The organism is Rhodoferax sp. U11-2br (assembly GCF_018619435.1).
In the GTDB taxonomy this organism is placed as follows: Bacteria; Pseudomonadota; Gammaproteobacteria; order Burkholderiales; family Burkholderiaceae_C; genus Rhodoferax.
Genome location: NZ_JAHFZF010000035.1, coordinates 1 through 46565, shown reverse-complemented (window position 1 = coordinate 46565; position 46565 = coordinate 1). Strand labels below are relative to the sequence as shown.

Below are 46565 nucleotides of genomic sequence, written 5' to 3'. Positions count from 1 at the left end.
ACCCAGTCCCAGAAACCAAAGGTGGTGCTGATGCCAAAGCTGTTGGCGGCCGCCACATTGGTGGTGAGCGCCGCAAAATGCCGCGCGATGTTGGTGCCACCCTGCGCCTCGAACCAAGCCTTGGCGCTGTGCGCGTTGGTCATGGTCTCGATGGTGGTGAAGGTTTTGCTGGCGATCAGGAACAAGGTGCTCTCGACCTTGACCTTCTTTAATACCGCCGCCAGCTCATGCCCGTCCACATTCGAGACAAAGTGAAAGCGTTTGCCCGGCGTGACAAATTCGTCGAGCGCCAGCACCGCCATCTGCGGCCCCAGATCGGAGCCACCAATGCCGATGTTCACCACGTCGGTGATGTCGGCGTCGGCCCGCACAGCCTCGGCATAAGCCAGCATCGCATCCAGCGTGGCATGCACCTGGGTCAACTCAGTCGCTACATTTTTGATATCTGCTCGCCCTTGATCCGTCAGGGCCAGAGGCGGATTTCTCAACAACCAGTGCATCACAGCACGCTGCTCGGTGCTGTTGATCTTGGCACCGGCAAACATCGCATCGCGGTGCGACTCCAGACCGCTTTCACGCGCCAAATCGAGCAACAAGGCCTGGGTGGCCTCGTCGATCAGGTTTTTGGACAGGTCGGCAAACACGTGCGGCGCACTTTGGCTGAAGCTGGCAAAGCGCTGGGGGTCCGCCGCAAACTCGGGGCGCAGGTCAAAACTGCGCCCGCTGGTTTCAAACCGGGCCTGCAGCGCCGCCCAGCTGGGGGTGCGGTCGCAACGTGTGGTGTTCATGCTTAATGTCCGAGCAAGAGTTGATCCAGTTTGACGGCGTCAGCACAGAAGGCGCGGATGCCCTCAGACAGCTTCTCTGTCGCCATGGCGTCCTGGTTCAGCGCAAAGCGGAAGGACGCTTCGTCAAAATTCACCGGCTCCATGTCCAGCGACTGTGCGGCCTGGGCATCGAGCGCCTTGACCAGCGGCTCGTCGGTGGCAGCCAGCGTGGCCAGCAGGTCGGGGCTGATCGTCAGCAGGTCACAACCGGCCAAGGCGGTGATCTGGCCGACGTTGCGGAAGCTGGCACCCATCACCTCGGTTGTGATGCCAAACTTTTTGTAGTAGTTGAAGATCTGCGCCACCGACTTGACGCCGGGATCGTTGGCGCCGGTGTTGTCGGCTTCGACCCAGGCTGCGCCAGCCGACTTCTTGTACCAATCGTAGATGCGGCCAACAAACGGCGAAATCAATTGCACCTTGGCCTGACCGCAAGCCACCGCCTGGCAGAACGCAAACAACAAGGTCAGGTTGGTGTGGATGCCACGGCGCTCCAGCTCGGCAGCGGCCTGGATGCCTTCCCAGGTGGAGGCGACCTTGATCAACACGCGGTCGATGTGGATGCCTTCGGCCTGGTACAGCGCAATGATGCGCTCAGCACGGGTGATGGTGGCGTTGGTGTCAAAGCTCAAACGGGCATCCACTTCGGTCGAGACACGACCCGGCACGATGGACAAAATCTCGCAACCAAAACGCACCAGCAGGCGGTCGGTGATCTCATCGAGCGCACGGCCTTGGAAGCGGGTGGCGGTGTCAGTCAGCAGCGACCGGTACTCGGCCTTTTGCACGGCCTTGAGGATCAAGGACGGGTTGGTGGTGGCATCTGTTGGCTGGTAGGCCTCGATCTGCTTGAAGTCGCCAGTGTCGGCAACCACGGTGGTGAATTGTTTGAGGGCGTTGAGTTGGTTCATGAACGGATTATTACGGCATTTGGCCCCACTTCATCGCCCGCCTACCACAGTTTCTACGACACAAGCCATAACAAAACTTGTATAGCTCAGCCCAAAGCCAGGGCCATCACCCCCATCGCAATCGCTACTGCCCCCACAATCCGCAAGCCCCGATCCCCTTCACCGAGCAGGTGCCCGCCAATCAAGGCCGCAAACAACATGCTGACCTCACGCGCCGGGGCCACATGGCTGACCGGTGCCAGCCGCACCGCAAACAACACACACACATAAGCCATTGGGCTGAACACCGCCACCACCAGCGCGTAGCGCCACTGCTGCTGCCACAACCGCCAGGCCTCGGCCCGGTTGCGCAGCACCGGCACCACGGCATACGGCAGGCGCAGGATGTTGCACCAGTAGTCAAACAGGATCGGGGACAGCGCAATCACCTTGACCGCATAAGCATCGAGCACCGTGTAGGCGGCAATCAGGGCACCTGTCAGCAGCCCCCAGAACACCCCGGCCAACACCCGCTCACGCCGAGCCGGGTCGTGTGCGGCCTTGAACAGCCCCGGCCCACCGGCAATCAGGAACACCCCCGCCACCACACCGACAATGCCAACCACACCCAGGGCACTCAGGCGTTCACCAAACACCACCACCGCGACAAACGAGGACAGCAGTGGCCCACTGCCGCGTGCCAGCGGGTAGACCACGGTCAAGTCACTTTTGCGGTAACCGGTGAGCAGGCAGACAAAGTACACCCAGTGCACAAAACCGCTGGTCGCGATGAACAACCACTCGGTCAGCCCCCACAGCGGCATCACCTCCCAGCCGAGCCAAAGCGCCAGCGGCGACCAGACCACCGCCATGATGATGCAGCTGAAAAAGGTGAAACGGGCATCCCCTTGCGCCTTCTTGGCGACGATGTTCCAGCCGGCATGGATCAGTGCGCCGACCAGGATCAGCGCAAATGCGAGCCCGGACAAGTCAGCTGGCCTGCACCACCGACACGCCGTGATCGGCCAGCGTCAGGCCCACCTCGGCGCCCAGCGCCAGCACATCGGTCAAATCGGGCGAGACCACAAAAATCGGCCCAAGCGCGGTGTCAAAGGTGTATTCAAAAAAACTGCCCAGGTAGGCCAGCTTGCGCAAGGTGGCTGGCAGGCCACTGCCATCGTGGTGGATGTGCCAGGCCTCGGGCCGCACCGCCACCTTGACCTGGCCGGCAGGCACGGTCTGGCGTGAATGAATCTGCAGTGGACCCAGTTGAACCCAGCCCGCCGCATCGGCCTGCCCCGGGAACAACATCGCTTCGCCCATGAAACCCGCGACAAACTCGCTGCTTGGGCGCTCGTACATATCTTGGGGTGTGCCGCGCTGGGCAATCAGACCGTTGTCCATCACGATGATCTGGTCACTCACCGCCAGCGCCTCACTCTGGTCGTGGGTGACATAGGCCACGGTCAGGTGCAGGCGCTGCTGCAAGCTGCGGATTTCCTCGCGCATTTCACGGCGCAGGCGCGCATCCAGATTGCTCAAAGGCTCGTCAAACAGCAAAACGCCCGGTTCCAGCACCAGGGCACGCGCCAGCGCCACACGCTGCTGCTGACCACCCGACAACTCGCTGGGCAGGCGGTCGTCATAACCGACCAGACCGACGTTGCCCAGGGTCTCCACCGCACGCCGCGCGGCCTCACCCTTCTCGATGCCGGACATCTTGAGGCCGTACATCACGTTCTCCAACACGTTCATGTGGGGGAACAGCGCGTAACTCTGGAACATCATGCTGACATTGCGGTCCGCCGGGCCAAGCGTGGTGACATCCTTGCCCTGCATCAAAATCTGCCCGCTGGTGGGGGTTTCCAGTCCGGCGATCATGCGCAACACCGTGGTTTTGCCACAGCCGGAGGGTCCCAGAATGGTGGTGAGCGAGCCTTGCTCAATCTCGAAATCAACTCCTTTGATCACCAGTGGTGCACGTTTGTCGATGCCATACCGTTTGGTGATATTTTTGAATTCAACGCCGTAAGTCATGCTTGTCTCTCAGGAAATTAGTGGGCTGCAATGGCGGGAGGCTTCAGGCCGATCTTGCGGCGGCCCAGTTTGCGTTCACCCACCAGAAACTGGATCAGGGCAATCGCCGCCGACATCAGGATGATCAGCACGGTGCAATAGGCCAGCGCCACACCGTAGTCGCCATTGCCCACCCGGCCAATGATGTAAGAGGTGGCCAGCTCGTTCTCGGCGGTCACCAAAAAGATCACCGCACTCACCGTGGTCATGGCGCGCACAAAGCTGTAGACCAGCGCGGCCACCAGTGCGGGCTTGAGCAAGGGCAAGACCACATGGCGCAAGGTCTGCAGGGTCGAGGCCCGCAACATCACCGAAGCCTCGTCAAGCGACTTGTCAAGTTGCTTGAAGGCGGCGGTACCGGCCCGCACACCCACCGGCAGATTGCGGAACATGAACGACAGCACAATGATCAGCCCAGTGCCGGTCAGCTCCACCGGCGGCACATTGAAGGCCAGGATGTAACTGACCCCAAGCACCGTGCCGGGAATAGCAAAAGCCAGCAGGGCCACAAATTCAAAACCGCCCTGACCGCGAAACTCGGTGCGCGCCAGCAGGTAGGCAATCAGCAGGCCCACCGCGGCGGTCATCGGGGCAGCCAGCCCGGCGAGTTTGACGGTGGTGAAAAAAGAGTTCCAGGCGGTGCCCGCCCAGACCAGCCCAAAGTCGCCCCACTCCAGGCCAAAAGCGGTGTTGAAGTGGGCCAGGGTCAGGGTGTAGTCGCGGCCCCAGGTCTGCACAAAACCACCGGCAAAAGCAAACAGGTAAACCACCACGGTGAACGCCAGCCAGGGGTACACCACCACGTTGAGCACCCGGCGCACGCCGTCGGGCAAAGCCATCGGTATACCGGCGTCGCCCTTGCCGCTGACCGTGGTGTAGTTCTGTTTGCCCAGCAGGGCGCGCTGCATCGCAAACACCGCCAGCGCAAACATCGTCAGAATCCAGGCCAGCGAGGCCGCCTTGCCCTGGTCATACTGGGCGCCCACGATGGCAAAAAAGATGTCGGTGGACAACACCGAGAACTGCCCGCCCACCACAATCGGGTTGCCAAAGTCGGCAATGCTCTCAATAAACCCCACCAGAAAGGCATTGGCCAGGCCCGGCTTGAGCAGCGGCAGGGTCACGGTGAAAAAGGTTTTGGTGCGGCTGGCACGCAGGGTCTGCGCAGCTTCTTCCATACTCGGCGCCACCCCTTGCACCACCCCCCGCATGATCATGAAGGCAATCGGGGTGAAGGCAAACAACTGGGCAATCCAGATGCCAAACAACCCGTAGAACCAGCGGGTGGGCGGCAAGTCAAAGGCGTATTCAAGAAACTGGTTGACCACACCGGCGCGGCCAAACAGCAGGATCAGCCCCAAACCGACCACAAACGGCGGCGTGATGATCGGCAGCAGCGCCACCACACGCAGCGGTGTCTGCACCCGTGGTCCGGCACTGCGCTCGGCCAAGAGCGCCATCATGGTGCCCAGGATCACGGTGCCGGTGGCGGTCAGCAGGGCCAGGAACAAGGTGTTCCAGGCCACCCCACAACGCATGCCACCACTCACACAGCCCAGGCCCCAGACGCGCTCGTTGCCGATGCGCTCAAAAATCGCCGACCAGGCCCAGTGGCCTTCTTCGTTGAGGAACGCACCGTAGAGTGCCTTGGTCACCGGAAAGGCGATGAACAGCAGCAGCAGCACCGAGCAGCCCAGCACCGACGAGGCGATGAACATATCCCCCTTGAAATAGCCCCGGCGCGCCAGCCCAAACGCGGTGAGCATCACCAGCGCCAGCAAGGCGATGAAAGCACCCATGCCAATGCCGTACTGGTTGACCGCCAACTCACCAAATTGCGTGTTCAACGCGGCAAACGACCAGCCCCGGGCGCCAATCATGAAACCACTGGCCAGCAGCCCCACAAAACCCAGCAAGCCCCCACCCAGCAGCCAGCCACTTTGTGACCTGCCTGCCGGCAGCCACAGACTCACGGCGCACAGCCCCAAGCCGACCAGGCCCAGGCCCAGCCAGACACGGCCATGCACCACGGTTTGCATCAGGCCATTGGCGGTGTCCGGGCCCGCAAAAATCTGTGGCAAAACGCTGTACCAGGCAGTGTCCTGGATGGCGTACCACGGCAACAAAAGATAGGCCAGCAGGCCAAGGACGATCCAGAGGCGGATCGCCTGATTGGGATGTTTGTTCACAAGAAGCTCAAGGTAAATCACACAAGGCGGCGCTCAGCGCCGCCGCCAGACCGGGCGCAAGACCCGCTGCGCCCAGGCTTTGACCTGGCAGGACGGGGTCAACGCGGCAAGGAATTGACTTCCTTTTCCCAGCGGGCAATCAAGCGCTTGCGCTCAGCCGAGGCGCCGTACTTGGCGTAGTCGTAGTTGATGAACTTGATCTTCTTGAAGTCCGGCACACGGGGGTCGACCTTGGCCGCCTTGTTGGAGGGCACCTGGAACTGCTTGGCGGCAGCCGCCATTTCCTGGGCTGCCGGTGTCAGCGCCCACTCGTAGAACTTCTTGGCGGCATCCATATTGCGCGCGCCCTTGATGATGCTCATCGAGCCAATTTCGGCACCGGTGCCGTCGGTCGGTGTCACCGCCTCGATCGGGAAACCATTCATCTTTTCGCCCGGAGCGTCGTGCACAAAACTGATCGACACCATGGTTTCACCACGTGCCACGGCCTTGATCGGGCCGGTGCCACTGCGGGTGTACTGGCTGATGTTGGCATGCAGCTTTTTCAGGTACTCAAACGCCTTGTCTTCCCCCATCAACTGCACCAGCGTGGCCACCATGGTGTAGGCGGTGCCGCTCGAAGCCGGGTTGGCGGATTGGATGTCGCCCTTGAGCGCCGGGTTGAGTAGGTCGGCCCAAGTCTTGGGTGGCTGCATTTTTTTCTTGGCCAGCAGCTCGGTGTTGTAACCAAAGCCGAGCGGACCGGAGTAAATACCCACGGTGCGGTAGCCAGACTGTTGTGCCTGCTGTTGCGCCCAGCTCTGCAGCTGGGGCAAGGTCGGTGATTTGTACTCCAGGCTCAGCCCCAGCTCGGCGGCCTGCAGATGCGGGTCACCGGTGCCACCAAACCAGATGTCGGTCTTGGGGTTGTCTTTCTCGGCAATCAGCTGGGCCAGCGCCTCACCGGAGCCCTTCATCGACACATTGATTTTGGTCCCGGTGGTTTTGGCATACACGGTGCCAATCATGTTGCACCATTCGGCTTGCACCGAACAAATCACGTTCACGGTTTGCGCTTGAACAAACCCACTGGCAGCGGCCAGCACCGACACAACGAACATTTTTTTCATATCAGCTCCTCAAAAAAATCGTGCCCCGTCCAGGTCTTGCTGCGGCCAAAGAGCGACAGCGCCATCCACCAGCGGCCTGCGCTTGGGAGGGAGATGAACCGGGAAAGCGACGGGGTGCCAAACAGCCCGAATCATGTGCACCCTGGTGTCTGCACCTGGATGGGTAAACAAACCCAGGTTGGTGGTCCAAGTTCTCATGACAGATTCGCTACAAATAAATTACCGTTTGGTGACGACACCACTGTAATCCCATTTTTGGGGCACGCGCATCGGGGAAACGCCAACAACGTGAGCTTCTTGCGCAAAATTGTTACCCGGTTACAAGCTTTGATGAAACGAAGTTACAGTCACGACTCATCCGACCACTCTCACCTTCAGACTTATGAGTTTTGACCTTGTTCTTTTTGGTGGCACCGGCGATCTGTGCTGGCGCAAGCTGATGCCCGCCTTGTTCCAGGCCTTCAAACACGGCACCCTGCCCGCCGGTGTGCGCATCATTGGTATTGGCCGAGATGATTTGAGCGACGAGCGTTACCGCGCCCTGATCGCCTCACGCTTTGGTCATGTGGAGCTGGAAAAACGCCCCAGCAGCGAAGAATTCGACCGCTTCGCCGCGCTGCTGGAATTTGTCAGCATGGACTTGTCCAAGCCCGAGCACTACACCTTCCTGAAAAACAAACTGGACCAGCGCCAGGCCGACACCGTGGTGATGTATCTGGCGACCGCGCCCAACCTGTTCGCCACCATTGCCGAACAACTTCGCGCCGCTGGCCTGAACACGCCGCACACCCGCATCGTGCTGGAAAAACCGCTGGGCCACGACCTGGCCAGCAACCGCGCGATCAACCACACCGTGGGCCAGGTGTTTTCTGAGCAACAGATCTACCGCATTGACCACTACCTGGGCAAACCGGCGGTGCAGAACCTGTTTGCCCTGCGTTTTGGCAACGCCCTGTTCGAGCCGCTGTGGCGACGTGAACACATTGCCAACATCCAGATCACGATTGCCGAAGAGCTGGGTGTGGAAAAACGTGGCGCGTTTTATGAAACCACCGGTGCGCTACGCGACATGGTGCAAAACCACGCGCTGCAACTGTTGTGCGCCATTGGCATGGAGCCGCCGATCAACTCCCACGCCGACGCGATCCGCGACGAGAAGCTCAAGGTGCTGCGCTCCCTCAAACCCTGGACTGCGGAAACCCTGGCGCAGGACGTGATCCGCGGCCAGTACAGCGCCGGCGCGATTGCGGGCCAGGCGGTGCCGGGTTACCGCGAAGAACTGGGTGTGAGCCCCAGCAGCAACACCGAAACCTTTGTCGCGCTGCGCACCGAAATCATGAACTGGCGCTGGGCCGGTGTGCCGTTTTACATCCGCACCGGCAAACGCCTGGCGGGCCGCGACTCCCGCATTGTGGTGAACTTCCGCCCCACCCCCCACGCCATCTTCAACTCGCAGATCGGCATGGCGAACAGGCTGGTGATCAACCTGCAACCCAAGGACGGTCTGGAGTTACACCTGCTGGCGCAAGCCCAGGACAAACGCCAGAACTCCAACAACCTGGCGCCGGTGCACCTGGACCTGGACTTTGACAAACGTTTTGGCGCCGAACGTGTGGGCGCTTACGAGCGCCTGCTGCTTGACGTGATGGACGGCCGCCTGAACCTGTTTGTGCGCAGTGACGAGCAGGAAGAAGCCTGGCGCTGGGTCGAGCCCATCATCGACCACTGGCGCAACGACACCCAGGGCCCGCGCCCTTACGCCAGCGGCACTTGGGGGCCCAGCGCCACCAGCGCCATGATCGCGCGCGACGGCTCCTGCTGGAGCGAAGAATGCTGACCTGGGAGTTAGACCATGCTTGACCGAATCCGTGCTTCCCTGCCCTCTCTGGCACCCGCCGAACAACGTGTGGGCAAGCTGGTGCTGAGTGACCCACGCGGCTTCACCTTGATGCCGGTGAGTGAGCTGGCGGACCGCGCCCATGTCAGCAAACCCACCGTGGTGCGTTTTTGCCGCAGTGTGGGTTACGACGGTCTGAGCGACTTCAAACACAAGCTCGCGGGCAGCGTGAGTGAAGGTGTGCCCTACATCCACCGCAGTGTGGACGCCGACGACAAGACCAGCGACATCATGGTCAAGGTGATCGACAACACGGTGGCCGCCTTCCTCAAATACCGCAACGACGCCTCCGCAAGCGCGATTGAGCGCGCCGTGGACGCCCTGACAGCCACCTACCACGCCGGGCGGCGCATCGAGTTTTTTGGTGTCGGTAACTCGGGCATCGTGGCGCGCGATGCGCAGCACAAGTTCTTTCGCCTGGGCATCCACGGCGTGGCCAACAGCGACGGCCACATGCAGGTGATGAGTGCCTCCTTGATGCAACGCGGCGACTGTGTGCTGGTGATCAGCAACTCGGGACGCACCCGCGACTTGATGGACGCCTGCGACATTGCCCGCAAAAACGGCGCCATCGCCATCGTCATCACCGCCAGCGGTTCACCACTGGCCAGCGCCGGCGACATCCATGTGGCCGCCGACCACCCGGAAGGTTACGAGCGCTACAGCCCGATGGTGTCGCGCCTGTTGCACCTGATGATTGTCGACATCCTGGCCACCTGCCTAGCCCTGCGCATTGGCAGCGAGAAATTGCAGCCGCTGCTGCGTGAGATGAAGAACAACCTGCGCAACAAGCGCTACGCCTAGCTTACAAGCCTTTTGAGCCTCCAGACCCTATGGATAAAGGGCTAGTAGCTATCTATTACGCAGCATCAAACCAGGGCCAGCGGCATGCCCTGCTCCACCAGGCTGGCGTGCAAAGCGGCACCCAGGGGTAACACTTCGTCGTTGAAGTCGTAACGGCTGTTGTGCAAATAACAACTGCCCAAGCCGTTCTCAGCGCCCTGCCCGAGCCGCATGTAGGCGCCGGGTTTCACACGCAGCATGAACGAAAAATCTTCGGCACCCATGCTGGGCTCCAGATCACGCACCAGGTTGGCGACCCCCACCAGGCTTTCGGCCACATCACCTGCAAAACGGGCCTCAGGCGCCGTGTTGATGGTGGCCGGGTACATGCGCTCGTAAGTCACCACGGCATGGGCACCAAAGGCCTGTGCCACACCACTGCACAACTCCTGCAGGCGCCGCTCCACCAAGGACTGCACCTCGGCGGTGAAGGTGCGCACCGTGCCCACCAGGGTGGCGCTGCCGGGAATCACACTCATGGCGTTCACATCCCCGGCCTGCAGCGCACACAGGCTGATCACCGCACTGTCGACCGGCTTGACGTTGCGCGACACGATGCTCTGCACTCCGGTGATGATGTGGCCGGCCACCAGCACCGGGTCAATCGTCTGGTAGGGGTGGGCACCGTGGCCACCTTTGCCGGTGATCTCGATGGTGACGCGGTCTGCCGCCGCCATCATCGGCCCCGGGTTCAGGCCGATGGTGCCCGGGCGCATGGCGGGCCAGTTGTGCATGCCGTAAACCGACTGCACCGGAAAACGCTCAAACAGCCCGTCGTTGATCATTTCCTGGGCACCGGCATAACCCTCTTCACCGGGCTGGAAAATCAGCACAGCCGTGCCGTCAAAACGGCGCGTCTCGGCCAGGTAACGGGCGGCACCCACCAACATCGCGGTGTGGCCATCGTGGCCACAGCCGTGCATCAGGCCAGGCTTGGACGACTTCCAGGCAAAGTCGTTGTGCTCGGCCATCGCCAATGCGTCCATGTCGGCACGCAGGCCAATCATGCGGCCAGAGGTCTGGCGCTGGCCCCTAATCACCGCCACCAGACCGGTTTTGCCAATGCCGGTGTGGATCTCGTCCACCCCACACAGCTCCAGCGCCTGCTTGACACGTGCGGCGGTGTAGACCTCTTCAAAACCGAGCTCCGGGTGGGCATGCAAATCACGGCGCAAGGCGGTGATTTCGGGGTGAAACGCGGCAATGTGCGCAAACGCACGGCCATGAACAACAAAAGACATCATCATCTCCAACAGATTGCTTGTGATTCCATTCCCAAATCACACGTGTCGTTGTTGCTTCGCCTTGTCGTGCGTCAGCACTGCCTGCGGCTACTCGCCTAGACACGCATGATTTGGAAACGGAATAAGGCATAGCGTAGCGCAAGACATGCGCCCACAACGGTGGCCGTGAGGTGCAAAAGACGGTCACACAGACCGTCTAAACTCCAAAGGTCCCCACTTCCAGGTCTCCCGATCATGATTTTCATCACAGGCGGCGCCGGTTACATCGGCTCACACACCTGCGTGGAGCTGCTCAATGCAGGCCACCAGGTGACGGTGTTTGACAACTTCTCAAATAGCCAACCCGAGGCGCTGGCCCGGGTGGAACGCATCACCGGCAAACAACTGAGCTTCATCGAAGGGGACATCCGCGACCAGGCGGCACTGCAGACAGCGCTGCAGGCCAGCGGTGCCAACGCGGTCATCCACTTTGCCGGGCTCAAGGCCGTGGGTGAGTCGGTGGCGCAGCCGCTGCGGTATTACGACAACAATGTGCTGGGCACCGTGAAACTGTTGGAGGCCATGCAGGCCTGCAAGGTGAAAACGCTGGTGTTCAGCTCATCGGCCACGGTGTATGGCGACCCGCAGCGTCTGCCACTCACCGAAGACCACCCGCTCTCGGCCACCAACCCCTACGGCCAGACCAAGCTGGTGATCGAGAACATGCTGCGTGAACTTGCCCACAGCGACCCCAGCTGGCAGATCGGCATCCTGCGTTATTTCAACCCGGTGGGCGCCCACGCCAGCGGCCTGATTGGTGAAGACCCGCAAGGTGTGCCCAACAATCTGATGCCCTTTGTGGCGCAGGTGGCCATTGGCAAACGCGCGTTTTTGAACGTCTGGGGCAATGACTACGCCACGCCCGACGGCACCGGTGTGCGCGACTACATCCATGTGGTGGATCTGGCCCTGGGCCATCTGGCCGCGCTGCAAACCCTGCAGCGTGATGGCCAGAGTTTTGCCGTCAACCTGGGCACCGGCATCGGCTACAGCGTGCTCGACATGGTGCATGCCTTTGAGGCAGCCAGCGGCAAACCCGTGCCCTACCAGATCTCACCACGCCGCCCGGGTGACGTGACCGCCTGTTACGCCGACCCGGCCTACGCCAAGGCGCTGCTGGGCTGGCAGGCCCAGCGTGACCTGCAGGCCATGTGCGCCGACAGCTGGCGCTGGCAAAGCGCCAACCCACAAGGGTATGGGCCAGCCGCCTGATTTTTTCTTTTTTGGGAGTTTCAACAATGACAAGCAGAGGTTTTCACCATGGCTAAAGGCATGATTCTGGCCGCCGGGCAGGGCACCCGGGTACGACCACTCACCAAGGACTTGCCCAAACCGATGATCCCGATCCTGGGCAAACCGGTGATGGAGTACCTGATCGAACACCTGGCCAGCTACGGCATCAAGGAGATCATGGTCAACGTGGCCTACAACCACCACAAGATCGAGCAGTATTTTGGCGACGGCCACCGCTGGGGCGTCCAAATTGGCTACGCCTACGAAGGTGTGCGTGAACACGGCGAGGTCACGCCCAAACCCTTTGGCTCGGCCGGGGGCATGCGCCGCATTCAGGATTTCAGCGGCTTCTTCGACGAAACCACCCTGGTGCTGTGTGGCGACGCGATCATCGACCTGGACATTGGCGCGGCGCTCGCCGAGCACAAACTCAAAGGCGCGATTGCCAGCGTGGTGACACTCGATGTGCCCTTGAGCGAGGTGGAGAACTACGGCATGGTGGTGGCCGATGACAACGGTCAGATCCTGTCCTTCCAGGAAAAACCCAAGCCATCAGAGGCCAAGTCCACCGCCGCCAGCACCGGCATCTACATCTTCGAGCCCGAGGTGCTCAAGCTGATTCCGCCCGGCCAGGTCTATGACATCGGCTCACAACTGTTCCCGCAACTGGTGGAGAGCAAGGCGCCGTTTTTTGCGCAGAAACGTTTCTTCAACTGGATCGACATCGGCCGCGTCAGCGACTACTGGGCGGTGTTGCAGCGCGTGTTGCGCGGCGAAGTGGCGCAGATGAACATGCCCGGGCGCGAGATCAAACCCGGCATCTGGGTCGGTCTGAACACGCAGATCCCGTGGGACCAGGTCACCATCGAAGGCCCGGTCTACATTGGCTCCAGCGTACGCATCGAGCCCGGCGCCAGCATCATTGGCCCGAGCTGGATCGGCCACGGCTGCCACATCCGCTCAGGCGCCAAGGTGGTGCGCAGCATCCTGTTCGAATACACCCGCATTGCCGCCGACATGACCTTCAAGGAAATGATCGTCTCACCCACCTATTGTGTCGACCAGTCCGGCGAAACCCTCTACCGCGGTGATGAAACCGCGCAATTACGCTGGGGCGATTCCCGCGCCTGAGCCCAGGCCCTCTGAACATTCACATCCATCCGTCTTACCGTATGAACACACCTGTCCTCGTTCAACCCGTGGTTTTGTCCGGCGGCTCCGGCACCCGCCTGTGGCCCCTGTCCCGCGAAAAATACCCCAAACAGCTGCTGAGCCTGGTTGGCCAGGACTCGCTCCTGCAAGCCACCGTTCGCCGTGTCACCGGCACCCCCGGCGTGAGCCTGACCACACCGATGGTGGTGTGCAACGAAGAGTACCGTTTTGTCATTGCCGAGCAGCTGCGCCTGCTTGGTGAAAGTGGCACCGTGGTGTTGGAGCCTTGTGGGAGAAATACCGCCCCAGCCCTCACACTGGCTGCGTTAGCTGCTAGTAAAGGTGGAGCAGACCCGGTGCTGCTGGTGATGCCGGCTGACCACGTCATCACCAATGTGGCAGCGTTCCAGGATGTGGTGAGCCGAGGTGCGGCACTGGCCGACGCAGGCGCGGTGGTCACCTTTGGCATCACCCCTGACGCACCTGAAACCGGTTATGGCTACATCCAGACCGGTGCCCCGTTTGGCAGCGCCGACGCAGCGGCCCGCAGCATCGCCCGTTTTGTTGAAAAACCCGACCTGGCCACCGCCCAGTCTTACCTGGACGCGGGCAACTACCTGTGGAACAGTGGCCTGTTCATGATGCGCGCCTCGGTCTGGCTCTCAGCCCTGGGGGTCTGCCGCGCCGACATCTTGGCAGCCTGCCAAGTCGCCTGGGAAGCGGGTCAGACTGACGGTGAGTTTGTGCGTGTTGGCAAAGAGCTGTTTGCCGCCTGCCCAAGCGACTCGATCGACTACGCGGTGATGGAGCGCATTGCCGCCAACACCAGCAGCAGCACGCTGCCCGCCGGTGTGGTGCTGCCGCTCAACGCCGGTTGGTCTGACGTGGGTGCCTGGGACGCGCTGTGGCAGGTGCTGCCCAAAGACGCCTCGGGCAACGTGGCGCAGGGTGATGTGCTGCTGCAAGACTGCGAGAACACCCTGGCCCTGTCTGAAGGCCGCCTGGTGGCCTGTGTCGGTGTCAGTGACTTGGTGGTGGTCGAAACCGCCGACGCCATCCTGGTGTCGCACAAGGACAAGACGCAAGACGTCAAAAAGATTGTGGACCAGCTCAAGGCCCAAAAACGCCCTGAGGGCAGCATCCACCGCAAGGTGTTCCGGCCCTGGGGCTCGTACGACGGTGTTGATCGGGGCGACCGCTTCCAGGTCAAACGCATTGTGGTCAAACCGGGCGGTGTGCTGAGCCTGCAGATGCACCACCACCGTGCCGAGCACTGGATTGTGGTCAGCGGCACAGCGCGCATCACCAAAGGCGAAGAGGTGTTTTTGCTGTCCGAAAACCAGTCCACCTTCATTCCGCTGGGCACCACGCACCGGCTGGAGAACCCGGGCCGGGTGGCGCTGGAGATGATCGAGGTGCAGTCCGGCTCTTACCTGGGTGAGGACGATATTGTGCGGTTTGAGGATGTGTACGGGCGGTAGTGGGTACGGCCCGGCGCTCTGTAGGACGCTACTTAATTTATAGCTTCTCGACTTTATTGAATAAGGGTCAGAGGCTTATTTATTCAAAAACCGGTATCTGATACTGGATCAGGTGGCGCCAGGCGGGCGGCGGGGTTACCGTTCTCCGGCCCCCTCGCGGGCGACGGCGTGGGTGGGCTGCTTGTTCTGGTGTCGACACTGAGAATGGTGCGCCACCGGTCTCATAACGCGAATGGGTTTTGCGCCCGGCAACCCCACCACCCGCCTTCAACACATCTCGATGCGCTGATGTTGAAAATAGGTCAGCTTGAGGCTGGAAGCCAACTTCCAGATTTCTAGACTGCAGACGTTCAACGAATGAAAGGCACTTCTCTAATCCAAGTGAGCCGCGAGACGTGGGTTAACGTAAGTTTGAGGGGCGCCGCGCTTTTGCGGCGTCCCTCCCGAACGACGGGTGCTTCAATTACCCGAGCAGTACCGCAGCACTTCGATGACGGCCAGAGTTATTCCTGATAGTGCCCCCGCTATGGCAGATAAATTCACCCACCATTGCAGCTTAATTTTTTCCTCCAAAACGACGGGGCGTTCCTCCCAGTAGAGTTTGTTATTTTCGTCGAGCCCAATTTTGTCGAGCTCATCGATAGTAATTGATCTAATTCTTGGCATATATCTCCCCTTGGTACCGCTCAACTCAGCATAGGGAGACATGCCCGTGTCTCCCTAACATGGCGATTGTTGCCGAATGACTGCTCCCGCTTCTTACCCGCATTTGCGCCTCAGCCTGAATTCCATTTTTTAGCTGACACACAAACGCCGCTCGCCAGCAGGGGATGGGTTGGGGTGGCAACCGATTTCTGGAACTTTGACAGTATGAGGCCGCCGCCCCAAACCATCCCCTTGCAACCACAATCGCCCCAAATCAGTTGCCCAGCCGCGAGTGCCCAGCGAACTGGACTCGTGATAAGAAAAGGCTGCATCCCTTATAAATAAAGGGTCATCAGCTATCAAAAAAATATAATCCCCAGCCGATCACAAATCTCCAGCACCGTCGCACTCTGGTTCAGGGTGTAGAAATGCAGCGATGGCGCACCACCAGCGCACAAGAGGTGGTCAATCGGGGCGCAGCTACATGGCCCCCGTTTCGCGGTAGCGCTCACGTTGCACACGGGATACAACGGCGTTGAAGGCCATGGGTGTCAGCAAGGTGGTCACCACGCCGACCAACACCAGCACCGAGAACAGGTTGGCATCAATGAACCCACGCTCATAGGCAATACCGGCGACGACCAGCTCCATCGCGCCGCGGCCATTGAGGATGAAGCCCAGGCCAACCGCCTCACGGTGCGACATGCCAATCATCCGGCCACCCCACCAGCCAGCGGTCACCTTCGTGGCGATAGCGACGGCCAGCACAGACACCACAAAAACCACATCCGTCAGCGCGGCGAACTGGAACTCCAAACCCAGCGAGGCGAAAAACACCGGGGCCAGGAAGCCCCCAGTGATGGAGTTGAGCGTCAAACGCAAGTCGTCGTAGCGTGACGCCACAAAATGGCGTTGATCAAGCAGCAGTGCGCCAAAAAACGCCCCAATCACAAAATGGAATCCAAGGCCTTCGCTCAGCGAGCCGAAGACCAAAACAAACACCAGCACGATGCCAAAAAGCGCCTCTGGGCCAAAAAGTGCGACGAGCCGCTCAGGCCCGGCAGACACATTGATCCCGCGGCGATCCAGCCAGGTCAGCAATGCGTTCAACCCCATCACGGCGGAAGCCAAAGCCAGTAACTTGAGGGTCACGATCGAGCCGGTGAGCAGCACCTCGTTCACATTGGTCTGCTCAGGAAGTGCCAGCAGCACGCCCAGGATAAACAGCGCGGTGACATCGTTGATCACCGCCGTTGACACCGAATAACGACCAATGGCGGTGGCCAACAGGCCCATGTCGTCGAGCATCTTGACCGCGACCGGCAACGCCGTGATCGAAATACACAAGCCAAGAAACAGGGACCGCATGAGGTCCAGATCAAACAACCACGCCACGCCCATCCCAACTGCAAATGGCAGGGCAAAAGCGGCCAACGCAACAATGAGTCCACGACCACGCATGGCTCCAACCACATCGTGCAAACTCATCTCCAGACCGGCGGCCAGCACCACCAAAAAGATGGCCAAGGATGCAATGCCCGACAGCGCTGCGCCAGGATGTATCAGCCCCAGAACCCCAGGCCCGAGCAACACCCCGGCGATCATTTCACCCACGATGGCCGGTTGCCCCCATTTCACAAAGAGGTGGCCAAGCAGGCGTGCCGTAACGATCAGGGCAAGTAAGCTGGAGAGCAGGGGCATCAGTTGGGTGTGGTTGGGTTGGTTTTTGTGGTTGGTGGTGGATTCTGGGAAATGCGAAGGCGGTTTGCCAAAAGCATGGCAAGTCCATGGTAAATCAGGCCATTCCCAGCTGTTGCCCCGTGGGTGGCAACGTTTTGTAAACAATTGTTTGAATCCACGTGTCGCGTCTAGCGTGCTTGAACAGCGCGGTACAAATGGCCAAGGTGGATACGTGCCATTTTTGAACAAAGCAAGCTCTAGCCCCTATGTATGCTGGGCTAGAAGCTATCAAAACAAGATCAAAGCTCCAGCCGGTCACAGATCTCCAGCACCGCCGCACTCTGGTTCATGGTGTAGAAGTGCAGCGATGGTGCGCCACCGGCGCGAAGCTGTTCACACAGGTCGGTCACCACATCCAGGCCAAAGGCTTTGATGGAGGCGGTGTCGTCGCCAAAACCTTGCAGTCGCAGCCGGATCCAGCGTGGGATTTCGGCGCCGCAGGCGTCGCTGAAACGCATCAGTTGGGTGGAGCTGGTGATCGGCATGATGCCCGGCACCACTGGAATCGTCACCCCCAATGCGTCGGCATCTTCGACAAAGCGGAAGTAGGCATCAGCGCTGTAGAAATACTGGGTGATGGCCGAGTTGGCGCCAGCCTGCACCTTGCTGGCAAAGGCCTGGAGATCACTCTCGGCAGACTTGGCCTGGGGGTGGATTTCGGGGTAGGCCGCCACCTCGATGTGGAAGCTGTCGCCGGTCTCGGCCCGGATGAAGGCCACCAGATCGCTGGCGTACTGGAATTCGCCGCCTGCGCCGTAGCCGCTGGGCAAATCGCCACGCAGGGCCACCAGGCGCTTGACGCCCATGGCTTGCAGGGTGGACAGCTGCTCGCGCACACCGGCGTGGGTGGCGCCGATACAGGAGAGGTGGGACGCGGCTGAGGCGCCCTCGGCCAGGATGTCGCGCACGGTGTTGAAGGTGCCCTCTTGGGTGGAGCCGCCCGCGCCAAAGGTCACCGAGCAAAACTCGGGCTTCAGCGCATACAGGGCTTGGCGCACCAGACGCAGTTTTTCCACGCCTTCAGGGGTTTTGGGCGGAAAAAATTCAATGCTGACAGGGAGTCGTGAAGAAGCGGTCATGACACGCCTTTACAAAGTGGTGTGAACCGCGCTGTCAGCCCAGGGTGGCGAGCAGCGGGCCACAAGATTTTCAAGTTACTCAGCGGCACCCGGCTGGCGGGCGCAGATGAAAAATTCGCGGTTGCCGTCACCGCCAGCAATCGGGGAATCGAACCAATGGGTGACCGTGAGGCCCAGCTCGGCACAGCTGTCGCGCAGACGCTGCTCGACCAGACCGTACATTGCGGCGTCTTTGACAATGCCACCCTTGCCGACTTGGCCGGGTTGCAATTCAAACTGCGGTTTGACCAGGGTCAGCAGCGTGCCACCGGCCTTGAGCAGGGGCACCACGGCGGGCAACACCAGGGTCTGCGAGATGAAGGACAGGTCGGCGACGATCAGGTCAAACTCGGGCACAAAGTTGCTCTCTGCCGATGCGGTGTCGTCGTCCACCTCATGCGGTTCACGCTCTGCCTCGGTTTCGTCGTCTAGGTCGTCGTCTTCCAGATAAAACTGACCCTCAGCCCCCGTGCTGTCTTGGTAAGCAGCTACCAAATCAGCAGCATCGAGCGCACGCGCATTAACACCTTCGACACACAACACACGTGGGTCAGCACGTAACTGGGGGTGCAGCTGGGCAGTGCCCACATCCACCCCCACCACGAACGTTGCGCCGTGTTGCAACAGACAGTCGGTGAACCCACCGGTGCTTTGGCCCACGTCCAGGCATTGCAGGCCATCCACCGACAGTCCCACGTGTTTGAGCGCCGCCTCCAGCTTGAGGCCGCCGCGCGACACATAACGTGCCTCGGCGTCGTCGAGCAGCTGCAACTCGGCATCTGGCGGCACATCGTCACCGTTTTTGGCAACCTTGCGCCACACATCACCGTGAAGCCATTGGACGCCGTCCGCGATCAGGCGCTGAGCCTGGGATCGGGTGCTGGCCAGGCCACGTTGCACCAGCAGTTGGTCAATTCGCATACATCTCCAAGTTAAACACCACAGCCTCGCCCTTCAACCGTGGGATACCGTCGAACCGGCTTAGCCGGGCGACTGGTATCGCCCCCTCGAGGGGGAAGCGCCGCAGGCGCTTCGGGGGTGGTTCAATACCGGTAAGTGTCGGCCTTGTACGGGCCGACCTTGTCGACGCCAATGTAGGCGGCCTGTTCGTCGGTCAGCTCGCTGAGCATCGCGCCGACTTTTTTCAGGTGCAGGCGTGCCACTTTTTCGTCGAGCAGTTTGGGCAACACGTACACCTTGCCAACCTTGTAGGACTTGGGCTTGGTGAACAACTCAATCTGCGCAATGGTCTGGTTGGCAAAGCTGGAGCTCATCACAAAACTCGGGTGGCCGGTGCCACAACCCAGGTTCACCAGGCGGCCCTTGGCCAGCAGAATGATGCGTTTGGACGGTTTCTTACCCTTGGCCGGGAAGATCACATGGTCCACTTGCGGCTTGATTTCTTCCCACTTGCACTTGTCGAGCGAAGCAACGTCGATTTCGTTGTCAAAGTGACCGATGTTGCAAACGATGGCCTGGTCTTTCATGGCCTCCATGTGTTTGTAGGTGATCACATTCTTGTTGCCGGTGCAGGTGACAAAAATGTCGCACTTGTCAGCGGCGTATTCGGTGGTGACAACCTTGTAACCTTCCATCGCGGCTTGCAGGGCGTTGATCGGGTCGATCTCGACCACCCAGACTTGGGCCGACAAGGCACGCAGCGCTTGGGCGGAACCCTTGCCCACGTCACCGTAACCCACGACGCAGGCGACCTTGCCCGCGATCATCACGTCGGTGGCGCGTTTGATGGCGTCCACCAGGGATTCGCGGCAGCCGTACAGGTTGTCAAACTTGCTCTTGGTCACCGAGTCGTTGACGTTGATGGCGCGCAACATCAACTCACCCTTGGCGCTCATGTCGTTCAGACGGTGCACACCGGTGGTGGTTTCTTCGGTCACGCCGATGATGTTTTTCAGGCGTCGGCTGTACCAAGTTGGATCTTGCTTGAGCTTGGCCTTGATGGCGGCGTACAGGCAGGTTTCTTCTTCGCTGGTGGGGTTGTCCAGCAGCTTGGGGTTCTTCTCGGCCTTGGTGCCCAGGTGCATCAGCAAGGTGGCATCACCGCCGTCGTCGAGGATCATGTTCGGGCCTTCGGCGGCTGTGCCTTTTTTGCCGTCGAATTCAAAAATACGGTGGGTGTAGTCCCAGTAGTCGGCCAGGGTTTCACCCTTGATCGCAAACACCGGCACGCCTTGGGCAGCGATGGCCGCAGCAGCGTGGTCTTGGGTCGAGAAGATGTTGCACGAGGCCCAGCGCACTTGTGCGCCCAATGCGGTCAGGGTTTCGATCAACACCGCGGTCTGGATCGTCATGTGCAGGCTGCCGGTGATGCGTGCACCTTTGAGCGGTTGCTCTTTGGCGAACTCTTCACGGATGGCCATCAGGCCGGGCATTTCGGTCTCGGCGATGTTGAGTTCCTTGCGGCCCCAGGCGGCCAGGCCGATGTCGGCGATCACGTAATCAGGTTTGCTGGCGGCAGGTTTGCTTGCAACAGGTTTTTTAGCGCTCATGGTTCACTCCAAAAGTTAAGGTGACAAGCACCGCCGTGAGAAGTGAATCTGGGGAAAAGACTCACCACACACGAACGGTGGGTGAGCGCCGTTGTGAAACGCTGTGCAAAAAACAACAGCGGGGTCCGAGCCTCACTCAGCATGGTGACAAAACAGCCATCATGTGAGTTGCAACGCTCCTCGGAAGTGCGCGATTATAGGTATTTGGCACACCAGCGCACAGGGCCACCCAGGAGCTCGCAAACTGGCCGGCAAATTGCTAGGTAACCACTCAGTAACTTCTGTGCGTGATTTGTGATTCTCAGCGTGCAAAATAGCCCCTCAAACGAACCCGTTCGTTAAACCACCAAAGGAATGCCCTTGAACACCTCCGCCAAACCCCAAAGCCCCGATATCAGCAAGGACATCAACAGCCATTTGCTGCACACGGTCGGCGCAGATCCCGGGGCTGCGTCGAGCAGCGAGATGATGCAGGCCGTGGCGCAAGTGGCACGGGCGCAACTGTCCGAGCGCTGGGTGCACACCCAGCGGGAAGAACGCAAACACAAGGCCCGACGGGTGGTCTACCTGTCGATGGAATTCCTGATGGGGCGCACCCTGTCCAACGCCCTGGCTGCGCTCAATCTCACCGAGGGTGCGGCGGCCGGCGCGCTGCAGCACGCCAAAAATCTGGAAGACCTGACCGGATGTGAGCCCGATGCCGCCTTGGGCAACGGTGGCCTGGGTCGCCTGGCGGCCTGTTTCCTCGACTCCATGGCCACCCTCGGCTTGCCCTCGTTTGGTTATGGCATCCGATACGAATACGGCATGTTTGCGCAGGAGATTCAGGGCGGCAACCAGGTGGAATACCCGGACTCCTGGCTCAAAGATGGCACCCCCTGGGAGTTCCCCCGGGCCGAGCTCACCTACCCGGTGCGTTTTGGTGGCTGGGTCGCCCATGAGGATGGCAAGGTGGTCTGGAAACATGCGGGTGAAGTGGCGGCCAAGGCCTACGACATGGTGGTGCCAGGGCACGGCACCCACAAAGTCAGCACCCTGCGCCTGTGGAAGGCGGTGGCGCCTGACCACATCGACCTGGGTGCCTTCAACACCGGCGACTATGCACGTGCTGCGGCTGCCAAAAACGAGTACGAGAACATCTCGTGGGTGCTCTACCCCAATGACAGTACCCCGGCCGGGCGTGAGTTGCGGCTCAAGCAGGAGTATTTCTTTGTCGCCGCCTCCATGCAGGATCTGATCAAACGGCACCTGGATGAGCACCACACCCTGGACAACCTGGCGGAGCATGTTGCCATCCACCTCAACGACACCCACCCCGCCATTGGAGTGGCCGAGTTGATGCGTATTTTGTGTGATGAACACGACATGCTGTGGGACAAAGCCTGGGCACTGTGTGGCAAAACTTTCTCGTACACCAACCACACCTTGATGCCGGAGGCGCTCGAAACCTGGCCGGTGTCGCTGATCCAGCATGTGCTGCCGCGTCACCTGGAAATCATCTTTCGCATCAACAAGGAGTTTCTGGACCAGGCCGCACGTTTTCGCCCGGGTGACCAGGAGTTCCTCAAACGCCTGTCGCTCATTGACGAGACCGGTGAGCGCCGCGTGCGTATGGCGCATTTGAGTGTGGTGGGCAGCCATCAGATCAACGGGGTGTCAGCCCTGCACTCCGAGTTGCTGGTACGCACCGTCTTCACCGACTTTGCATCCCTGTGGCCACACCGCTTCACCAACATGACCAATGGTGTGACCCCCAGGCGCTGGCTGGCCCAGGCCAACCCGAGCCTGTCCAAGCTGCTGGATGCCAGCCTGGGCTCAGGCTGGCGGCTTGATCTGAACAAGCTGCAAGGCCTCAAAGAGCACCAGGGTGATGCGGCTTTCAGAGAGCAGTTCCGGGCCATCAAGCGCTACAACAAGGTGCGCCTGGCCCATCTCATCAAAGAAACCACCGGCGTGGTGGTCAGCCCTGACAGTCTGTTTGACGTGCAGGTCAAACGTATCCACGAGTACAAACGTCAGTTGCTCAATGTGCTGCACGTGGTGACCCGCTACCAGGCCATTCTGGCCAACCCGGATGCGCCCTGGGTGCCTCGCACCGTGATTTTTGCGGGCAAGGCCGCGTCGAGTTATGTGGCGGCTAAATCCATCATCCGCCTGATCCACGATGTGGGCTTGACCGTCAACAATGACGAACGTATCGGCGACAAACTCAAGGTGGTGTTTATCCCGAACTACGGGGTGTCGGTGGCAGAGATCATCATGCCGGGCGCTGATTTGTCCGAGCAGATTTCAACGGCAGGCACCGAGGCCTCGGGCACCGGCAACATGAAGCTGGCCCTCAATGGTGCACTGACGATTGGCACCGACGATGGCGCCAACATCGAGATCCGCCAGAACGTGGGGGATGACAACATTTTCATCTTCGGCCTCAAAACGCCGGAGGTACGTGATCTGCGTGTCACCGGTTATCACCCGCTGAATTATTACGAGGGCAACCCGACACTCAAGGCGGTGCTCAATGCCATTGGTGAAGGGGAGTTTTCACCCGATGAGCCGGGGCGTTACAGCGCCCTGATCAACTCGCTGGTGTGGGGTGGTGACCATTACCTGCTGCTGGCAGACTATGCGTCCTATGTTGCTACACAGCAACAGGTTGATGGTGTTTACCGCCAACCTGAGCTGTGGAGCCAGCGTGCGATTGCCAATGTGGCGGGCATGGGTGTTTTCTCGTCGGACCGCACAATTGGGGAGTATGCTCGCCAAATCTGGCGCGTGACACCAGCCCCCTATTGATCGGGCTGGTGCATCAGAAAGCCAGGCAGCTTGCTGTCTCACGAAAGATTTTTTTATGTTGTCATCCCACGATATCGACCGGGTTTGTCGAGGCAGCCACAGCGACCCTTTCGCCATCTTGGGGCCACACCGCAGCAAAGGGGGCAAGACTTCGGTGCGCTGCTTCCTGCCGTCAGCCAACTCGGTGACCGTGCTCAGCCCGGATGGCGCGCCCCTGGGTGAGTTGACGCAGCTACATGCCGATGGCTTTTTTGAAGGCCTGATCAACGCCCGGCGCGACAGCCCCTACCAGTTGCAGGTGCAGTGGGCCAGCGGCCTGAGCAGTCGGCTGGAAGACCCCTACCGCTTTCCGTTGGTGCTGGGCGAGATGGATGTCTGGCTTCTGAGTGAAGGCACACATTTGCGGCCCTTTGAGGTGTTGGGCGCACAGGCCTGCACCATGGAAGGCATCTCTGGCACCCGTTTTGCCGTCTGGGCACCCAACGCATCCCGCGTGAGTGTGGTGGGAGATTTCAACTTCTGGGATGGACGACGCCACCCGATGCGTTTGCGCCGCGAATGTGGTGTCTGGGAGCTGTTCCTGCCCGAGGTGGGTGTTGGCGCCTTGTACAAGTACGAGGTACGCAACCAACACGGACAAGTATTGCCAGCACGTGCCGACCCGTATGCCCTGCAGTCGGAGTTGCGCCCGGCCACCGCCAGTGTGGTCGGCCAATTGCCGGAGATGGTGAGCCCGTCCCCGGCACGCAAAGTCGCCAACGCGCTGGATGCGCCGGTGAGCATTTATGAGGTGCATCTGGGCTCGTGGCGACGCGTCACCGAAGATGGCAACCGCTGGCTCAACTGGGATGAACTCGCCGACACCTTGGTGCCTTATGCCAAAGACATGGGTTTCACCCATCTGGAGCTGTTGCCCGTCAGCGAACACCCGTTTGATGGCTCCTGGGGTTACCAACCGATCGGGTTGTACGCCCCCACCGCCCGTTTTGGCGATGCGGCGGGTTTTGGCCGACTGGTGGCCCGCTGCCATGAGGCTGGCATTGGCCTGATACTGGACTGGGTTCCGGCCCACTTCCCGACCGACGCCCATGGTCTGGCCAACTTTGATGGCACCCATTTGTACGAGTACGCCGACCCGCGTGAAGGCTTCCACAACGACTGGAACACGCTGATCTACAACCTGGGTCGCACCGAGGTGCGCAACTTCCTGGTTGGCAATGCCCTGTACTGGCTGGAGCGTTTTGGCGTGGATGGTTTGCGCGTGGACGCCGTGGCCTCGATGTTGTATCGCGATTACAGCCGCCAGGATGGCCAATGGATTCCCAACATCTACGGAGGCCGCGAAAACCTGGAAGCCATTTCTTTCCTGAAACGCATGAACGAGGTGGTGGGTGTAGAGCGCGAACAGGCCATCACCTTGGCCGAAGAGTCCACCGCCTACCCGGCCGTGTCACGCCCGACCTTTGCGGGTGGCCTGGGCTTCCATTACAAGTGGAACATGGGCTGGATGCACGACAGCTTGGCGTATATGGCGCGTGACCCGATTTATCGCCAGCACCACCAGGGCGAGATGACCTTCAGCCTGGTCTATGCGTTCAACGAAAACTTCGTTTTGCCGATCTCGCACGACGAAGTGGTCCACGGCAAGGGCTCTCTCCTGAACAAGATGCCGGGAGACCGCTGGCAACAGTTTGCCAACGTACGCGCATTCCTGGGCTACATGTTTGGCCACCCCGGCAAAAAGCTGTTGTTCATGGGTTGTGAATTTGCGCAGGAACGCGAGTGGAACCATGATCAGAGCCTGGACTGGCATCTGCTGGACAACCCCCAGCACGCTGGCGTGCAGTGTTTGATGCGCGACCTCAACCACCTCTATCGCGCCACACCGGCGCTCTACCAGCAAGACTTTGTGCCGGCCGGCTTCGAGTGGATCGACCACGCAGACAACCAGCGCTCACTGCTGAGCTTCGTTCGTTGGGCTGCTGATCAAGCCAGTTTTGTGGTGGTGCTGTGCAACTTCACCCCCAACGTCTGGACCGACTACCGGCTTGGCGTACCCCGCCCAGGCTGTTACCAGGAGTTGCTGAACACCGACTGGGCGGCCTACGGTGGCAGCAATGTCTGCGCGCTGGCTACAGGCAACCTGACTGACCCCATTGCCTGGCATGGCAAATTGCACTCGATCACATTGACCATTCCTCCTCTGTCTACGGTGTTCCTGAAATGGACCGCTTGAATCCCTCGGCCACACAACTGGGGCAAGCCTGGCCGCTGGGTGCCCACTTTGACGGGAAAGGCATCAACTTTGCCGTGTTCTCCACACATGCCCAAGCGATCGACTTGTGCCTGTTCGACAACCACGGCACCCAGGAGCTGGCCCGACTGCGCTTGCGCGGCCGCACCGGTGATATCTGGCACGCCTATCTGCCCAACGCCCAGCCAGGACTGGTCTATGGTTTCCGTGCTTCAGGCCCCTGGCGGCCAGACCGTGGCCACCGCTTCGATGCGTCCAAACTGCTCCTCGACCCCTATGCACGGGAGATTGTGGGGGAGTTCATCTGGGCCGACGAACACTTCGCACCGGATCGAATGCACCCACGCCACCTGGACACCCGGGACAACGCGGCCATGGCGCTCAAGGCACGGGTCGTGCATGACACCTTCGACTGGCGAGGTGACCGCCCGCCAGCGATTCCTCTGGCCAACTCCATCATCTACGAATGCCATGTCAAGGGCTTCACCCAAACCCACCCGGAGATCCCGGAGAAACTGCGTGGCACGTTTGCGGGTTTGGGACACCCCGCTGCCGTCCAGCACCTGAAGACCCTGGGTGTCACTGCTGTCAGCCTGCTGCCCGTGCATTACCACCTCAGTGAAGAGCGCCTGATCGACATGGGTCTGAGCAATTACTGGGGCTACAACACTCTGGGTTTTTTCTGCCCGAACCCACGGCTGGCCAGCGGGCAGGACGGGCAGTCCCCGCGTGACGAGTTCCGCATCATGGTGCGCAGTTTGCATGCGGCCGGGCTGGAGGTGATCCTTGATGTGGTCTACAACCACACTGCCGAGGCGGACCACAACGGCCCCACGCTGAGTTTTCGCGGACTGGACAATGTCAGCTATTACCGCCTGGTCCCCAACGACCTGAGCCACTACGAGAACTTCAGCGGCTGCGGCAATACCCTGGACATTCGGCAACCCCGAGTGCTTCAGCTGGTGATGGACAGCCTGCGTTATTGGGTCAGCGAGATGCACGTCGACGGCTTCCGTTTTGACCTGGCCACCGTCCTGGGTCGCACCGACAGTGGCTTTTCTGCACAGGCTGCGTTTTTCGCGGCGGTGGCCCAGGACCCCGTGCTTTGCCGCGTCAAGATGATTGCCGAGCCCTGGGACATCGGCCCGGGCGGGTATCAGGTGGGCCAGTTTCCACGTGGCTGGCTGGAATGGAATGACCATTTCCGCGACGGCATGCGGCGTTTCTGGGTGCAGAGTGTGGCCTCACCCCATGCAGCGGGCAGTGGTGGCACCCTGGGCGAATTTGCGATGCGACTGTGTGGCTCGTCGGACTTGTACCAGGCGCGCCGGCGCGAACCCGCCGAGTCAGTCAACTATGTGATTTCCCACGATGGTTTCACCCTGCTGGATCTGCTGAGTTACAACCACCGCCACAACCTGGCCAACGGTGAAAACAACCGCGATGGCCAAGGCAACAACCTCAATTTCAACTGCGGCGAGGAAGGCCCCAGCAACGACGCCCAGGTTCAGCAGCTTCGGCAATTGCTGCAACGCGCCCTGTTGGCAACCAACCTGCTGGCACAAGGCACACCCATGCTGTGTGCGGGCGATGAGTTGGGCCATACCCAGGACGGCAACAACAACCCCTACTGTCAGGACAACCCCACCACCTGGATCAACTGGGCTGAGATGGATGCGGATCTGCTGGCATTTACCCGGCATGTGATCAGCCTGCGCCAACGTTTCATGCCATTTGCCAACGTCTGGTACAGCGGTATTGCCGACGCCGAGGGCATTTACGACCTGTCCTGGTGGAACGCGGATGGCAGTGTGCTGCAGGGCTCGGCCTGGCAGCTGCCACAACGACGTGCCTTGGGCTGCCTGATTGGCAAGCCCGGTGCCGCCGGATCCCCCTTGATGCTGCTGGTCAACAATGCCGCGCATCCCGAACACTTTGTGCTGCCCCGGGGCCATTGGCAAGGTCTGCTCGACACCAGCCACCCCCTGGGTTTGGCCGACTGGCAGGGTGCAGGCACCTCCGAATTGCCGGTGGCAGCACACAGCCTGCTGCTGCTTCAGCAGATCGTCACACGCGGTGCCGCGTAGCGGGTCGGCACACGGGTCTCAGGCCGGCAACTCCAGCCGCTCAAACCCCACACGGGCACTGGCTGCAGCGATGTGTGCCAGGCGCACCGAGGCCTGCGGGCTCACCCAGTCCCATGAAAAACGCCATGTCCAGCAGCCCGAGGTGGTACCTGGCACATTCATGCGGTGCTCAGAGCCCAACTCCAGCACATCCTGGAACTGGCACAAGGACAGCCGAGCCACCGACATGGCAGCGGCACGCAGCAAGGCCCAGGTCACACCCGTGTCCTGAACATCCAGGTAGCGGTGCACAAAGGCCCGCTCACGGGTGCTACAGTTGTCCCACCAACCCAGCACCGTGTCGTTGTCATGGGTGCCGGTGTAGACCACGGTATTGGGCTCATAGTTGTGCGGCAGAAAAGGGTGGTGCGCATCCCCCGAGAACGCAAACTGCAGCACCCGCATGCCAGGGAATCCAGTGCGCTCACGCAGGCGCACCACCGCATCGGTGATGATGCCCAGGTCTTCCGCAATGATGGGCAAAGGGCCCAAGGCCTGGGTCAGCGCCTCAAACAAGGCATCCCCCGGTCCGTCTTGCCAACGCCCTTTGACAGCGGTGGGTTCGTCGGCCGGGATCTCCCAGTAGTCCATGAACCCCCGGAAGTGGTCGATACGGATCACATCGGCCAAAACCAGCTGTCGCCTGACACGCTCTATCCACCAATGGTAGCCATCCGCCTGCATGGCTTCCCAGTTGTACAAGGGATTGCCCCAACGCTGGCCTGTGGCTGAGAAAAAATCAGGCGGTACACCCGCCACCACACGGGGTTGGCCACTGGTGTCGAGCAAATACAGGTCCGGTCGCGCCCAACAATCTGCCCCATGGTGTGCCACAAAAATCGGCAAGTCACCCACCATCAGCACGCCCCGGCTGTGGGCATACGACTTGAGCGCCTGCCACTGGCTATCGAACTGCCATTGCACAAAACGCCAAAATGCCAGCTCGTCGGCAAACACCCGTCGCGCCTGGTCCAGGGCAGCGGGCTCACGTTGTGCCAGGGGCTGTGGCCATTGTGGCCATAGCAGCGGAGCATGGGCCTGATCCAGCGCCATGAACAGCGCATAGTCTTCCAGCCAGATATGCTGTGAGGCGACCCAGTGTGTGAGGGTGTCATGGTCTTGTTGTGTGGCCTTGGCGACAAACCCGGCAAACGCTTCGCGCAACCTGGCCATGCGCCAAGGCAGAACCTCAGGGTAGTCCACCTTCTCATCATCAAACTCGGCCTGCAAGCTGCTTGCGGCCAACCAGCCGCGCTCTGCCAACGGCTCAAAAGCCACCAACATCGGGTTGCCTGCAAACACCGAACTGCCCATGTAGGGGGAGAACCCCGGTCCCACCGGCCCCAAGGGCAGGGTTTGCCACAAGGTCTGCCCGGCCTTGTTCAACCAGTCCACAAAATAGTAGGCGTTGGGACCCAGGTCACCTGAACCGTGCGGGCCAGGCAAAGAGGTGGGATGCAACACCACACCAGCACGACGCAGATCCATCAAAGAACTTGGCATTCGGTTGTTCCAGCAAAAGAAAATGGGGCTTCTGACACCAAGCCAGCTCGACCCCCTTCACAGACAAAGTAAGTCACGCGTACAAATGTTGGTACAGAGTCAGGTACTGACGGGCGGCGTTTTGCCAGCCCAGATCCTGGCGCATGCCGCAGTCACGCACCTTGGCCCACTCAGTTTTGCGGGCATACAGCGCAAAGGCACGTGCCATGGCGCGCTCCAGCGCCTGCTGGTTGAAGTCGTTGAACACAAAGCCGTTCGCCCGCCCCTCGTCCATATTTTCCAGAGAACAGTCGACCACGGTGTCGGCCAGTCCACCCACCCGGTGTACCAGCGGCAGGCTGCCGTACTTCAGACCATACATCTGCGTCAGGCCGCAGGGCTCGAACTGCGAAGGCACCAGAGTCACATCGGTGGCCGCAAAAATCCGGTGGGCATAGGTCTCGTCATAACCAATCCGCACCGACACTGCGTGGGGGTGTTGTGCTGCCTTGGCCTTGAAGATCGACTCCAGATGGGGCTCACCTGTTCCCAAGACCACCAGCTGCCCACCACGGGCCAGGAGGGCATCTACTGCACCCAGCACCAAATGCAGGCCTTTTTGCCCTGTGAGGCGGCTCACCACACCAAACAAGGGTGCCTCGGACTGCACCTTCAGTCCCAGCTCCCGTTGCAAAGCGGCCTTGCAGCGGGCCTTGCCAGCGAGGTTATCGACACCAAAGGGGTCACTCACATAGGGATCTGTCGCGGGGTTCCAGACCGCATCGTCAACGGCATTCAAAATGCCCGACAAAGCCGCCGATCGGGTGCGCAGCAGGCCATCTAGCCCACATCCTTGCTCGGGTGTCTGGATTTCACGCGCGTAGGTTGGGCTGACCGTGGTGATGTGGTCGGCGTAGTACAAACCGGCCTTCATGAAAGACACCTGGCCATAAAACTCGACACCATTGACCGTGAAGGCCGAATGTGGCAAACCCAACTCGTAAAAACAGGCGGGGGAGAACACCCCCTGGTAGGCGAGGTTGTGGATGGTGAACACCGTGCCCACACGTGGTGAACGGTGTGGCAAAAAGGCCATGTAGGCTGAGGTCAAGCCAGCGTGCCAGTCATGGCTGTGCACCACCTGGGGTTGCCAATGGGGATCGAGTCCATGCGCCAGCTGCGCCGCCACCCAGCCCAGCAACGCAAAGCGCCGGTGGTTATCGGCATAGGGCTGACGCCACACATCCTCATACGGACTGCCAGGCCGGTCATACAGATGCGGCAAATCAATCACATAGGCATCCAGCCCCAAGGTGCGCAGTTTGCCTTGCCGAAGCTGCAAGCGCTCACCCCAGGGCGCGGTCAACTCCGCCAGCACCCAGGAGTCAGACAAATCCGCCAGGATGGCGGGAAAACCCGGCAACACCACACGCACCTGGCAGCCCACCGACTGCAAAGCCCCAGGCAAAGCCCCTGCGATGTCCGCAAGCCCTCCCGTTTTCAGCAAGGGAAAAATCTCGGCACTGACTTGCAACACATTCATTGAGACAACTCTTCTATAACTTAAAGCTTGGCCAACATCGCAGGTGTGATCAACACCACGCCTCCTTCGGTGCGCTCAAACCGTTGGGCATCCAGCGCCGGGTCTTCACCCACCACCAGTCCCTCGGGAACCACGCAGCCCCGGTCAATCACCACACGGCGCAAACGGCAGTTGCGCTGAATGGTGACATCGGGCAACACCACCGCTTCTTCAACGCGGCAGAAGGAATGCACCCGCACCTCCGAGAACAACACCGAATGTGCCACATACGATCCGGACACAATACAACCGCCAGACACCAGCGTGTTCACAGACACCCCATTCTGACCCAAGCTGTCGGGGACAAACTTGGCCGGTGGCAGCTGGCGCTGGTAGGTCCAGACCGGCCAGTCGGTGTCGTAAATATCGAGTTCAGGCACCGTCGACGCCAGATCCAGATTGGCGGACCAGAAAGCATCTATCGTGCCCACATCGCGCCAATACGGCTGGGATCCCGACACACGCGACACACAAGACAGGCCAAACGGGTGCGCCAGCGCCTGCCCTTGTGCCACTGCCGCAGGAATCACGTTTTTGCCAAAGTCGTGCTCGGAGTCAGGGTTGTCCAGGTCTGCCTCCAGCAGCTGGTAGAGGTACTCCGCGTCAAACACATAAATACCCATGCTGGCCAGAGACACCGCATCGTTGCCAGGCATCGGCGGTGGGTCTTGCGGCTTCTCGACAAAGGCAGTGATGCGCCGTGCCTCGTTGACCGCCATCACACCAAACGCACTGGCCTCGGCACGTGGCACCTCGATACACCCCACGGTGCAGCCTGCACCATGCATCACATGGTCTCGGACCATGATCGAGTAGTCCATTTTGTAGACATGGTCACCCGCCAGGATCACGATGTACTGGGGATTGCTGGAGCGGATGATGTCCAGATTCTGAAAAATAGCATCGGCTGTACCGCGGTACCAATGCTCTTCCCCGGCGCGCTGCTGGGCGGGCAACAGGTCGACCATCTCATTGAGTTCAGCGCGCAAGAAACTCCAGCCACGCTGCATGTGACGCATCAGCGAGTGCGACTTGTACTGGGTGACCACCGCCATGCGACGGATGCCGGAGTTCAGACAGTTGGACAAAGCAAAGTCGATGATGCGGAACTTGCCCCCAAAATAAACGGCCGGCTTGGCGCGAGAGTCCGTCAGCTGTTTGAGCCGGGTTCCTCGCCCACCGGCCAGCACCAATGCCACTGTGTGGCGCACCAGTTGGTGCGTTTCAGGGGCCCGTTCCGTCTCGTTCAACATAAATTCAACTCGCTTTCAAAATGAAGGGATGCTGTGAAATTTGCCATCAGGTGGCCACTGTCGGCCCGACCATGCCGGTGCGCTCTCGCACACCGGCAACCTGCTCTGAGATGGCAACCAGATCCGCCAGCGCCGCCTGGACTGGCTGGTCCTGTCGACTCACATCGGCCTCGTAGTTTTCGAGGTAAATACGCAGCGTGGCGCCCTCGGTACCTGTGCCTGAAAGACGGAAGATGACACGCGCGCCATCGTCAAACACGAGCCGCACGCCCTGTTTGGCGGACACCGAGCCATCGACCGGATCGGTGTAGGCGAAGTCATCCGCCAGCACCACCGTGCGTGTACCCAACTGCGCCCCCTGGAGCCTGGGCAAGGCAGCGCGCAGAGCGACCATCAGGCCATCGGCCACCTCAGTGGGGATGGCCTCGTAGTCATGCCGCGAGTAATAGTTACGGCCATAGGTGGCCCAGTGTTCACGCACCAGCGACTCCACCGAGCGCCCCGTGGCGCCCTGCAGGCTGAGCCAGAACAGAATCGCCCACAAACCATCTTTCTCACGCACATGGCTGGAGCCGGTGCCATAACTTTCCTCACCACACAGGGTGACGCGCCCGGCATCAAGCAGGTTGCCAAAAAACTTCCAGCCGGTGGGGGTTTCAAAACAGTCTATGCCCAGCGCCTTGGCCACCCTGTCCACCGCCGCTGAGGTCGGCATCGAACGGGCCACACCCAGCAGGCCACTGCTGTAACCGGGAATCAAGCGGGCATGTGCCGTCATCAGCGCCAGACTGTCTGAGGGTGTCACCACAAAGTTGCGCCCCAGCACCATGTTGCGGTCCGCATCACCGTCCATCGCCGCACCAAAATCTGGGGCATCTGCGGCGCTCATGTGGGCAATCAGGTCTTCGGCGTTGACCGGATTGGGATCCGGGTGCAGGCCGCCAAAGTCTTCGAGTGGCACGGCATTGACCACACTGCCCGCTGGCGCGCCCAGCTCACCTTCCAGAATGGCCTTGGCATACGGACCACCCACCGCGTTCATCGCATCCACACGCAGGGTGAACCCCTGCTTGAACAAGCCACGCAGCATGTCGAAATCAAACAGGTCGCGCATGACGGCCACATAGTCGGCCACCGGGTCAATCACCTCCACCTGCATCTGCTCGATCTGGCTGCTGCCCAGGGTGTCGATGTCCATGTCGGGCGCATCGCTGATCCGCAACTGGCTCAGGGCCTGTGTGCGCGCATACACCGCCTCGGTCAGGGCTTCATTGGCCGGCCCGCCATTGCTGGCGTTGTACTTGATACCAAAGTCGCCATCGGGCCCACCCGGGTTGTGGCTGGCCGAGAGCACGATGCCGCCAAACGCCTGGCGCCGCCGGATCACCGCACTGACCGCAGGGGTCGACAAAATGCCGCCTTGCCCCAACAACACCCGCTGCACCCCATTGACGGCGGCCAGTTTCAAGATGGTCTGGACAGCCACACGGTTGAAGAAACGTCCGTCGCCCCCAAGAACCAGCGTCTGGCCTTGCAGCGCGGTGCCAACTTGGCCATCTGGCGCCAGACCGTTGAGCACATCCAGCAGCGCCTGGACAAAATTCTCCAAGTACCTGGGCTGCATGAACACAGCCACTTTTTTGCGAAGACCAGAGGTGCCAGGGCGCTGCCCGGCAAAGACTTGGGTGGGCAGGTTTTGAATGGCCATGATGCGTTGTATCCGAAGCGGCTGTTGCCAAGAAAGCTACAAAAAAAGGTGCACGGAAATCCGCTGTGGCTGGGCTATGGGCTTCACGACAGCACTTTGAATTTAGCACCAATACCCGCTTCGGAACAGAGGCCAAGGCCCTTTAAAATGGATATAAACCGCTTCAAATTGACGTGGCTCAATGAAAGCCTACTTATGCCTATTGAGCCAGATCAAAAGCCCGACCCAGCCCTGCGCTGCCGACCCGAGAATCTCCTGTGACTTACGCTTTTGAAACCCGCCGCCGCCGCACTTTTGCGATCATTTCCCACCCTGACGCGGGTAAAACAACGCTGACCGAAAAGCTGCTGCTGTTCTCCGGCGCGATCCAGATCGCCGGCTCGGTCAAGGCACGCAAGGCCAGCCGCCACGCCACCAGCGACTGGATGGAGATCGAGAAACAACGCGGCATCTCGGTGGCATCGAGTGTGATGCAGATGCTCTACCGCGACCACGTGGTCAACCTGCTCGACACCCCCGGCCACAAGGATTTTTCTGAGGACACCTACCGCGTGTTGACCGCAGTGGATTCGGCGCTGATGGTGATCGACGCGGCCAACGGGGTGGAGTCCCAGACCCGCCGCCTGATCGAGGTCTGCCGCCAGCGCGACACACCCATCATCACCTTCGTCAACAAGATGGACCGCGAGGTGCGCGACCCGCTCGACATCCTCGACGAAGTCGAGCGTGAACTGGGCATGCCCTGTGTGCCGATGACCTGGCCGGTGGGTCAGGGCAAAACCTTTGGCGGCATCATCAACCTGCGCACCCAGATCATGACGGTGTTTGAGTCGGGGTCGGAACGTCTGCCGCACGACTTCGACGCCATGCCCCTGTCTGACCCGGCTGCGCTGGAAGCACGGTTTGGCAGCGAGTGGCTCACCGCACTCGAGAGCATGGAGTTGGCCACCGGCGCCTCCCCCGCGTTTGACCGCGAGGCCTTTCTGGCGGGCAAACAAACCCCGGTGTTTTTTGGCTCGGGGGTCAACAACTTCGGCGTGATGGAAGTGCTGGACGCGCTGGTGGACCTGGCGCCCTCGCCCGGCCCACGCACCAGCAGTTTTGTGGTCAACAAACAGCCGGTGATCAAACAGGTGCAGCCCGAGGACGATGCCTTCAGTGGTGTGGTGTTCAAGGTGCAGGCCAATATGGACGCCAACCACCGCGACCGCATCGCTTTTGTGCGCATGGCCAGTGGCAAATACACCCCGGGCATGAAGCTCAAGGTGATGCGCACCGCCAAGGAGTTGCGCCCAACCAGTGTGGTCACCTTCATGAGCCAGCGCCGCGAGGCGGTGGAAGAAGCCTACGCGGGTGACATCGTCGGCTTCACCACCCACGGTGGTGTGCAGCTGGGTGACACCATCACCGACGGCTCGGTCAACCTGCTGTTCACCGGCCTGCCGTTTTTTGCACCCGAAATGTTCAACACCGTGATCCTGAAAAACCCGTTACGCACCAAGCAGCTGCAGCAGGGCCTGGCCCAGCTCGGTGAAGAAGGCGCGATCCAGGTATTCCGCCCCGAGATGGGCGGCAACATGTTGCTCGGCGCGGTCGGCCAGCTGCAGTTTGAGGTGGTGCAACACCGGCTCAAGAGTGAATACGATGCCGATGTGCGGCTCGAAAACAGCCAGTACACCGGCGCGCGCTGGATCACGGCTGACACACCGCAGGAACTCAAGGACTTTGTCAACGCCTACCCGCAGCGTATGGCGCGCGACGCCGCCGACACCCTGGCCTACCTCTGCACCAGCCCGTACGACGTGCGCCTGGCGCAGGAACGTTTCCCTAAGATCCATTTCCACCCGCTGCGCGAACACGCCGGGCTGGCGCTGCAGAGCGCTGGCTAACATGCCCGACCCGATGCTGCCGCTGTCCAGTTGGCCGCTGGCGCAGCGCCGGGGCATCATCGGCGTGTTCACCGACATCGACGACACCCTGACCACCCATCAGGCCATCACGCCCGATGCGCTGCAGGCCTTGGCAGACCTCAAAGCCGCCGGCTTGGTGGTGATTCCGATCACCGGACGACCCATTGGCTGGTGTGAACCCCATGCGTACGGCGATGCGGGTCACGGCTTGCCTGCCTGGCCGGTGGACGCGATGGTGGCAGAAAACGGTGGTGTCGCCTTTGCGCCAACACTTACAAGTAAAAATGGCCTCCAGACCTTATTGAATCAGGGCCAACAGCTATCAAAAATATATTACACCGAGGCCACCGAGCGGGCCGTCAACACGCAGAAGCTGCAGCATGTGGCCCAGCGCATCCTGTCTGAAATTCCCGGCACGACGCTCTCACAAGACAGCATCGGGCGCGAAACCGACATCGCCATCGACCACGCCGAACACGTGACGCTGGCCCCTGAGAAGGTGGCGCAAGTCGTGGCGCTGATGCGCTCCGAAGGCATGCAGGCCACTGTCAGCAGCATCCACATCAACGGCTGGTACGGCAGCCACAACAAATGGGAGGCCGCACGCTGGATGGTGTCCTCCCTGTTTGGCCGCCAGCTGGAGCATGAGCTGGATCGCTGGGTCTATGTGGGTGACTCGACCAACGACCAGCTGATGTTTCGCCACTTTCCCCACAGCGTGGGGGTGGCCAACATCCACCACTTTGATGGCCAGCTGCAACACTGGCCACGTTACGAGACCGTGGGTGAACGCGGCGCCGGTTTTGCCGAGCTGGCCCAAGCGATCTTGCAGGCGCGTCTGGCCTGAGGCAGGTATGAGCGCAAATCACCCAGCTCTTTCTGCACCCAACCAGGGCTCACCGGTCGGCCTGCTGGCGGTGTTTGGCTCGACCCTGTTCCAGCTATCGGGCATCTTCATGCTCAGCCCGCTGATGCTGCTAATGCTGAAAAACGTGCAGGTCTCGACCACCCTGGCGGGCCTGTTTGCCGCCACCACCTGGCTCGGCATTTTTGTCATGACCCCGTTTGCCTCGCAGCTGATCCGGCGTGTGGGGCGGCGCCAGACCATGTGGGTGGCCTCGACCGTGCCGATCATCGCGGCGCTGGGTTTTATGCTGACCGATGTGGTGTGGGTCTGGTTTGTGCTGGAACTGGCTGCGGGCATCACCGGTGGCCTGCGCTGGGTGCTGGCCGAGGCCTTCATTGCCGAATTTGCACCACCGCGCAGAATCGGCCGCTACATCGGCACCTACGCCACGCTGGTGGGCCTGACCTTTGTGATTGGCCCCACCTTGCTGGCCTGGGTCGGCCCCGACAACACCCAGGCCTTGTGGCTGGTGGTGGCGCTGCTGGCCATCGGCCTGGCCTGGACGGCGCTGATCCCACGCCTGCCGCCCGACCACGACAGCCACAGCGCCAGCGTGGGCCTGCAGGGGCTGTGGCAAGCGGTGCTGGCCCACCCGGTGATCATGCTGGCGGGTTTTCTGGGTGGCTTTTTTGAGCTGGGCCTGGCCTCGATCCTGCCGCTGTACGGGCTGTCACTGGGCCTGGGCGCCAGCGCCGCGACCCTGTTGGTGGCCGTCAGTGGGGCGGGGGGCACCTTGATCGCCCTGCCCTCGGGCATGCTGGCCGACCGTTTTGCCAACCCAGCGCAGGGCAGGCGTTCGCTGATGGCGGTGTGTGCCGCGATGATCCTGCTGTCGACCCTGCTGCTGCCCTGGGTGAGCGGCGCCCAGGTTCTGGTCTGGCCCATGGTGGCGGTCTGGGGTGCGGCAGGTGGTGCGCTCTACACCCTGGCCATGGTCGACATCGGTGCCCGCGAAAAAGGGCTGACCCTGGTCAACAGCACCGCAGTGCTGGTGCTGACCTACACTTTGGGCGGGCTGATGGCCTCGGCACTGTCTGGCGCGTTGATCGAGTGGTCACCCGCGCTGGGTTTCCCGCTGCTGCTGAGTCTGCTGGCACTGGCCGCCTGCTGGGCACTGGTGCGCCATGCCCGGCGTTTTTGACCGTTTCACCACGTGGTTTGACCTGACCCATCGGGAGGCAAGATGTTTTTTGCAACAGATGTCAGCGCCGTCTCGCACGGTATCCAGCTGGCGGTGGCTCCGGTGTTTTTGCTCACCGCCGTGGCCGGCATGATTGGCACGGTGGCCGGGCGGCTGGCACGCATCATCGACCGCGCCCGCCTGCTCGAGGGCCGTATCGAAGCCGCTCCCCACGACTGCCCGATGCCCACCATCATTGCCGAGCTCAAACAGCTGCGCAAACGCGGCAACCTGGTGAACGTCTGTATTGGCTTGCTGACCTTGTGTGCGATCCAGATCGGGCTGACCATCATGGCGCTGTTTCTCGGTGAAACCACCGAAATCGAGAGCTTCAAGGTGGCCACCGTGTTGTTCCTGTCGGGGGTGGGCAGTTTTTTGCTTGCGCTGTTGTGTTTCCTGACCGAAACCATCATTGCCACACGTATCCTCAAATTTGGCCACGGCGGGCGCCAGGCCAAACACTGGGGGCCCCCTCAGTAACGCAGCCGGGCGTAATAGGTTTTCTGCGCCGCCTCACGCGCCTGGCGCAAAGTAGTGATGCCCATGGCCTGCAGCAGCGGGATCAACCTGAGCCAGACCTCGGCGGTGACCAAGGCATCTCCCAGCGCGGTGTGGCGACCCAGCACGGTGATGTTGAAGCGCTCGGCCAGAACCTCCAGCCGATGCTCTTCATGGTTGGGGTGCACCACGGCTGAGAGCAGCAAGGTGTCGAGCACCGGCTGGTCAAACTTCAGACCGGTAGCGGCTTCCTGCAGCTGCAGGAACTTCATGTCAAACGCCGCGTTGTGTGCCACCAGCACGGTGTCGCTGGAAAAGCGGTGAAACGCGGGCAAAACCTCGGTGATGCGGGGCTGACCACTGACCATCTCCTGGGTGATGCCGTGGATCGGGATGGTGGCTGCCGGGATCAGTCGCCCGGGGTTGACCAGCTGTTCAAAACTCTCCTGGCGCAGCAGTTTGCCGTTGACACAGCGGGTGGCGCCGATCTGGATGATCTCATCCCCCTCGGAAGGGTTCAGGCCGGTGGTTTCGGTGTCAAACACGGTGTAGGCCAGCTCACTCAAGAGGCGATCATCCAACACACGGGTCTGCCCGGTCGCGCGGAACAGGTCAAAGTCGTAATACTCGGGGCGGCTGCCGCTGTACCCCAGGGTGGTGGCCTCGGGCAGGTCCTGCACATTCACCTGGGGCAGGGCAAAACGGAAGAAGGCCTCATGGCGCACCCGCTCGCGCGCAAAGATCAGCTCACCGCCATGGCGCTCGACCACATCGCGCACACTCAAACGGGTGCTCTCGGCGCCCATCTGCATGCTGTCCATCTGCCAGATCATCACGGTTTCTGTGCTCATCACCTGGTCGGTCCAGATCAGGTCAAGCTTGGCCACGCCGTTCTCGGACAACAGCCGCAAGCGCAGGAACCTGACATCAAACTCATCCACCAGCCGTGCCGACAGGTACACCAGCGCCTGGATCAGGCTGTAGCTGTCCACCCGCAGCCACAGGCTGTCGTCGAGCTGCTCCAGTGACACCGTGCGCTGGCAGTGTTTCTGAATGCGCTGCTGCGCCACCAGCAACACGTCGGCACCCAACATCTCTTCAAGTGGCCAGCGGGTGCTCTGGCCATGGCTGGCCTGTTTGTCCAGGTCGGTGATGCGCTGGGCCATGCTGTTCATCTCGTCGTGCAGGATCTGACGCTGGCGTGCGCGCGGCTCACCGGTGAGCTCGGAGGCCTCCAGCGTGGCTAGCGCGGTTTTCATGCCCGCCAGCGAGGCGCGGCAACCTTGGGTGAGCGTGTGCAGCATCTGGTCGCGCCGCTTTTCCTCCTCAAAGGCCCGGGTCACGTTGTCCAACATCAGCACAAAACCGCTCAGCGCGTTGTTGGCGTCGTCGGTGTTGCTGGTGCGCACCGGCGCCATCTGCACCTTGAGCAGCTGACCGGCGGCGGTGCTGGTGACAAACTGCGCCGACGGGTTGGCGGCGCCACGCAGCAGGCGCTGCTGGATGCTGTCGATGGCGTGCGCCACCAGGGCACGGTCAAACACCGCGTAGATCGAGCGGCCAATGCCCACCAGTTCAGCACCACCGGCCAGCGCGGGCACGTTGGACAAGGTGCGAAACTGCAGCCGGGCCCGGTTGTTGTAGAGCAGGATGCGGCCATCCAGGTTACACACCACCACACTTTGGGTCAGCTCGGCCATGAGCGCGGCCAGGCGGTCTTTTTCCTGCTGGATGCCCAGGCTGGCTTGCGCCACCTGGCTGGCCATCTCGTGGCGTAACTGGTCACGCTGGCTGGCCAGCTGAAACACCACCTGCGCCAGTTCCTGGGTTTCGTGGGTACCCTGGTGCTGCATCGGGGCGGCCTGATCTGCGGCCAGCAGCACCCGGGTTTGCTCCAGCAAACGCGCCGGGGCGCTGGCGTAGCGCCGAAACAGCCAACGCAAAGTGGCAGCAATCACCACCAGCCCCATCACCCAGGTCAAACCAATCAGCCACAACTGCGGTGCCAGTTGCCCCAGCACCAGTGCCCGCTGATCGGCGGCCAGGGCCATCACCAGCAAGCCCATCGTCACCAGCAACCAGATGATGCTGGCCGCCGCCATCACCCCCATGGCCCACACCAGACGACGATCCAGTCTCATGCCTCAGCCTCCGTTTGACCGACCCTGTGCACCGAGCCGTTTGTCCCCACATCCATGCTTGTCTCCATTTGTCTGGTTTTGCCTGCCATTGTGCAGGCGAAGCACCCATGAGAACAAGCCAGAACCTGCGCTGGACTTGGCCAGCAAGACGTTTTGCCGACCGCTGATGCACAACACCAACAGCGCCCTAGGGAAAACACCGACGCATCCCTTGGCCCGGCCGGCATAAGGCGCGCCAGACATCTGTCTGACACATCAAAAAGCGCAACAAGAATATCCGCAAGCTCTTATATTTATTGACATGATCACTATAAAAATATAAGCAACCTATCCAAACAAACAGACATCCAGCAACCAGTCTCGCATCCGTTCTTTGAGGCAAAACCCGGCGTCTTGCCCTCGCGCAGGCCACAGAAAAGCCTGTCATGGTGTTGGCAGCCTACTTGGTCAGCAATTGGTAAGACGTGCCACTTAGCCTCCCGGCCGTCGAAGCAATTATTAGGAGACAAAACCATGCAAGACGATTTGATACAGCGGGTGATCAGCCACCCGAAATATCAGGAGCTCAAAGCCAAGCGCAGCAGCTTTGGCTGGACGCTGACCTGGGCGATGATGATCGTGTATTACGGTTTCATCGTGCTGGTCGCTTTCAACAAGCAGTTCCTGGCCACCAAGCTCGGTGCGGGCGTCATGACCATCGGCATCCCAATCGGTTTTGGTGTCATTGTGTTCACGGTGCTCATCACCGCCATCTACGTCCGACGCGCCAACCGCGAATACGACGACCTGACTGCAGAGATCACCAAGGCGGTACTGAAATGATGACCAAAAACGATACCACCCGACAAGTCCTCACCCTGCTGGCACTCTTTGGTGTGTCAGCGGCCGCCTGGTCTGCAGGCGCGGACCTGGGCCAGGCCCAGAAACAGGCGACCAACTGGACGGCCATCATCATGTTTGCCGCCTTTGTGGTGTTCACCCTGTTCATCACCAAGTGGGCCGCCGCCAAAACCAAATCGGCCGCTGACTTCTACACCGCAGGTGGTGGCATCACCGGCTTCCAGAACGGCCTGGCGATTGCTGGCGACTACATGTCGGCGGCATCCTTCCTGGGGATTTCAGCCGCGGTGATGGCCAGTGGGTTTGACGGCCTGATCTACTCCATCGGCTTCCTGGTGGGCTGGCCGGTCATCACCTTCCTGATGGCCGAGCGCCTGCGTAACCTGGGTAAGTTCACCTTCGCCGACGTGGCCGCCTTCCGTTTCGAGCAAAAGCCGATCCGGATTTTTGCGGCTTCCGGCACGCTGGTGGTGGTAGCGTTTTACCTGATCGCCCAGATGGTGGGTGCCGGTCAGCTGATCAAGCTGCTGTTTGGTCTGGAGTACTACATTGCGGTGATCATCGTGGGTGCGCTGATGATGATTTACGTGCTGTTTGGCGGCATGACGGCCACCACCTGGGTGCAGATCATCAAGGCCTGCATGTTGCTGGGTGGTGCGTCCTTCATGGCGCTGTCGGTGTTGTGGCACTTTGGCTTCAGCCCTGAGGCGATGTTTGCCTCGGCGGTGCAGATCAAGACCGATCTGGCACTCAAGGACGGCAAGATTGCTGAAGTGGCAGCAGCAGCCGGCCAATCCATCATGGGCCCGGGCAACTTCGTGAAAGACCCGATCTCGGCCATCAGCTTCGGCATGGCACTGATGTTCGGCACAGCTGGTTTGCCCCACATCCTGATGCGCTTCTTCACCGTGCCCAGTGCCAAAGCGGCGCGCAGTTCGGTGATGTGGGCTACCGGCTGGATCGGCTACTTCTACCTGCTGACCTTCATCATCGGTTTTGGCGCGATCACCTTTGTGCTGACCAACCCCGAGTTCCTGGATGCCAAGGGCGCGCTCAAAGGCGGCGGCAACATGGCCGCTATCCACCTGGCCAACGCGGTGGGTGGCAATGTGTTCCTGGGCTTCATCTCGGCGGTGGCTTTTGCCACGATTCTGGCGGTGGTGGCTGGCTTGACTCTCTCGGGGGCATCCGCTGTGTCACATGACATCTATGCCACCGTGATCAAGAAGGGCAAAGCCAACAGCGCCGATGAGCTGCGTATCTCCAAAATCACCACCATTGCCCTGGGCATTCTGGCGGTGACACTGGGCATCGTGTTCGAGAAACAGAACATCGCCTTCATGGTGTCGCTGGCGTTTGCGATTGCGGCCTCGGCCAACTTCCCGGTGTTGTTCATGTCGGTGCTGTGGAAAGACTGCACCACCCGGGGTGCAGTGATCGGCGGCTTTTTGGGTCTGATTTCCTCGGTGGCCCTGACCGTGGTGTCGCCTTCGGTGTGGGAAGCCACGCTGGGCAACCCCAAAGGTTCAGCCCTGTTCCCCTACACCTCACCAGCGCTGTTCTCGATGACCATCGGCTTTGTTGGCATCTGGTTGTTCTCGCTGATGGACAAGAGTGCACGTGCTGCCAAAGACCGCGATGGTTTCCTGGCGCAGCAAGTGCGTTCGGAAACCGGTATCGGCGCCTCTGGCGCGTCCGGCCACTGACGACAAAAAAGCATCGCCAGCCTCTCACGCTGGCGATGCCATCCGTTCAAAGGGCTGCTGGCGCTATCGTCTGCAGCCCTTTTTTTGATTGAAAGCTACCGTGTCTTTCATTTTTCCTTTTGAGACTGCCCCCTTCAACGAACTGAACGCCACTGAACAGACCCAGTTGCGCGAGGTGGCGTTGCATGTGCGCATCACCGCCGGAGACCGGCTGCTGGTGCCCGACAGCACGCCCCAGCACCTGTGGGTGATACGCGATGGCCATGCTCAGCTGGAGGAAGACGACCATGTGCATGTGTTGACATCGGGCGAAGCCATCAGCTGGCGCGCGTTGCTGACCGAGCGCAACCATGCCAGTGTGGTGGCGCTGGACGACGTGCAGGCCTGGCAGATCCCCAAAACAACCCTGATGCCGCTGCTGGCCAACAACCTGCGCTTCAGTGCCCGGGTGTTTGCCGCCATGGCCACCGATCTGGCCGATGACGAGGACATTGACCACAACCGCGAGCTGATGTCGCTGATGCTGGTACGCGTCAAAGACGCCTATTTGCAAAAGCCTTTTTATGTGGATGGCCAGCTCGACGTGGTCGCGGTGTGCCGCCTGCTGGCTGAGCACAAATTGACCAACGCGCTGGTGCGTGATGTGCAACAGGGGGTCGAGCGCATCGGCATGTTCACCACCACCGATTTACGTGATGCCTTATTAAAACCTGTAGCACCTCACCTATTATCGATAAGGGATGTCGCCCGCTTTGACCTGATTACCCTGGGACCGGATGCCGAGCTGTTTGAGGCCCTGTTGATCATGTTGCGGCACCGCGTGCACCGGGTGCTGGTGAAAGACGGCGACACCATTCTGGGCCTGCTGAGCCAGCTGGACCTGATGAGTTTCATGTCCAACCACTCGCATCTGATCACACTGCAAGTGGAACAGGCACGCACGGTGGACGATCTGCGCACCGCCGCGCATCAGGTGGACGATTCGATCAAGATGTTGCAACGTGGTGGCATGCGCATCGAGATCATCTCCAAGTTGGTGAGTGAACTGAACGGCCAGATTTTTGCCCGTTTGTGGTCCCTGCTGGCACCGCCTGAGCTGCTGCAGAACAGCTGCCTGCTGGTGATGGGCAGCGAGGGCCGCAGTGAACAGATCCTCAAAACCGACCAGGACAACGCCCTGCTGCTGCGCGATGGCTACAGCTGCGCTGATCTGGCCAGCATCACCGGCCAATTCAGTGCTGCCCTGCTGACCTTTGGTTACCCGCCTTGTCCTGGCAACATCATGATCACCAACCCGATGTGGTGCCAACCCCTGGCGGCTTTTCGCGAGACCATTGGCCAGTGGCTGTTTGACGCGGACCCTGAGGGCAAGATGAACCTGGCCATTTTTCTGGACGCCCGGGCCATTGCTGGCGACGCCTCGCTGCTGGCCAACGTCCGCGAACACGCACTGAATCTGGCCACCGGCAGCCTGTCTTACATGGCCCGCATGGCCAGCGCCATCGACCAGTTTGCCGAACCCACACAAGGCTGGTGGAGCCGCATCACCAAGTTACAGATCAGTGAGCCCGAGACCTTTGACCTGAAAAAAATCGGCACCTTCCCGATCGTGCACGGCACCCGTGCCCTGGCCCTGGAGCATCGGCTGGAGACACTGGGCACGGTCGAGCGACTGCAGGAACTGGGCCACCGGCAGCTGTTGCCCGCAGCGCTGGTGCGTGATCTGGTCGAGACCCTGCACCTGCTGATGGCGATGAAACTGCGCAACAACCTGCGCCAACAGTCCCTCGGGCAACCGGTCAGCAACCTGATTGAGCTCAACACCCTGGGCACCCTCGACCGCGACCTGCTCAAGGATGCCTTGCTGATCATCAAGCAGTTCAAACAGCACCTGCGCCTGCACTACCGGCTCGAAGCCTGAGCCGATGGGTTGAGCCCCCTGCTGGGGTGAGCGCCTGCACTTCCCGCGCGGGGCGTTCGCGGCGGGCCTGTTTTGGACGCACAAACGTAACCCTTGTCTGACTTTTTGTGTCCAGCTGGAAACAATTTGTCCAACGTATATGCATCCCGTTAAGTAAAGGTATCGGATATATCCGATTTAATAACTCGCAGTGAAGGAGTTATTTTCAAGCACCAAGGTATCTTGTTTTGATGCTTTTTATAAAAAGTTAGCCATTCACCAGCAGACCTAATATTTCCTCACCTTTTCCACCTAACCCCAGGAGATGATTGTGAGTACTATTAGCTCGGTGACTTCATATATGCCGTCGTCGACGGCACTCAGTTCTACGTCTTCCGTTTACGACTCTGCCAAGGCCTATGGCTCGTCGGTGGCCAATGAGATCAGCGATGCCGCCAGCGCCGTTGTCACCTTCAGCGCAGAGAGCCTGAACAAACTCAGTGAGCTCGCTGGCGACAGCTACGACGCCGTTGGTGATGCCTTCAGCGATGCTGGGGACGCTATCAGCGATGCAGCAACCTCGGTTGTTGATGGCATCAGCGAAGCAACCGAATCGGTTGTGGACGGCGTCGGTGATGCGGCCTCCTCGGTGGCAGATGGCATGAGCTCAGTCGCCAGCAGCATCTCGGAGTACGCCAACTTGGGCGCGGCGGCGGTTAAACAAACCTTCAGCGAAATGGTTTGACATGGCTGCCCGCAGACACACCGTGGCACTGGCGGTGGCGAGCCTGTCCTTGTCGGGCTGCTCCATCCTGAGTCCCTTGCCACTTTGGGAGCTGACCAAAGCCACCGGTCAGTTGGCCTTCAGCTCCCTGCAGACAGAGCCGGGCGAGGCCAGTGACACGGTCTACCACGCCCATGCCCGTTTTACCAGCTTGTGTATCGAATACAACCCGCAAACCCAGACCGCCGATGTGGTGCCCGCCCTGCAACTGGCACTGCGTGCCCACCGGATTGACAGCCGGGTTTATGAAAACGCCATCAACGCACCCCATTGCCCGGTCTGGTTGCGTTACAGCGCCCAAATGGAGTGGGGAATATCCCCCTACTCAGAGCGTTACCAGGCCTACATCAGCCAAGCCGCCCTGACCTTGCAGACCGACCGCGGCCAGGTGCTGTCCAGCAGCCACTACAGCTTGGGTGAAGGCTTCCTCAACAGCAAATGGGCCTCGACACAGGACAAGCTGGGGCCTGTGGTCAGCGTCCTGGTCACCGGGGCGCAGCCAATGAAG

General features: G+C 60.7%; 33 protein-coding genes, 2 pseudogenes and 1 riboswitch. Of the genes and pseudogenes, 17 read left to right on the top strand and 18 right to left on the bottom strand.

Going from position 1 to position 46565, the window contains the following annotated elements; genetic code table 11:
• The 6 genes and pseudogenes from KKO72_RS18050 to KKO72_RS18025 all read right to left on the bottom strand — a co-directional run.
• A pseudogene (locus KKO72_RS18050) lies at window positions 1–788 on the bottom strand (glucose-6-phosphate isomerase); the annotation flags it as partial.
• Window positions 789–790: 2 nt separating this feature from the next.
• The gene (tal, locus tag KKO72_RS18045; RefSeq protein WP_214942253.1) at window positions 791–1738 is read right to left on the bottom strand and encodes a transaldolase; all 948 of its coding nucleotides are present in this window, start codon (window positions 1736–1738) and stop codon (window positions 791–793) included.
• A gap of 86 nt (window positions 1739–1824) precedes the next feature.
• Entirely contained in the window at window positions 1825–2706 is an 882-nt protein-coding gene (locus KKO72_RS18040; protein WP_214942251.1) for an EamA family transporter, read from the bottom strand.
• Window position 2707: 1 nt separating this feature from the next.
• Window positions 2708–3754, bottom strand: coding sequence for an ABC transporter ATP-binding protein (locus KKO72_RS18035; protein WP_214942248.1), 1047 nt, complete (start codon window positions 3752–3754; stop codon window positions 2708–2710).
• A 17-nt stretch (window positions 3755–3771) separates the two neighbouring features.
• A complete protein-coding gene (locus tag KKO72_RS18030; protein ID WP_214942245.1) occupies window positions 3772–5982 on the bottom strand; it encodes an iron ABC transporter permease in 2211 nt (736 codons plus the stop codon).
• Between the two features lie 98 nt (window positions 5983–6080).
• On the bottom strand, window positions 6081–7091 hold the full coding sequence (locus KKO72_RS18025) for an ABC transporter substrate-binding protein (protein ID WP_078364261.1): 1011 nt from the start codon (window positions 7089–7091) through the stop codon (window positions 6081–6083).
• Window positions 7092–7473: 382 nt separating this feature from the next.
• Between KKO72_RS18025 and zwf the strand changes: the two genes are divergently transcribed.
• Both zwf and KKO72_RS18015 read left to right on the top strand, forming a co-directional pair.
• Window positions 7474–8928: a glucose-6-phosphate dehydrogenase gene (gene zwf, locus KKO72_RS18020; RefSeq protein WP_214942242.1), complete on the top strand. Its 1455-nt coding sequence runs from the start codon at window positions 7474–7476 to the stop codon at window positions 8926–8928.
• Between the two features lie 15 nt (window positions 8929–8943).
• Complete coding sequence (locus KKO72_RS18015; RefSeq protein WP_180129266.1) at window positions 8944–9792, top strand: MurR/RpiR family transcriptional regulator; 849 nt, start codon at window positions 8944–8946, stop codon at window positions 9790–9792.
• Between the two features lie 65 nt (window positions 9793–9857).
• Here KKO72_RS18015 and KKO72_RS18010 read toward each other — a convergent pair whose 3' ends face one another.
• Window positions 9858–11072 carry a M20 aminoacylase family protein gene (locus KKO72_RS18010; protein ID WP_251140759.1) on the bottom strand — a complete coding sequence of 405 codons (1215 nt, stop codon included), beginning with the start codon at window positions 11070–11072 and terminating at the stop codon, window positions 9858–9860.
• Between the two features lie 237 nt (window positions 11073–11309).
• On the opposite strand from KKO72_RS18010, the gene galE reads away from it, so the two are divergent.
• From galE to KKO72_RS17995, 3 genes are read left to right on the top strand one after another with little or no spacing between them, the layout of a single operon-like run.
• Window positions 11310–12326 (top strand): UDP-glucose 4-epimerase GalE, encoded by a 1017-nt coding sequence (gene galE, locus KKO72_RS18005; protein ID WP_251140758.1) that lies wholly within the window; start codon window positions 11310–11312, stop codon window positions 12324–12326.
• 48 nt (window positions 12327–12374) lie between these two features.
• Entirely contained in the window at window positions 12375–13478 is a 1104-nt protein-coding gene (locus KKO72_RS18000) for a sugar phosphate nucleotidyltransferase (protein ID WP_227330456.1), read from the top strand.
• Between the two features lie 41 nt (window positions 13479–13519).
• Window positions 13520–14980, top strand: coding sequence for a mannose-1-phosphate guanylyltransferase/mannose-6-phosphate isomerase (locus KKO72_RS17995; RefSeq protein WP_214942236.1), 1461 nt, complete (start codon window positions 13520–13522; stop codon window positions 14978–14980).
• Window positions 14981–15439: 459 nt separating this feature from the next.
• Here the strand turns inward: KKO72_RS17995 and KKO72_RS17990 are convergent, their stop codons facing one another.
• From KKO72_RS17990 to ahcY, 6 genes and pseudogenes are all read right to left on the bottom strand, one after another.
• Window positions 15440–15688: a hypothetical protein gene (locus KKO72_RS17990; protein ID WP_214942233.1), complete on the bottom strand. Its 249-nt coding sequence runs from the start codon at window positions 15686–15688 to the stop codon at window positions 15440–15442.
• 296 nt (window positions 15689–15984) lie between these two features.
• A pseudogene (locus KKO72_RS17985) lies at window positions 15985–16083 on the bottom strand (methylenetetrahydrofolate reductase [NAD(P)H]); the annotation flags it as partial.
• Between the two features lie 22 nt (window positions 16084–16105).
• Window positions 16106–17326: a cation:proton antiporter gene (locus KKO72_RS17980; protein WP_214942229.1), complete on the bottom strand. Its 1221-nt coding sequence runs from the start codon at window positions 17324–17326 to the stop codon at window positions 16106–16108.
• Window positions 17327–17604: 278 nt separating this feature from the next.
• Complete coding sequence (metF, locus tag KKO72_RS17975) at window positions 17605–18444, bottom strand: methylenetetrahydrofolate reductase [NAD(P)H] (protein ID WP_214942227.1); 840 nt, start codon at window positions 18442–18444, stop codon at window positions 17605–17607.
• A gap of 75 nt (window positions 18445–18519) precedes the next feature.
• Window positions 18520–19404 (bottom strand): TlyA family RNA methyltransferase, encoded by an 885-nt coding sequence (locus KKO72_RS17970; protein WP_214942225.1) that lies wholly within the window; start codon window positions 19402–19404, stop codon window positions 18520–18522.
• A 122-nt stretch (window positions 19405–19526) separates the two neighbouring features.
• Window positions 19527–20993: an adenosylhomocysteinase gene (ahcY, locus tag KKO72_RS17965; RefSeq protein ID WP_214942222.1), complete on the bottom strand. Its 1467-nt coding sequence runs from the start codon at window positions 20991–20993 to the stop codon at window positions 19527–19529.
• Window positions 20994–21069: 76 nt separating this feature from the next.
• A riboswitch (S-adenosyl-L-homocysteine riboswitch) is annotated at window positions 21070–21181 on the bottom strand.
• Window positions 21182–21347: 166 nt separating this feature from the next.
• On the opposite strand from ahcY, the gene KKO72_RS17960 reads away from it, so the two are divergent.
• From KKO72_RS17960 to glgX, 3 genes are read left to right on the top strand one after another with little or no spacing between them, the layout of a single operon-like run.
• On the top strand, window positions 21348–23786 hold the full coding sequence (locus KKO72_RS17960; RefSeq protein WP_214942219.1) for a glycogen/starch/alpha-glucan phosphorylase: 2439 nt from the start codon (window positions 21348–21350) through the stop codon (window positions 23784–23786).
• 55 nt (window positions 23787–23841) lie between these two features.
• Window positions 23842–26022: a 1,4-alpha-glucan branching protein GlgB gene (glgB, locus tag KKO72_RS17955; RefSeq protein ID WP_214942216.1), complete on the top strand. Its 2181-nt coding sequence runs from the start codon at window positions 23842–23844 to the stop codon at window positions 26020–26022.
• Window positions 26010–28127 carry a glycogen debranching protein GlgX gene (gene glgX, locus KKO72_RS17950; RefSeq protein WP_214942213.1) on the top strand — a complete coding sequence of 706 codons (2118 nt, stop codon included), beginning with the start codon at window positions 26010–26012 and terminating at the stop codon, window positions 28125–28127. Before glgB ends, glgX begins: the two co-directional genes overlap by 13 nt.
• Before the next feature lie 18 nt (window positions 28128–28145).
• Here glgX and malQ read toward each other — a convergent pair whose 3' ends face one another.
• The 4 genes from malQ to KKO72_RS17930 all read right to left on the bottom strand — a co-directional run bounded on the left by malQ (window position 28146) and on the right by KKO72_RS17930 (window position 34191).
• On the bottom strand, window positions 28146–29669 hold the full coding sequence (gene malQ, locus KKO72_RS17945; protein WP_251140756.1) for a 4-alpha-glucanotransferase: 1524 nt from the start codon (window positions 29667–29669) through the stop codon (window positions 28146–28148).
• A 73-nt stretch (window positions 29670–29742) separates the two neighbouring features.
• Window positions 29743–31191, bottom strand: coding sequence for a glycogen synthase GlgA (gene glgA, locus KKO72_RS17940; protein WP_214942210.1), 1449 nt, complete (start codon window positions 31189–31191; stop codon window positions 29743–29745).
• A gap of 20 nt (window positions 31192–31211) precedes the next feature.
• Window positions 31212–32483: a glucose-1-phosphate adenylyltransferase gene (gene glgC / locus KKO72_RS17935; protein ID WP_214942208.1), complete on the bottom strand. Its 1272-nt coding sequence runs from the start codon at window positions 32481–32483 to the stop codon at window positions 31212–31214.
• 46 nt (window positions 32484–32529) lie between these two features.
• Entirely contained in the window at window positions 32530–34191 is a 1662-nt protein-coding gene (locus KKO72_RS17930) for an alpha-D-glucose phosphate-specific phosphoglucomutase (RefSeq protein WP_214942205.1), read from the bottom strand.
• 257 nt (window positions 34192–34448) lie between these two features.
• On the opposite strand from KKO72_RS17930, the gene KKO72_RS17925 reads away from it, so the two are divergent.
• From KKO72_RS17925 to KKO72_RS17910, 4 genes are read left to right on the top strand one after another with little or no spacing between them, the layout of a single operon-like run.
• Complete coding sequence (locus KKO72_RS17925; protein WP_214942202.1) at window positions 34449–36080, top strand: peptide chain release factor 3; 1632 nt, start codon at window positions 34449–34451, stop codon at window positions 36078–36080.
• A 13-nt stretch (window positions 36081–36093) separates the two neighbouring features.
• Window positions 36094–36948, top strand: a complete 855-nt coding sequence (locus tag KKO72_RS17920) for an HAD-IIB family hydrolase (RefSeq protein WP_214942259.1) — start codon at window positions 36094–36096, stop codon at window positions 36946–36948.
• Between the two features lie 7 nt (window positions 36949–36955).
• Window positions 36956–38149, top strand: a complete 1194-nt coding sequence (locus KKO72_RS17915; RefSeq protein ID WP_214942199.1) for an MFS transporter — start codon at window positions 36956–36958, stop codon at window positions 38147–38149.
• 42 nt (window positions 38150–38191) lie between these two features.
• On the top strand, window positions 38192–38668 hold the full coding sequence (locus KKO72_RS17910; protein ID WP_214942196.1) for a DUF2721 domain-containing protein: 477 nt from the start codon (window positions 38192–38194) through the stop codon (window positions 38666–38668).
• Here KKO72_RS17910 and KKO72_RS17905 read toward each other — a convergent pair.
• Entirely contained in the window at window positions 38662–40827 is a 2166-nt protein-coding gene (locus KKO72_RS17905) for a 3'-5' exonuclease (RefSeq protein ID WP_214942193.1), read from the bottom strand. The genes KKO72_RS17910 and KKO72_RS17905 overlap by 7 nt on opposite strands.
• 513 nt (window positions 40828–41340) lie before the next feature.
• Between KKO72_RS17905 and KKO72_RS17900 the strand changes: the two genes are divergently transcribed.
• From KKO72_RS17900 to KKO72_RS17880, 5 genes are all read left to right on the top strand, one after another.
• Entirely contained in the window at window positions 41341–41649 is a 309-nt protein-coding gene (locus KKO72_RS17900) for a DUF485 domain-containing protein (protein WP_214942190.1), read from the top strand.
• On the top strand, window positions 41649–43373 hold the full coding sequence (locus KKO72_RS17895) for a cation acetate symporter (RefSeq protein ID WP_214942256.1): 1725 nt from the start codon (window positions 41649–41651) through the stop codon (window positions 43371–43373). The genes KKO72_RS17900 and KKO72_RS17895 overlap by 1 nt, the downstream gene beginning before the upstream one ends.
• A 100-nt stretch (window positions 43374–43473) precedes the next feature.
• A complete protein-coding gene (locus tag KKO72_RS17890; protein WP_214942187.1) occupies window positions 43474–45294 on the top strand; it encodes a DUF294 nucleotidyltransferase-like domain-containing protein in 1821 nt (606 codons plus the stop codon).
• 310 nt (window positions 45295–45604) lie between these two features.
• Window positions 45605–46018 carry a hypothetical protein gene (locus KKO72_RS17885; protein WP_214942183.1) on the top strand — a complete coding sequence of 138 codons (414 nt, stop codon included), beginning with the start codon at window positions 45605–45607 and terminating at the stop codon, window positions 46016–46018.
• 1 nt (window position 46019) lies between these two features.
• Window positions 46020–46565, top strand: a 546-nt coding sequence (locus KKO72_RS17880) for a hypothetical protein (protein ID WP_214942180.1), incomplete at its 3' end; no start/stop codon positions are given.

Coding starts and splice junctions, on each gene's coding strand:
- tal (WP_214942253.1), bottom strand. CDS start 1,738: ATGAACCAACTCAACGCCCTCAAACAATTCACCACCGTGGTTGCCGAC.
- KKO72_RS18035 (WP_214942248.1), bottom strand. CDS start 3,754: ATGACTTACGGCGTTGAATTCAAAAATATCACCAAACGGTATGGCATC.
- KKO72_RS18025 (WP_078364261.1), bottom strand. CDS start 7,091: ATGAAAAAAATGTTCGTTGTGTCGGTGCTGGCCGCTGCCAGTGGGTTT.
- zwf (WP_214942242.1), top strand. CDS start 7,474: ATGAGTTTTGACCTTGTTCTTTTTGGTGGCACCGGCGATCTGTGCTGG.
- KKO72_RS18015 (WP_180129266.1), top strand. CDS start 8,944: ATGCTTGACCGAATCCGTGCTTCCCTGCCCTCTCTGGCACCCGCCGAA.
- KKO72_RS18010 (WP_251140759.1), bottom strand. CDS start 11,072: ATGTCTTTTGTTGTTCATGGCCGTGCGTTTGCGCACATTGCCGCGTTT.
- galE (WP_251140758.1), top strand. CDS start 11,310: ATGATTTTCATCACAGGCGGCGCCGGTTACATCGGCTCACACACCTGC.
- KKO72_RS18000 (WP_227330456.1), top strand. CDS start 12,375: ATGGCTAAAGGCATGATTCTGGCCGCCGGGCAGGGCACCCGGGTACGA.
- KKO72_RS17995 (WP_214942236.1), top strand. CDS start 13,520: ATGAACACACCTGTCCTCGTTCAACCCGTGGTTTTGTCCGGCGGCTCC.
- KKO72_RS17990 (WP_214942233.1), bottom strand. CDS start 15,688: ATGTCTCCCTATGCTGAGTTGAGCGGTACCAAGGGGAGATATATGCCA.
- KKO72_RS17980 (WP_214942229.1), bottom strand. CDS start 17,326: ATGCCCCTGCTCTCCAGCTTACTTGCCCTGATCGTTACGGCACGCCTG.
- metF (WP_214942227.1), bottom strand. CDS start 18,444: ATGACCGCTTCTTCACGACTCCCTGTCAGCATTGAATTTTTTCCGCCC.
- KKO72_RS17970 (WP_214942225.1), bottom strand. CDS start 19,404: ATGCGAATTGACCAACTGCTGGTGCAACGTGGCCTGGCCAGCACCCGA.
- ahcY (WP_214942222.1), bottom strand. CDS start 20,993: ATGAGCGCTAAAAAACCTGTTGCAAGCAAACCTGCCGCCAGCAAACCT.
- KKO72_RS17960 (WP_214942219.1), top strand. CDS start 21,348: ATGCCCTTGAACACCTCCGCCAAACCCCAAAGCCCCGATATCAGCAAG.
- glgB (WP_214942216.1), top strand. CDS start 23,842: ATGTTGTCATCCCACGATATCGACCGGGTTTGTCGAGGCAGCCACAGC.
- glgX (WP_214942213.1), top strand. CDS start 26,010: ATGGACCGCTTGAATCCCTCGGCCACACAACTGGGGCAAGCCTGGCCG.
- malQ (WP_251140756.1), bottom strand. CDS start 29,669: ATGCCAAGTTCTTTGATGGATCTGCGTCGTGCTGGTGTGGTGTTGCAT.
- glgA (WP_214942210.1), bottom strand. CDS start 31,191: ATGAATGTGTTGCAAGTCAGTGCCGAGATTTTTCCCTTGCTGAAAACG.
- glgC (WP_214942208.1), bottom strand. CDS start 32,483: ATGTTGAACGAGACGGAACGGGCCCCTGAAACGCACCAACTGGTGCGC.
- KKO72_RS17930 (WP_214942205.1), bottom strand. CDS start 34,191: ATGGCCATTCAAAACCTGCCCACCCAAGTCTTTGCCGGGCAGCGCCCT.
- KKO72_RS17920 (WP_214942259.1), top strand. CDS start 36,094: ATGCTGCCGCTGTCCAGTTGGCCGCTGGCGCAGCGCCGGGGCATCATC.
- KKO72_RS17915 (WP_214942199.1), top strand. CDS start 36,956: ATGAGCGCAAATCACCCAGCTCTTTCTGCACCCAACCAGGGCTCACCG.
- KKO72_RS17910 (WP_214942196.1), top strand. CDS start 38,192: ATGTTTTTTGCAACAGATGTCAGCGCCGTCTCGCACGGTATCCAGCTG.
- KKO72_RS17905 (WP_214942193.1), bottom strand. CDS start 40,827: ATGAGACTGGATCGTCGTCTGGTGTGGGCCATGGGGGTGATGGCGGCG.
- KKO72_RS17900 (WP_214942190.1), top strand. CDS start 41,341: ATGCAAGACGATTTGATACAGCGGGTGATCAGCCACCCGAAATATCAG.
- KKO72_RS17895 (WP_214942256.1), top strand. CDS start 41,649: ATGACCAAAAACGATACCACCCGACAAGTCCTCACCCTGCTGGCACTC.